46 protein-coding genes (2 of these 46 cut by a window edge) are annotated in these 57671 nt (G+C 71.0%); 31 read left to right on the forward strand and 15 right to left on the reverse strand.

Annotated features, from left to right (window positions below; translation table 11 throughout):
- The 3 genes from AC0T5L_RS13085 to AC0T5L_RS13095 form a co-directional block, all read right to left on the reverse strand.
- Positions 1-998, reverse strand: partial view of a transglutaminase TgpA family protein gene (locus AC0T5L_RS13085; RefSeq protein ID WP_476165819.1) — the start only. It extends 1405 nt beyond the left edge of the window; 998 of the gene's 2403 nt are visible here — the first part of the coding sequence; it begins with the start codon at positions 996-998; its stop codon lies off the left edge, out of view.
- 8 nt (positions 999-1006) lie between these two features.
- The gene (locus AC0T5L_RS13090) at positions 1007-2272 is read right to left on the reverse strand and encodes a DUF58 domain-containing protein (RefSeq protein ID WP_476165700.1); all 1266 of its coding nucleotides are present in this window, start codon (positions 2270-2272) and stop codon (positions 1007-1009) included.
- A gap of 64 nt (positions 2273-2336) precedes the next feature.
- A complete protein-coding gene (locus AC0T5L_RS13095) occupies positions 2337-3329 on the reverse strand; it encodes an AAA family ATPase (RefSeq protein WP_476165701.1) in 993 nt (330 codons plus the stop codon).
- A 494-nt stretch (positions 3330-3823) separates the two neighbouring features.
- Here AC0T5L_RS13095 and mraZ point away from each other — a divergent pair, with 494 nt between their 5' ends.
- From mraZ to AC0T5L_RS13115, 4 genes are all read left to right on the forward strand, one after another.
- Positions 3824-4255 carry a division/cell wall cluster transcriptional repressor MraZ gene (gene mraZ, locus AC0T5L_RS13100; RefSeq protein ID WP_476165702.1) on the forward strand — a complete coding sequence of 144 codons (432 nt, stop codon included), beginning with the start codon at positions 3824-3826 and terminating at the stop codon, positions 4253-4255.
- A 278-nt stretch (positions 4256-4533) separates the two neighbouring features.
- The gene (gene rsmH, locus AC0T5L_RS13105) at positions 4534-5586 is read left to right on the forward strand and encodes a 16S rRNA (cytosine(1402)-N(4))-methyltransferase RsmH (RefSeq protein WP_476165820.1); all 1053 of its coding nucleotides are present in this window, start codon (positions 4534-4536) and stop codon (positions 5584-5586) included.
- Positions 5587-5595: 9 nt separating this feature from the next.
- Positions 5596-6027, forward strand: a complete 432-nt coding sequence (gene ftsL, locus AC0T5L_RS13110) for a cell division protein FtsL (RefSeq protein ID WP_476165703.1) — start codon at positions 5596-5598, stop codon at positions 6025-6027.
- A complete protein-coding gene (locus tag AC0T5L_RS13115; RefSeq protein ID WP_476165704.1) occupies positions 6024-8003 on the forward strand; it encodes a peptidoglycan D,D-transpeptidase FtsI family protein in 1980 nt (659 codons plus the stop codon). Before ftsL ends, AC0T5L_RS13115 begins: the two co-directional genes overlap by 4 nt.
- Here the strand turns inward: AC0T5L_RS13115 and mmuM are convergent.
- Positions 8000-8944, reverse strand: coding sequence for a homocysteine S-methyltransferase (gene mmuM / locus AC0T5L_RS13120; RefSeq protein ID WP_476165705.1), 945 nt, complete (start codon positions 8942-8944; stop codon positions 8000-8002). The genes AC0T5L_RS13115 and mmuM overlap by 4 nt on opposite strands.
- 189 nt (positions 8945-9133) lie before the next feature.
- On the opposite strand from mmuM, the gene AC0T5L_RS13125 reads away from it, so the two are divergent.
- The 15 genes from AC0T5L_RS13125 (at position 9134) to AC0T5L_RS13195 (ending at position 27879) form a co-directional block, all read left to right on the forward strand.
- Positions 9134-10801: a UDP-N-acetylmuramoyl-L-alanyl-D-glutamate--2,6-diaminopimelate ligase gene (locus tag AC0T5L_RS13125; RefSeq protein WP_476165706.1), complete on the forward strand. Its 1668-nt coding sequence runs from the start codon at positions 9134-9136 to the stop codon at positions 10799-10801.
- A gap of 375 nt (positions 10802-11176) precedes the next feature.
- Positions 11177-12625 carry a UDP-N-acetylmuramoyl-tripeptide--D-alanyl-D-alanine ligase gene (locus AC0T5L_RS13130; protein WP_476165707.1) on the forward strand — a complete coding sequence of 483 codons (1449 nt, stop codon included), beginning with the start codon at positions 11177-11179 and terminating at the stop codon, positions 12623-12625.
- 41 nt (positions 12626-12666) lie between these two features.
- The gene (gene mraY, locus AC0T5L_RS13135; RefSeq protein WP_476165821.1) at positions 12667-13695 is read left to right on the forward strand and encodes a phospho-N-acetylmuramoyl-pentapeptide-transferase; all 1029 of its coding nucleotides are present in this window, start codon (positions 12667-12669) and stop codon (positions 13693-13695) included.
- Between the two features lie 2 nt (positions 13696-13697).
- Positions 13698-15158 (forward strand): UDP-N-acetylmuramoyl-L-alanine--D-glutamate ligase, encoded by a 1461-nt coding sequence (gene murD / locus AC0T5L_RS13140; RefSeq protein WP_476165708.1) that lies wholly within the window; start codon positions 13698-13700, stop codon positions 15156-15158.
- Positions 15159-15324: 166 nt separating this feature from the next.
- Positions 15325-16773, forward strand: a complete 1449-nt coding sequence (ftsW, locus tag AC0T5L_RS13145; protein ID WP_476165709.1) for a putative lipid II flippase FtsW — start codon at positions 15325-15327, stop codon at positions 16771-16773.
- Positions 16770-17930 carry an undecaprenyldiphospho-muramoylpentapeptide beta-N-acetylglucosaminyltransferase gene (gene murG / locus AC0T5L_RS13150; RefSeq protein WP_476165710.1) on the forward strand — a complete coding sequence of 387 codons (1161 nt, stop codon included), beginning with the start codon at positions 16770-16772 and terminating at the stop codon, positions 17928-17930. The genes ftsW and murG overlap by 4 nt, the downstream gene beginning before the upstream one ends.
- A complete protein-coding gene (murC, locus tag AC0T5L_RS13155; protein ID WP_476165711.1) occupies positions 17927-19387 on the forward strand; it encodes a UDP-N-acetylmuramate--L-alanine ligase in 1461 nt (486 codons plus the stop codon). The genes murG and murC overlap by 4 nt, the downstream gene beginning before the upstream one ends.
- Before the next feature lie 127 nt (positions 19388-19514).
- Positions 19515-20243, forward strand: a complete 729-nt coding sequence (locus AC0T5L_RS13160; RefSeq protein ID WP_476165712.1) for a cell division protein FtsQ/DivIB — start codon at positions 19515-19517, stop codon at positions 20241-20243.
- Positions 20244-20738: 495 nt separating this feature from the next.
- On the forward strand, positions 20739-22319 hold the full coding sequence (gene ftsZ / locus AC0T5L_RS13165; RefSeq protein WP_476165822.1) for a cell division protein FtsZ: 1581 nt from the start codon (positions 20739-20741) through the stop codon (positions 22317-22319).
- Between the two features lie 320 nt (positions 22320-22639).
- Complete coding sequence (gene pgeF, locus AC0T5L_RS13170) at positions 22640-23359, forward strand: peptidoglycan editing factor PgeF (protein WP_476165713.1); 720 nt, start codon at positions 22640-22642, stop codon at positions 23357-23359.
- Positions 23360-23576: 217 nt separating this feature from the next.
- The gene (locus AC0T5L_RS13175; protein ID WP_476165714.1) at positions 23577-24305 is read left to right on the forward strand and encodes a YggS family pyridoxal phosphate-dependent enzyme; all 729 of its coding nucleotides are present in this window, start codon (positions 23577-23579) and stop codon (positions 24303-24305) included.
- 136 nt (positions 24306-24441) lie between these two features.
- The gene (locus tag AC0T5L_RS13180; RefSeq protein WP_476165715.1) at positions 24442-24969 is read left to right on the forward strand and encodes a cell division protein SepF; all 528 of its coding nucleotides are present in this window, start codon (positions 24442-24444) and stop codon (positions 24967-24969) included.
- A gap of 39 nt (positions 24970-25008) precedes the next feature.
- Entirely contained in the window at positions 25009-25299 is a 291-nt protein-coding gene (locus AC0T5L_RS13185; protein ID WP_476165716.1) for a YggT family protein, read from the forward strand.
- A gap of 132 nt (positions 25300-25431) precedes the next feature.
- The gene (locus tag AC0T5L_RS13190; protein ID WP_476165717.1) at positions 25432-26343 is read left to right on the forward strand and encodes a DivIVA domain-containing protein; all 912 of its coding nucleotides are present in this window, start codon (positions 25432-25434) and stop codon (positions 26341-26343) included.
- Between the two features lie 66 nt (positions 26344-26409).
- Positions 26410-27879: an AAA family ATPase gene (locus AC0T5L_RS13195; protein WP_476165718.1), complete on the forward strand. Its 1470-nt coding sequence runs from the start codon at positions 26410-26412 to the stop codon at positions 27877-27879.
- Between the two features lie 73 nt (positions 27880-27952).
- On the opposite strand, the gene ileS is transcribed toward AC0T5L_RS13195, so the two are convergent.
- A complete protein-coding gene (ileS, locus tag AC0T5L_RS13200; protein ID WP_476165719.1) occupies positions 27953-31153 on the reverse strand; it encodes an isoleucine--tRNA ligase in 3201 nt (1066 codons plus the stop codon).
- 363 nt (positions 31154-31516) lie between these two features.
- On the opposite strand from ileS, the gene AC0T5L_RS13205 reads away from it, so the two are divergent.
- From AC0T5L_RS13205 to AC0T5L_RS13215, 3 genes are all read left to right on the forward strand, one after another.
- Positions 31517-31777, forward strand: a complete 261-nt coding sequence (locus tag AC0T5L_RS13205; RefSeq protein WP_476165720.1) for a hypothetical protein — start codon at positions 31517-31519, stop codon at positions 31775-31777.
- 415 nt (positions 31778-32192) lie between these two features.
- Complete coding sequence (lspA, locus tag AC0T5L_RS13210) at positions 32193-32801, forward strand: signal peptidase II (RefSeq protein ID WP_476165721.1); 609 nt, start codon at positions 32193-32195, stop codon at positions 32799-32801.
- Positions 32798-33724 (forward strand): RluA family pseudouridine synthase, encoded by a 927-nt coding sequence (locus AC0T5L_RS13215; RefSeq protein WP_476165722.1) that lies wholly within the window; start codon positions 32798-32800, stop codon positions 33722-33724. Before lspA ends, AC0T5L_RS13215 begins: the two co-directional genes overlap by 4 nt.
- 33 nt (positions 33725-33757) lie before the next feature.
- On the opposite strand, the gene AC0T5L_RS13220 is transcribed toward AC0T5L_RS13215, so the two are convergent.
- A complete protein-coding gene (locus AC0T5L_RS13220) occupies positions 33758-34729 on the reverse strand; it encodes a DMT family transporter (protein ID WP_476165723.1) in 972 nt (323 codons plus the stop codon).
- Positions 34730-34802: 73 nt separating this feature from the next.
- Between AC0T5L_RS13220 and AC0T5L_RS13225 the strand changes: the two genes are divergently transcribed.
- Entirely contained in the window at positions 34803-35708 is a 906-nt protein-coding gene (locus AC0T5L_RS13225; RefSeq protein ID WP_476165724.1) for a LysR family transcriptional regulator, read from the forward strand.
- 76 nt (positions 35709-35784) lie between these two features.
- Here the strand turns inward: AC0T5L_RS13225 and AC0T5L_RS13230 are convergent, their stop codons facing one another.
- The 4 genes from AC0T5L_RS13230 to AC0T5L_RS13245 all read right to left on the reverse strand — a co-directional run bounded on the left by AC0T5L_RS13230 (position 35785) and on the right by AC0T5L_RS13245 (position 39757).
- Positions 35785-37464, reverse strand: coding sequence for a thiamine pyrophosphate-dependent enzyme (locus AC0T5L_RS13230; RefSeq protein WP_476165725.1), 1680 nt, complete (start codon positions 37462-37464; stop codon positions 35785-35787).
- Between the two features lie 273 nt (positions 37465-37737).
- The gene (locus AC0T5L_RS13235; RefSeq protein WP_476165726.1) at positions 37738-38055 is read right to left on the reverse strand and encodes an AzlD domain-containing protein; all 318 of its coding nucleotides are present in this window, start codon (positions 38053-38055) and stop codon (positions 37738-37740) included.
- Positions 38052-38774 (reverse strand): AzlC family ABC transporter permease, encoded by a 723-nt coding sequence (locus AC0T5L_RS13240; RefSeq protein WP_476165823.1) that lies wholly within the window; start codon positions 38772-38774, stop codon positions 38052-38054. The genes AC0T5L_RS13235 and AC0T5L_RS13240 overlap by 4 nt, the downstream gene beginning before the upstream one ends.
- Positions 38775-38899: 125 nt before the next feature.
- On the reverse strand, positions 38900-39757 hold the full coding sequence (locus AC0T5L_RS13245; protein WP_476165727.1) for an AraC family transcriptional regulator: 858 nt from the start codon (positions 39755-39757) through the stop codon (positions 38900-38902).
- Positions 39758-39909: 152 nt separating this feature from the next.
- Between AC0T5L_RS13245 and AC0T5L_RS13250 the strand changes: the two genes are divergently transcribed.
- The 3 genes from AC0T5L_RS13250 to AC0T5L_RS13260 all read left to right on the forward strand — a co-directional run bounded on the left by AC0T5L_RS13250 (position 39910) and on the right by AC0T5L_RS13260 (position 41857).
- Positions 39910-40347: a GNAT family N-acetyltransferase gene (locus tag AC0T5L_RS13250; protein WP_476165728.1), complete on the forward strand. Its 438-nt coding sequence runs from the start codon at positions 39910-39912 to the stop codon at positions 40345-40347.
- A gap of 146 nt (positions 40348-40493) precedes the next feature.
- Positions 40494-41165 carry a PaaI family thioesterase gene (locus AC0T5L_RS13255; protein ID WP_476165729.1) on the forward strand — a complete coding sequence of 224 codons (672 nt, stop codon included), beginning with the start codon at positions 40494-40496 and terminating at the stop codon, positions 41163-41165.
- A gap of 380 nt (positions 41166-41545) precedes the next feature.
- Positions 41546-41857, forward strand: a complete 312-nt coding sequence (locus AC0T5L_RS13260) for a chorismate mutase (protein WP_476165730.1) — start codon at positions 41546-41548, stop codon at positions 41855-41857.
- Between the two features lie 66 nt (positions 41858-41923).
- Here the strand turns inward: AC0T5L_RS13260 and AC0T5L_RS13265 are convergent, their stop codons facing one another.
- Together AC0T5L_RS13265 and AC0T5L_RS13270 are read right to left on the reverse strand one after the other, a co-directional pair.
- Positions 41924-43219: an endonuclease/exonuclease/phosphatase family protein gene (locus tag AC0T5L_RS13265; RefSeq protein WP_476165731.1), complete on the reverse strand. Its 1296-nt coding sequence runs from the start codon at positions 43217-43219 to the stop codon at positions 41924-41926.
- A 288-nt stretch (positions 43220-43507) separates the two neighbouring features.
- A complete protein-coding gene (locus AC0T5L_RS13270) occupies positions 43508-44869 on the reverse strand; it encodes a glutamine synthetase family protein (protein WP_476165732.1) in 1362 nt (453 codons plus the stop codon).
- Positions 44870-45457: 588 nt separating this feature from the next.
- Here AC0T5L_RS13270 and AC0T5L_RS13275 point away from each other — a divergent pair.
- Both AC0T5L_RS13275 and AC0T5L_RS13280 read left to right on the forward strand, forming a co-directional pair.
- Complete coding sequence (locus tag AC0T5L_RS13275) at positions 45458-47230, forward strand: NAD+ synthase (RefSeq protein ID WP_476165733.1); 1773 nt, start codon at positions 45458-45460, stop codon at positions 47228-47230.
- Positions 47231-47315: 85 nt separating this feature from the next.
- A complete protein-coding gene (locus AC0T5L_RS13280; protein WP_476165734.1) occupies positions 47316-47861 on the forward strand; it encodes a VOC family protein in 546 nt (181 codons plus the stop codon).
- A gap of 74 nt (positions 47862-47935) precedes the next feature.
- On the opposite strand, the gene AC0T5L_RS13285 is transcribed toward AC0T5L_RS13280, so the two are convergent.
- Together AC0T5L_RS13285 and AC0T5L_RS13290 are read right to left on the reverse strand one after the other, a co-directional pair.
- Entirely contained in the window at positions 47936-50944 is a 3009-nt protein-coding gene (locus AC0T5L_RS13285; protein WP_476165735.1) for an ATP-binding protein, read from the reverse strand.
- 92 nt (positions 50945-51036) lie between these two features.
- Positions 51037-51219 (reverse strand): hypothetical protein, encoded by a 183-nt coding sequence (locus AC0T5L_RS13290; RefSeq protein ID WP_476165736.1) that lies wholly within the window; start codon positions 51217-51219, stop codon positions 51037-51039.
- A gap of 252 nt (positions 51220-51471) precedes the next feature.
- Here AC0T5L_RS13290 and AC0T5L_RS13295 point away from each other — a divergent pair, with 252 nt between their 5' ends.
- The 3 genes from AC0T5L_RS13295 to AC0T5L_RS13305 all read left to right on the forward strand — a co-directional run bounded on the left by AC0T5L_RS13295 (position 51472) and on the right by AC0T5L_RS13305 (position 54830).
- Complete coding sequence (locus AC0T5L_RS13295; RefSeq protein ID WP_476165737.1) at positions 51472-52116, forward strand: hypothetical protein; 645 nt, start codon at positions 51472-51474, stop codon at positions 52114-52116.
- A gap of 115 nt (positions 52117-52231) precedes the next feature.
- Entirely contained in the window at positions 52232-52570 is a 339-nt protein-coding gene (locus AC0T5L_RS13300) for a hypothetical protein (protein WP_476165738.1), read from the forward strand.
- Positions 52571-52979: 409 nt separating this feature from the next.
- Positions 52980-54830: a carbohydrate-binding module family 20 domain-containing protein gene (locus AC0T5L_RS13305; RefSeq protein ID WP_476165739.1), complete on the forward strand. Its 1851-nt coding sequence runs from the start codon at positions 52980-52982 to the stop codon at positions 54828-54830.
- Between the two features lie 159 nt (positions 54831-54989).
- Here AC0T5L_RS13305 and AC0T5L_RS13310 read toward each other — a convergent pair whose 3' ends face one another.
- Positions 54990-57671: the 3' portion of a bifunctional [glutamine synthetase] adenylyltransferase/[glutamine synthetase]-adenylyl-L-tyrosine phosphorylase gene (locus AC0T5L_RS13310; protein ID WP_476165740.1), read on the reverse strand. 369 nt of this gene lie beyond the right edge of the window; only the last 2682 of its 3051 coding nucleotides appear in the window; the start codon falls outside the window, past its right edge; the stop codon is at positions 54990-54992.

Genomic DNA, 57671 nt, shown 5'->3' on the forward strand with positions numbered 1-57671 from the left:
GTGGTCACCACGTCCTCGGACGGCGCCGAGCCCCAGCCGGCGGGCAGCGGCAGCTCCCCGTCGACCCTGGTGTCGCCCGAGGCGTTCACCGGGGTCATCGTCCAGTTCACACCGTCGAACTCGTCCAACACGTACGTGCGCAGGTACTCGGGCTGCTCGGTGTCGGTCCGGTAGGTCAGAACCGTGCGTTCGGAGGAGGAGGCCAGTTCGCGCCGCAACGAGACCAGCGGGTGCGTGGTGGTGATGACGTCCCCGCCCGTGCCGATATAGGTCCCGTCGGCCATCGTGTGGAGTGCGTCGGTGCGCAGCGAGGGCAGGGCCAGCGGCACCGTGAGCGCCAGCAGCACCGCGGCGGCCGAGGCCAGTGACACCGTCGCCACCCTGCGAACCGCGCCCAGCACCCTGGTCGGGGAACCGTGTTCGTCGGGAACGCGGATCCCCCACTCGTGGCCGCGCACCCACATGTCCATCGCGAGCAGCAGCAGGAAACCGACCGCTGAGCTGGCCGCGGGCAGCCATCCCAGCCCGGCGTCGTCCACGAACAGCGGTATCGACATCAGCACCAGGAGCAGGCTGCCGACCATGCCGGGACAGCGCGCCGTCACCGCGAGGAAGTCCGCGGCCACGGTGAAGACCGCGAAGACCAGCGCGATGATCAGCATGGCCCCGGCCGAGGACGACACCGGCGGCGCGCTGCTGTTGATGGTGCCCACACCCTGCTCGAACACCTTCACCAGATGCCCGACCACGCCGCCAGTGGGCAACAGGCCCAGGGGGGCGACGTGTCCGGCGAACAGAGGTGTGGTCAGGAACGCCACCGTGAGCACCTGTAGGAACGGCACCAGGAGCGCGTTCCGTCCGCTCAACCTGTACAACGCGGACACACCGGACACCGCGACCATCATGACGAAGGCCGGGACCCACCACGTCTGGCCGCGTACGAGCGAACTCAGCAGCGGTAGCGCCATCAGCATGCAGGCCAGGGAGGCCAGGGGCATCAGTGCTCTCAACGCGGGCCCTTCCCGGGGGTGTGCGGCCCGGCGTGTGCGGGCCTCGCGGCAGCCGGCGCCGCGGCGGGTGCGCCCGCTCGGTTCCACAGCGGCGGCAGCTCGGTGGTGGAGGACAGGACGATGACGTGCCACCCGAAGACGGCCAGCACGTCGTGGACCCTGCTCAGGGTGTCGTGGTCGGGCCAGGCGGCGTGCGCGCACAACACGGCCACGCGGGTCCCGTTGCCGCCTGTCCGGGACAGTGCGGCGGCCTCCTCCGGATCGACCGCGCCCAGTACCGCCACCACCAGGCTTGTGGCCCCGCGTGAGTCGGCCAGCATTCCGATCCCGCCGAGCAGTCCCGCGGTGTCGGAGGGCTCCGCGACGGCCAGGCTGTCCAGCACACCGGCCGTGGTCGCGGTCTGCACCCGGCCCAGCTCGGTGTGGAAGCGCAGGTCGTGGCCGTTGTCGACCAGGCTCGTCGCCACGGAGGCGGCCACGCTCACCGCGGTCTCCAGCGATCCCTCGGGGCCCGCGTGGCCGTGCGCACGACGCCGCGTGTCCAGCAGGATCGCGCTGTTCTCACGCCAGTGCTGCTCGTCCCGGCGCACCATCAGCTCACCGTGCTTGGCGGTGGACCGCCAGTGCACCTTGCGGAGATCGTCGCCGTACTGGTATTCGCGCGGAACCGGGTCCTGCTCGCCGACTCCGCTCACCGAGCGGCGCGGCGAGTCCTCGCCCTTGGCGCCGTTGGCGGCGCCGAGCACGCCCAGCGGGACGGTCACGGGGGTCACGAGCAGGTGAGAGGGCGCGCCTTCGCGGTGGGTGACCCGCACGCATCCCAGCGGGTCGGTCACCCCGACCCGTAGCGGTCCGACGGGATAGTTCCCGCGCACGGCGGGCCGCACCAGGTAGCTGACGTCGCGTACGGTGCGCGGGCTCAGGTAACCCATCGTGTAGCGGGGCTCTCCGCCGAGCGGGACGGGCAGTGTGTCCGTCACCGAGATCGAGGCCGCCGGCCAGGTCGGCGAGGAGTTGCCCACGCGCACCTGTACCCGAGCGTCGTGCCCGGCCGTGACTCGGACGGGTGCCACGGTGCGGCTGTGCACGACGCGCGAGGCGGAGCCGAGGACCGTCAGCGCCGACAGCGGAGGGACGGCGATCAGTAGTACGCCCACGCCCACGAGCTCGCGTTGTCCCACGACGATGCCGGCCACCAGGGCTGCCAGGCCGAGGACGAGCATGCAGACGCCTCGTGCTGTGAGGGTTCGGTGCGGGCGCATGGACCCTCTCTCGGGGCGGATGCGAACAGGGGGCGAAGGGACGGTCGGAAGCGGGGGAGCGGGGTTACTGGGGCCCGGGGACGGGCAGGCGCGAGACCAGTTTGGCCACGATCTGCTCGGGGGAGAGGCGTTCCATCTGCGCTTCCGGTCCGGGCAGGAGGCGGTGCGCGAGCACTGGCACGGCCAGGGCCTGCACGTCGTCGGGAACGACGTAGTGCCGCCCGTCCAGGGCGGCGTAGGCGCGGGCGGCCTGCACCAGGTGCAGAGTCGCGCGGGGCGAGGCGCCCAGACGCAGCTCGGAACTGGTCCGCGTGGCGTTGATCAGGTCCACGATGTAGCGGCGCATGCCCGGGGCCACGTGTACCGAGTGCACCCGGTCGGCGAGAGCGCTGATCTGGGCGGCGTTGGCTACGGGTACCAGGTTGTCCAGCGGTGAACGTGAGCTGTGTGAGTCGATCATGTCGAGCTCGGCCTGTGGTGCCGGGTAACCGACCGATACGCGGGCCATGAACCGGTCGCGCTGGGCTTCGGGCAGGGCGTAGGTGCCCTCCATGTCGCCGGGGTTCTGGGTGGCCACCACCATGAACGGTCGCTCCAGGGAGCGGGTACGGCCGTCGACGCTGACCTGCCGTTCGGCCATGCATTCCAGCAGGGCGGCCTGGGTCTTGGGCGAGGCGCGGTTGATCTCGTCACCCAACACGATGTTGGCGAACACCGGCCCGGGGTTGAACTCGAACTCGCGCCGTTCCTGATGGTAGACGCTGACGCCGGTGATGTCGCTGGGCAGCAGGTCCGGGGTGAACTGGACGCGCTGCACGGAGCAGTCCACGGCCCGGCCCAGGGCCTTGGCCAGCATGGTTTTGCCGACCCCGGGGACGTCCTCGATGAGCAGGTGTCCCTCGGCGAGCAGGACTGTCAGCGTCAGGCGCAGTACTTCCGGTTTGCCCTCGATGACGGTTTCGATAGCGCCGCGGATGCGGTTGGCCACGGCGACGATCTCGCTGACGTCCTCTTGGACGCCGCCCCCGCGACCGCCGTGGTGTGTGCCGAGTGACACCAGACCCCTCCCGCTCCGTGTGCCGGTCTTCCGAACCGAGGCTAGCCCAATCAGGCCGATTGCAAACCAAAGTGCCGGAATCGACGGTCGATTGGTTTCAGGAGTGATCAAAGAGGCGCCAAAGGGCCCGAATCGGTCTTCTGATCCTTGGTGTGTGCGTCGGTGTGGGAAGGGGGACGGAATCTCGTGGAGGGGCCCGAGGCAACTGTCTCCGGGGTCTTTTCCCATCTCCGTCCCGCCCGGCCCTTCGTGCCCACCGCACGCATGTGCGGGGCGGTGTCGCGCGGGGTGCCGGGGCCAGCCGGGCCTGATGCGGGCGACACTCCGTGCCCCACGCCTCCCCACCTTCACGACAAACGCTATGACCTGCATATTTATCAATTCTTCGAAGTCCACACCCTGTTTGTCGCTGTTGACGGTGGGGAAGTGTGGAGTAAGGTGGAGCACCGTGGAGAGGGTGAATTCTCCACTTCGAGGGTGAGGGAGGTGGAAGTGTGTTCCTCGGCACCCACACGCCCCGCCTCGACCAGAAGGGGCGGCTCTTCCTTCCCGCGAAGTACCGCGACGAACTGTCGGGGGGACTGGTGATCACCAAGGGTCAGGAACGCTGCCTCTACGTCTTCCCGGCGGAGGAGTTCCGGCGCATCACCGACGCGCTCGCCAGTACTCCGGTCACTGCCAAGGCCGTCCGCGACTACAGCAGGGTCCTCTTCGCCAGCGCCTCGGACGAGAGTTGTGACAGGCAGGGCAGGGTCACCATCCCGGCCAAGCTGCGCGACTACGCGGGTCTGGATCGCGAATGCGTCGTCATCGGCGCCAACACGCGCCTGGAGATCTGGGACGCCAGGGCGTGGGCGGACTACGAGGCCGAGCAGGAGCCGGCGTTCGCGCAACTGTCGGAGGAGGTGCTGCCCGGGGTGCTGTGAACCCCGGCGGATCCGCCGCCGGTCCGATCAGCACACAGTCCACACCCTCGCAAGCCGGAGTCCGGCAACGGCCTCCGGGCGCGGTACCCACGAGCTGGCGCGACTTCCCCGGTGCCAGGTCGTGAACGCGAGCCCGCCGAAAGGTGGACAATAGCGGCCGTGTCCGGAGGCCCGCCGGAATCCGTCGGGCCACGCAAAGGACACCGTGGAGCGCACCGACAGCGGCGCTCCCGCGGCTACTCGGGGGAGACGGTGACAGCGTGGAGGAACAGCAGCGCATGGGGGACAACCGGCAGCACAGGCGGTCAGGGGACGACGGCGTCCGCGTGGACGGGGAACAGGACGTCGAGGCGCGCGTCGCGGCGGCTCGCGCCGGGCTCGACCCCCTGCACATGCCCGTCATGCTCGACCGGATCGTGAAACTGCTCGCTCCGGCCCTCAGCAGGCCCGGCGCCGTGTTCGTCGACGGGACCCTGGGGCTGGGCGGCCACTCCGAGGCACTGCTCAAGGCGTGCCCCGACATGCGTCTGGTCGGTATCGACCGTGACACCACCGCCCTGGAACGCAGCGCCAGGCGCCTGGCCCCCTACGCCGACCGCACCCATTTCGTGCACGCGGTCTACTCCGACATCCCGCGCGCCCTGGACGAGGCGGGCGCCGCCGACGCCGACGCGATCCTGCTCGACCTCGGCGTGTCCTCGCCGCAGCTGGACGAGACCGACCGCGGCTTCGCCTACGCCCACGAAGCGCCCCTGGACATGCGGATGGACCGCACCCAGCCCCTCACCGCGGCCGACGTGGTCAACACCTACTCGTTCTCCGCACTCACCCGCGTCCTGCGCTCCTACGGTGAGGAGCGCTTCGCCTCGCGCGTGGCCAGGGCCATCGAGCGCCAGCGCGCCCAGGCGCCCATCGAGTCCACGCGCGCGCTGGCCGAGCTGGTGCGCGAGGCCATCCCCGCGGCCACCCGCCGCACCGGGGGCCATCCCGCCAAGCGCACCTTCCAGGGCCTTCGCATCGAGGTCAACGCCGAACTGTCCATCCTCGAACGCACCCTGCCCGCGGCCGTCGCCCGCCTGGGCATGGGCGGGCGCGTCGCCGTGCTGTCCTACCACTCCCTGGAGGACAGGATGACCAAGAGGGCCCTGGCCGCCCTGGCCACCGACACCACCCCCGCCGACCTACCCGTCCCCCTTCCCGACCGGCAGCCCGAACTCCGGCTCCTCACCAGGGGGGCCGAACTCCCCACGGATGAAGAGAACGAACACAACCCGCGCGCCAGGTCGGCCCGTCTCCGGGCGGCCGAACGCGTGCGGCCGCCGCGGCAGTAGGGAGAGCAGATGAGTACGAGGACGGACACGCGCCGCGCACCCGCCCGCGGCAGGAGGGCCGCCGCGGGGGTCGCGGCCCCCGCGCGCCCCAAGCGCTCCGCCGCGCGCCCAACCGCGGAGCGCACACGCGCCAAGGCGGGCACGCAGGCGCGAGCACCGCGTATCCCCTTCGTCCTTCTCATCCTCTGCCTGCTCGGTGGAGCCCTGATCAGCCTGCTCGTGCTGCGCAGCGTCGTGGCCGAGGAGGCCTTCGCCATCGCCAACCTCCAGGATCAGAACCAGCAGATGTCCTACGCGGAACAGCAGCTGCGCGGCACCGTCGCCCACCTGGAGACCTCCGAGCGCATCTCTGAGGAGGCCGAGGCGATGGGGATGGAACAGGGCGAGGCCCCGCTCTTCCTGGACCCCGACAGCGGCGAGGTCACCGGGAGCGGTGAGTGAGCGCACCCAGGGACCGACGCCCCCGTGACCCCCGCAGACCCGGTGCGACCAACCGATCGGGCTCTCGGCCCAGTAAGCGCCCCCAGCGCGAGGCGCGACGCCCCGTCGACGGCACGCGCTCCCGTTCCTCAGCACGTGCTCAGGGGCGGTCGCCGCGCGAAGCGCGCGGCGGCGACCGCGCCCGCCGCCGACCAGCGTCCCCGCCCCCGACTCCGCCGCTGCTGCGTCGCACCTTCCGCCGGGGCGATCCGCGCGGGCGCATCAAGGTCGGCGGAGCACTGATCCTGGTGATCCTGCTGCTCTTCGCCGGTCGCCTGGTGCAGATCCAGGTCCTGGAGGCTGACCACTACGCCGAGGCGGCCTCCAACACGCGCCTGCGGACCATCGACATCCCCACCCTGCGTGGCCAGATCACCGATGCGAACGGCAAGCCGTTCGCGCTGTCGCTGGAGGTGCGCACCGTCTTCGTCGACCCCGAGGAGGTCGAGGAGGAGGAGCGTGCCCAGCTCATCGACGAGCTCTCCGACCGCTTCGACATCGCGGAGGACGAGGTCGAGGCCAAGGTGGACGCCGACTCCAGCCGCTACGAGGTGGTCGCCCGCGACATCCTGCCCGACGAGTGGGAGGAGCTGAGCGACCTGGGCCTGTCCGGGCTGGGCTCCGAGGTCGACTACGAGCGCGTCTACCCCGAAGAGACCGGTGCCGCCGACCTGGTCGGCTTCGTCGGCACCGAGGGCCACGGCCTGGAGGGGCTGGAGGGCTACCTCGACAGCACCCTGGCCGGCGAGGCGGGAAAGCGCCGGGTCGAGGTGGGCATGGACGGCACCCAGATCCCCATGGCGGGCGGCCTGGCCCAGGAGCCCGTGCCCGGCCAGGACGTGCGGCTGACCCTGGACCAGGACATTCAGTGGTACGCGGCCCAGACCCTCGCCGACAGGGCGGAGGAGCTGGAGGCCGAGGGGGGCAGCGTCATCGTGGAACGGGTCGGCACCGGAGAGGTCCTCGCCATGGCCGACTATCCGACCTTCTCCCAGAGCGACATCTCCACCAGCAGTTCGGAGGAGTGGGCCAACGGCTCTGTGGCCGAGACCTTCGAACCGGGCAGCACCAACAAGGTCATCACCCTGGGCGCGGCGCTGGAGGAGGGGGCCACCACCCCGGAGACGGTGTACACCGTGCCCTACAGCATCGAGTACTACGACCGTACCTTCCGCAACTCCGCCGACCACGGCACCCAGCGCCTCACGGTCAACGGCATCATGGCCCAGTCCAGCAACGTCGGCACCATCAAGATCGCCGACCAGGTGGGCGCCGGGGTCCTGCACTCCTACATGAAGAACTTCGGGCTCGGCCAGCCGACCGGTTTGCAGCTGCCCGGTGAGGAGGCGGGCGTGCTGACCGACCCCGAGGACTGGTGGGGCACCCAGCTGCCGTCGGTCTCCATCGGTCACGGCCTGTCGGTGAACGCCTCACAGATGGCGTCGGTGTACTCCACCATCGCCAACGGCGGCGTGCGGGTGGATCCTCGTGTGGTCGCCGGGACCGTGGACACCGACGGCGGGTTCACCCCGGCGGAGAAGCCCGGGCAGCGGCGTGTGGTCAGCGAGGAGACCGCCGAGCAGCTCGCGCTGATGCTGGAGGCGGTCACCAGCGACGAGGGCACCGCGCCCGAGGCCCGCATCGACGGGTACCGGGTCGCCGGGAAGACCGGTACCGCCAACCGGATCAACCCGGAGACGGGGGACTACGAGGACGGCGGCTACACGGCCACCTTCGCCGGTTTCGCGCCCGCCGACGACCCCCAGGTCGTGGTCCAGGTGGTCCTGCACAACCCGCAGGAGACCTACTACGGCGGTGAGGCCGCCGGGCCGGTGTTCAACGACATCATGTCCTTCGCCCTGAAGTCGCTGAAGGTTCCGCCGACGGAGACCGATCCGCCCGCCATCCGCCTGTTCGAGGACGAGGCGGCCGGCTAGGGAGTGCTCTTGGGCAGTGCCGTCCCCGGGCCTCCTCCGGCGCGTGCCAGGTGGGCGCGTACGGAGCGGATGTGCTCGGGGCCGGTGCGGCAGCACCCGCCCACGAGCACCGCTCCAGCCTCGTACCAGCCCACGGCGGCCCGCCCGAACTCCTCGGGCACGCCCGTACCGGTCCAGCGCTGCCGGTCGGCGTCCCAGGTCTCGCCCGAGTTGGGGTAGGCCACCGCGGGGAGACCGGCTTCGGCGACAGCGCGCACCAGTGCGGGAACGTGCCGGGGGGCGGTGCAGTTGACGCCCACCGCCACCAGCCGACCTGCGGCGTACAGCGGAGCGAGCGCGGCGGCGGCCTCGCGCAGGGGAGTGCCGTCGTTGACGTGTTCGCCGTCCCGGCAGGAGAAGCTGATCCACGCGCGGGCGCCGGGGGACTCGTCCAGCAGCCGGGCCAGGGCCAGCGCCTCGGGCATCGACGGGATGGTCTCGCAGGCGATCAGGTCCGCCCCGGCGTCGGCGAGCACCCGCCACCGCTCCCGGTGCCAGAGGTACAGGCCGTCCCCGTCCAGGTCGTAGTCACCGGTGTACTCCGAGCCGTCCGCCAGAGCCGCCCCGTAGGGGCCCACCCCGGCCGCGACCAGGCCCGAACCGAAGGAGTCACGCTCGGCCCGCGCCAGCTCCACCGATCGGGCGATCAGCGCGCGGGCCTCGGCCTCACCGGCGCCCCGGGAGGTGAACGCCGGAACGCTCGCCTGGTACCCGGCGGCGACCGCCACGTCCGCGCCCGCATCGAAGTAGTCCCGGTGTGCCCGGCGGATCATTTCGGGAGCCTCGGCCAGCAGCCGTGCCGACCAGAGCCCGCCGCCCAGGTCGCAGCCGTAGGACTCCAGGCGGGTCGCCAGCCCGCCGTCGAGTACCAGCGGACGTCCGCCGGGAGCGGTTCTGAGCATGCCGAACCTCCACGTACGAAGACCTTGCCAGTCTAGGGCGGCACCGGCCGCCACCGGCTGTTCATCGACGGGTCCGGCACAGCCCGCGTAACCTGGGAGAAACGCCCGGTTCGGAAACTGCGGTGAACGCAGCGTGGAAATTACCGACCGGTCGTCCGCAACGGTTAACCTCCACACGTGCCACCGGTAATGCGACCTGAACACACGCCACTTCGTCCCCTGTCCGCCCTCGCAGCGCTGCTCGGGCCGGACGCCGCCCTCCTACGCCCTGACCTGGGCCCGGACCGTCCCCCCGAGCTGCCCGACAGGGAAGTCCACGTCCGGGGCATCACCCACGACTCACGGAAGGTGGGACCCGGCGACCTGTACGCCGCGTTGCCCGGGACCCGCGCGCACGGCGCCGACTTCGCCGCGGGCGCGGCCGACGCGGGCGCTGCCGCGATCCTCACCGACACCGCCGGCGCGGAGAGGGCCGCCGCCACCGGGCTGCCCGTGATCGCGGTCCCCGACGCGCGTGCCGCACTCGGCAGGGCGGCCTCCTGGATCTTCAAGGACCCCGCGCAGGACCTGCTGTTGATCGGCACCACCGGTACCAGCGGCAAGACCACCATCACCTACCTGGTCGAGTCCGGTCTGCGCCAGGCCGGGATGCACACCGGCCTGGTCGGCACCGTGGAGATGCGCGTGGACGACGAGCGGGTCGTGTCATCGCTCACCACCCCCGAGGCCACCGACCTGCACGGCCTGTTCGCCCTCATGCGCGAGCGGGGCGTCACCGCCGCCGCCATGGAGGTCTCCAGCCACGCCCTGGCCCTGGAGCGGGTCGGTGGCACACGCTATGACGTCGCGGTCTTCACCAACCTGTCGCAGGACCACCTGGACTTCCACTCCGACCTGCGCGACTACTTCGACGCCAAGGCCCGTCTGTTCACCCCCGAGTACTGCGACATCGCGGTGATCAACGCCGACGACCGGTTCGGCCGCGCTCTCGTGGACATGGTGCAGGCCGACGGCAGCGTCCCCGTCACCACCTTCTCCGTGGAGGGCTACACGGACGCCGACCCCGCCACCGCCATGGAGGCCGACTGGCGGGCCGTGGAGGTGCGTCTGGGCGCCACCGGCAGCACCTTCCGCATCGTCGGTCCGGGCGGCATGGAAGCGGACGCCTCCGTCGCTCTGCCGGGCCCCTTCAACGTGTCCAACGCGATGGCCGCCATCGTCGGCCTGGTCGAGGCGGGCCTGCCGCTGGAGACCGCGATCACCGGGGTGGCCGCCGCCCCCGGCGTGCCGGGCCGCATGGAGCCGGTCGTGGCGCGTGACGTCCCCCACGCTTTCCAGGACTTCACCGCGCTCGTCGACTACTCCCACAAGCCCGGCGCCATCGAGGCGGTCCTGACCGCACTGCGGGCCACCACCGAGGGTGCCGTGACCATGGTGGTCGGCTGTGGCGGCGACCGTGACCGGGCCAAACGCCCGCTCATGGGTGAGGCCGCCGCGCGCCTGGCCGACCAGCTCGTCATCACCAATGACAACCCGCGTACCGAGGACCCCCTCACCATCGCGTCGTCGATGCTCGAAGGGGTCGCCAAGGTCCCCGAGGACCAGCGTGCCTGCGTCACGGTGGAGTTCGACCGGGCCGAGGCCATCCGCCTGGCCGTCGAGCGCGCCCACCCGGGCGATGTGGTGGTCGTCGCGGGCAAGGGCCATGAGACCGGTCAGTACGTCAAGGGCGAGGTGCTGCCCTTCGACGACCGGGAAGTGCTGCGCGCGATGATCGAGGAACACCTCGGCATGAGCACTCGCGAACGTCTGGGTGTCGCTCTCCAGGACATCCATCGGGTCCCTGACGAGGGATAACACGTCAGGGCCTCCGGTCGGCTCTGTCCGGAAGCGGGGCGCGGGCGCAGTCCGCGCCCCTTCGCGTGTCCGGGCCGTGTCCAGCGCGCGAATCACGGGCGCTGGGGTCGCAGACGGTCACGAAGCGGAACATATTGCTGCACACGGGCTCTGGAAGGACCCCGGACTCCCCGATATGTTCTAAGGTAGGTCCGGCAATCGCAGCCCGAAACGTGCCGCCCACGGTGGCGTCCACGACGCGGCCCATGCCGACACCGTGGTGAGGCCCGGCGCGGCAACGCACGGCTTCCGCGGTGCCATCCCCTGACCTGACTCCGGCCGGGTGGCCAGCCGCCCCTGTGGCGCCGTGGACCGGGCCTGACATGAGGAGTGGATTTGATCGCGCTCACGCTCGATCGGATCGCTGAGATCACCCAAGCCGCCATCGGCGGATCAGCGCGCCCCGACGCCGTCGTCGACGGCCCCGTCGTCATCGACTCCCGGCAGGTAGCGCCCGGTGCGCTCTTCGCCGCCCTGGGCGGTGAGCGCGTCGACGGACACGACTTCACCGATACCGCGGTCGAGGCCGGAGCGGTGGCCGCCCTGGTCTCCCGTCCCGTCGACGCACCTCACCTGCTGGTCGAGGGCGGGGACGACGGGGTGATCGAGGCATTGGCCCGGCTCGCCCGGTACACGGCCCTGGAACTCAGCGACCCCCAGCGCGCAGCCGAAAGGGCCGAGATCGTCGCGGTCACCGGCTCTTCCGGAAAGACCACCACCAAGGACCTCATCGCGCAGGTCGTGGAGCGGATGGGTCCGACCATCGCCCCCACAGGCTCGTTCAACAACGAGATCGGTCACCCCCTCACCGTGCTCCGCGCCGGCACCGGGACCCGTCACCTGGTCCTGGAGGTCGCCGCCCGCGGCATCGGGCACATCGCCCACCTGTGCCGTGTGGCCCCGCCCCGGATCGGCGTGGTCCTCAACGTCGGCAGCGCCCATATGGGCGAGTTCGGCGACCGGGAGACCATCGCCAAGGCCAAGGGCGAGCTGGCCGAATCGCTTCCACCGGGCTCCGACGGCAAGGGCTCCGGAGGGGTCGCCGTCCTCAACGCCGACGACCCGAGGGTGAGCGCGATGGCCTCGCGCACCAGGGCGCGCGTGGTCACCTACGGCCTGGCGGAGGACGCGCACGTACGCGCCACCGACGTGGTCCTGCGGGAGGCGGGAGCCCCCTCCTTCACCCTCCACCTGGACGGGCGCCGGATCCGGGTGGATCTGGCACTCGTCGGTGCGCACCAGGTTTCCAACGCGCTGGCCGCCGCGGCGGTCGCCGACGAACTCGGTATGGACATCACCGGGATCGCCGAGGCGCTGGGCGCCGCCACCCCGGCCAGCCGGTGGCGCATGGAGGTTACCGAGCACGCTGGTGCCACCCTCGTCAACGACGCCTACAACGCCAACCCCGAGTCCATGCGCGCGGCGCTGACGACCCTGGGAGCGCTCGCTCGGGACCGCCGCTCCATCGCCGTCCTCGCCCACATGGCCGAGCTCGGCGAGGACGGCCATGTCGAACACGAGCGGATCGGCGAGCTGGCCGCCCGCACGGGAGTGGCCCATCTGATCGTGGTGGGAGAGGCGGCCGAGGGCATAGCCGCCGGTGCGGAGAACGCCGCCCGGAAGGGCCTGTGGCAGGGTGAGAGCGTCCGAGTGGCTGATGCCCCGGGGGCCGCTGCGGCGCTACGCGAACGGTTGCGCACAGGAGACGTCGTCATTGTGAAGGGATCGCGCGTGGCAGCTCTCGAAAGGGTTATCGACCTCATGACCGAGGGTGATGTCCAGTGATCGGCATCTCCATCGCATCAGCGCTTTCGCTGATCGTCTCCATGGCGCTGATGCCATCGTTGATCAAGCTCCTGTACCGGTTCAAGTTCGGACAGGAGGTACGCGACGACGGCCCCGAAGGCCACAAGACCAAGCAGGGCACGCCCACCATGGGCGGCGGCGTCATCATCCTCGGCGCGGTGGTGGGCTACTTCGGCTCCCACCTGGTGCTGTGGCTGGTGCAGCCCGCGGCCACCGGGCCCACCGCCTCCGGCCTGCTGGTGATGTTCCTGTTCGTGGGCATGGGCTGCGTCGGCTTCCTCGACGACTTCATCAAGATCTACAAGCGCCGCAGCCTGGGCCTGCGCAGCAGCGCCAAAATGGTCGGGCAGGCCATCGTCGGCGTGGGCTTCTCCTACGGCGTCACCATGTTCCCCAACGGCTACGGCTACACCCCCGCCGCCCCCAGCCTCTCCTTCCTGCGTGACTTCGGCCCCCCGCTGATGATCGGCATCTTCGTCATCTGGGCGCTGTTCCTCATCGTCGGCTTCTCCAACGCCGTCAACCTCACCGACGGCCTGGACGGCCTGGCCACCGGTGCCACCATTCTTTCCCTGGTCGCCTACGTCATCATCGGCAACTGGCAGCTGCGGCAGTCCTGCGTGTCCTATCTGTCCGACAGCTGCTACACGGTCCGCGACCCCCTGGACCTGGCCGTGGTGGCCGCGGCCGTGCTCGGCGCCTGCATCGCCTTCCTGTGGTTCAACGCACCGCCCGCCAAGATCTTCATGGGCGACACCGGTTCCCTGGCCCTGGGCGGCCTGATCGTGGGCCTGGCCATCACCACCCGCACCCAGCTCCTGCTGCTGTTCATCGGCGGCCTGTTCGTCATCATCACCATGTCGGTGATGGTCCAGATCACCTCCTTCCGCCTCACCGGCAAGCGCGTGCTCCGCATGGCGCCGCTTCAGCACCACTTCGAGCTCAAGGGCTGGGCCGAACCCACCATCGTGATCCGGTTCTGGATCATCCAGGGCCTGTTCGTGGCGATCGCCATCGGGCTCTTCTACCTGGAATGGATGCCGAGGTAGACATGGCTCACCATGCTTCTGACACACCGAGCGGCTCCGCTCCGGGCCAGGACAAGCTGGAGGGGCGGCTGGTCTGCGTCGCCGGCCTGGGCGTTTCCGGGCCCCCGGTGGCCAGGGCGCTCCTGGCCCGCGGAGCCCGCGTGACCGTCGTCGACGGCCGCGACGACGACACCGTCCGCCCGGTCGCCGCCGAACTGCGGGAGGCCGGGGCCGAGGTGATCCTGGGCGGGACACCGCTGCCCGAGGGCTGCGACCTGATCGTCACCTCTCCCGGGTGGCGTCCGGACTCCCCGCTGCTGGTCCGGGCCGCCGAGGCCGGTATCGAGGTCATCGGAGACGTCGAACTCGCCTGGCGGCTCAAGCCGGCCGACCAGGTGTGGCTGGCCGTCACCGGCACCAACGGCAAGACCACCACCGTGCGGATGCTGGAGGCCATGCTCCGCGCCGACGGCCTTGACGCCCTGGCCGTCGGCAACGTCGGCACCCCCGTCATCGACGCCGTGCTGCCCGACGCCGACGGCCGTGTCCACGACGTCCTGGCAGTGGAGCTGTCCAGCTTCCAGCTGCACTGGTCCTCCAGCGTGCGCCCGCACGCCGCCGCCGTGCTCAACGTCGCCTCCGACCACCTGGACTGGCACGGCGGCCTCGATCCCTACGCCCGTGCCAAGGGGCGGGTGTTCGCGCCCGGCACCGTCCGCGTGGCCAACACCGCCGACGCCTGGTCCACCCGCCTGGCTGAGGAGGACGGCGACCCGCACACGCCCCTGGTGGGCTTTCGCCTCGACACCCCGCGTGCGGGCGAGGTCGGTGTGGTCGAGGACCTGCTGGTGGACCGGGCCTTCGTCGCCGAGCCGCACAGCAGCGCCGAGGAGCTGGCCACGCTCGCCGACGTGCGCCCGGCCGCTCCGCACAACGTCGCCAACGCCCTGGCCGCCGCCGCGCTGGCCCGGTCGGTGGGCGTGGCGCCCGCGTCGGTTCGGGCGGGCCTGGCCGCCTTCGAACCCGAGCCGCACCGCATCGCCTTCGTGGCCACGGTGGGGAGCGTCGACTACGTCAACGACTCCAAGGCCACCAACCCACACGCCGCCGCCGCGTCCCTGGGCGCCTATCCCTCCGTGGTCTGGGTCGCGGGCGGCCTGCTCAAGGGGGCCGAGGTCGACGATCTGGTGACGATGGCCGCCGACCGGCTGCGCGGGGCCGTGCTGATCGGCGCTGACCGTGCACGCCTGCGTGAGGCCCTGACCGAGTACGCGCCGGAGGTACCCGTGATCGAGCTCGAGGGCCCCGCCGCTGACGCTCCCGAGGGCCACACGGTCATGGACACGGTGGTCTCCGCCGCCGCCTCCCTGGCGAAGGAGGGGGACACCGTGCTGTTGGCGCCGGCGGCCGCCTCCATGGACATGTTCACCAACTACCCCGAGCGGGGACGGCTCTTCGTCGAGGCCGTTCACCGGCTTCTCTGAGTAGCGCGATACCACCCGTGTGTGACCGAACGTGCGCGGGTGGCTTCCGCTGTGCCCTCCGCCACCGCCTCCCGCGGTCAAAGATGGCCAACACGCGGAAAATGTCCACGGTCTCCTACTCGCCCGTACGCCAGTATTGAGGCGCTGGATCGTGCGGAGGGTGTGGATGGCGGCGACGACGGCGGTTCCCCGGATGGCCCGGCCCAAGGGACGTTCGGCGACAACGAGGCGTGCAGCGGCGGGAGGGCGCGAGCGCGCCCTGTGGCGTGAATGGGTGCGGTCCCTGGACCGGCCGCTCACCTCCTACTACCTGATCCTGGGTACCGGGGCGCTGCTCATCGCCCTGGGCCTGGTCATGGTGCTCTCGTCCACGATGGTCGACTCCATCACCGAGACCGGGTCGGCCTTCTCCACGTTCCAGAAGCAGCTGGTCTCGGCCGTCATCGGTCTGCCCCTGATGATCCTGGCCTCCCACCTGCCCCAGCATCTCTTCCGGCTGGTCGGCTACCCGGCGATGATCCTGTCGGCGGCGCTGCTGCTGCTCACCGTCTTCCAGGGCGAGGAGGTCAACGGCGCCACCCGCTGGCTGGACATCGGCGGCCTGGTCGTGCAGCCCTCCGAACCCGCCAAGCTCGCCTTCGCCCTGTGGGGCGCCAACATCCTGGCCCGCAAGGACGAGCTGCGAGAGCTCACCGAGTGGCGGCACCTGCTCATCCCGCTGCTGCCCGGCTGCGGCCTTCTGGTCCTACTGGTGCTGCTGGGCTCCAACCTGTCCACGGCCCTGGTGTTCCTGATCACCTTCCTGGGCCTGCTGTGGGTGGTCGGAGCACCGGGCAAACTCTTCGTGGCCATGTTCGGCCTGGTCCTGACCCTGGCCGCCATCGCCATCGCGATCGAGCCCTACCGCATGGCGCGAGTCACCAGCTTCCTGGACCCCGAGGCCGACCCGCTGGGCGCCAACATGCAGTCCCTGCACGGGCTCTACGCGCTGGGCACCGGCGGATTCCTCGGCTTGGGCATCGGCGCCAGCCGGGAGAAGTGGGGTTTCCTGCCCTTCGCCGAGTCCGACTTCGTCTTCGCCATCATCGGTGAGGAGTTCGGCCTGCTCGGTACTCTGCTCGTGCTCGCCCTGTTCGGCGTGCTGGGCTACGCCGGGCTGCGTGTGGCCTTTCGCGTCAGGGCGCCCTTCCCACGCCTGGCCGCCTTCGCCATCGTCACCTGGATCCTGGGGCAGACCATGGTCAACGTGGGCGCCGTCATCGGGCTGCTGCCCGTCACAGGCGTCCCGCTGCCCCTGGTCTCCTACGGGGGGTCGTCGCTGATCACCACCATGGTGGCCCTCGGAGTGCTCCTTGCGCTGGCCAAGGCCGAGCCCCAGGCGCAGAAGGCCCTGGAGGCTCGGGGTCCCAGTCGTGCGCAAAGGGCTCTAAGCTGGCTGGGCCTGGAGAATGTCGCCGCATCGGTGAACAACCGCGGCGACGCCTCGTCCTCCAGGCGCGCCACCACAGCACGCGGCCCACGTACGCGGGGCCCCCGCGGTGGCGGGACGACATCCAAGCACAGGAACGGACCGGTCCCGGCGGGTGACCGGCCAAGGAGGAATCGGCGACGATGAGGGTAGCCCTCGCCGGAGGCGGCACGGCCGGGCATATCGAGCCCGCACTCTCCCTTGCGGACGCGCTGCGGCGCATCGATCCCAGTACGGAGATCCTCTGCCTGGGAACCGAGCGGGGTCTGGAGACCCGGCTGGTGCCCATGCGCGGTTACGAGCTGGGACTGATCCCGGCCGTTCCCCTGCCGCGTAAGATCACCCCCCAGCTGCTCACCGTGCCGGGCAAGCTCGCGGGCGCGCTCAGCGCGGCGGGCGAGCAGCTGGACCGGTTGCAGGCCGACGTCATCGTCGGCTTCGGCGGCTACGTGGCCACCCCCGGCTACCTGGCCGCGCGGCGCAGGCGCATCCCCATCGTCGTACACGAGGCCAACCCCCTGCCGGGCCTGGCCAACCGGCTGGGCGCGCGTATGACCCCGCACGTGTACACCGGGCACCCCCACACCCAGATCCGCAACGGCCGATTCATCGGCATCCCCCTGCGCCAGCAGATCACCGCGCTCGACCGGCTGGCCATGGGCGACAAGGCGCGCGCCTACTTCGGCCTGCGCCACGACCTGCCCACCCTGTTGATCTTCGGCGGCTCCCAGGGCGCCCAGCGTGTCAACGAGACCGCGTTCGCCGCCCGCGACGCCTTCCGTGACAGCGGTGTGCAGGTCCTGCACGTCGTGGGCCCCAAGAACTCCGAGGAGCCCCAGGACTTCACCCAGGCGGGCATCCCCTACGTCGCCGTGCCCTATGTGGACCGCATGGACATGGCCTACGCCGCCGCTGACATGGCCATGTGCCGCTCCGGTGCGATGACCTGCGCGGAACTGACCGCCGTCGGACTGCCCGGCGCCTTCGTGCCTTTGGCCATCGGCAACGGCGAGCAGGCCCTGAACGCCGAGCCCATCGTCCAGGCGGGCGGCGGCCTGATGGTCGACAACGCCGACATCTCCGTTGAGTGGATCGTGAACCAGCTCATCCCGGTGCTGACCGACACCGACCAGGTCGTGACCATGTCCGAGGCGGCCGCTCGGATGGGCCGCCGCGACGCCGACGCGGCGCTGGCCCAGGAGGTCATGGCCATCGCCCGCGGCGACAAGCCCACCCCCGACATGCCGGTGCCCGACGACGACGGCGACGAGGCCTTCCTCGACGATGGGAAGGACACCCGATGAGCCTGGTACGGCCGACCGAACCGGTCCCCGTCGACAAGCTGGGACGTACCCACTTCATCGGCCTGGGCGGCGCGGGCATGTCCGGCATCGCCCGCGTGCTGTTGCAGTCCGGGGTAGAGGTCTCCGGCAGTGACGCTCGAGACAGCGACACCCTGCGTGCGCTGGAGGAGATGGGCGCCGACATCCACGTGGGACACGCCGCCGAGAACCTCGGCGCGGCCGAGACCCTCGTGGTCTCCTCCGCCATCCGCGAGGACAACCCCGAACTGGCCGAGGCACGCCGCCGGGGCCTGCGCGTGCTGCCCCGGGCCGCCGCCCTGGGCGCGCTGCTGTTGGGCCGTGAGGGCATCGCCGTCTCCGGCACCCACGGCAAGACCACCACCACCTCCATGGTCGCGGTCGTGCTCCAGCACCTGGGCGTCGACCCCGGCTACGTGATCGGCGGCAAGCTGGTCACCACCGGTCTGGGCGCTGACGCCGGTATCGGCGAGGTCATCGCGGTGGAGGCCGACGAGAGCGACGGATCCTTCCTCATGCTCTCCCCGAAGATCGCCGTGGTCACCAACGTCGAGGCCGACCACCTGGACAACTACAGCGGTATCGAGGAGATCCACGCCAACTTCTCCTCGTTCCTCGACCGCGTCGAACGCACCCTGATCGTGGGTGTGGACGATCCGGGCGCCCGTCGGGTGGCCGAGTCGGCCCGCGAGCGGGGGAAGAAGGTCCTCACCTACGGCGAGGCCGAGGACGCCGACTACCGGATCACCCGGGTGCGCGCACGCGGCTTCACCACCGAATTCACCATCCGGACCACGGACGGCGAGCCCGTCGACGGCCAGCTCGCCGTCCCGGGCCGGCACAACGTGCTCAACGCGGCCGCCGCGATCGCCGTCGCCGACGAACTGGGCCACGACCTGGACGTGGCGGTGGAGGGCATCGCCGACTTCGCCGGTGCCGCCCGCCGCTTCGAGCTCAAGGGGGAGGCCGGAGGCGTGGCTGTCTACGACAGCTACGCCCACCACCCCACCGAGATCGAGGCCGACCTGCACGCCACCCGGGCGGCTCTGGAGTCCTTCGCCGAAGAGGCGCGCGAGGCGGGCCGGGAACACCATGAGGGCCGCGTCGTGGCCCTGTTCCAGCCGCACCTGTACAGCCGCACCCGCATCTTCGCCGAGGAGTTCGCGGCCGCGCTGGGCCTGGCAGACGAGGTCGTGGTGATGGAGGTCTACGCCGCCCGGGAGGACCCCGAGCCCGGGGTCACCGGTGAGCTGATCACCTCACGTGTGGCCCACGACCGCGTGCGGTACGTGCCTGGCCGGGACGAGGTCGTGCGCCGGGTGGCCGGGCTGGTCCGCTCCGGCGACATCGTGCTCACCATGGGCGCGGGCGACGTCACCGATCTGGGGCCGCGCATCGTGGACGCCGTCGCCGAGGCGGCCGACGAGGCCCAGGGCTGACCGCGGGGCCGTACCGCTATCCTCACGCACCGGCCTCCGGGAACGGAGGCCGTCCCGCACGACGGGGCCGCCCCGGACCGGGGCGCGGGGAGCACGGGCCGGAACGAGCGCAGTAGGGAGGGCACAGGTGGACGCGGAGCGGGACCGGACCGCCGGGAAGGCCGTGCCGAACAGGGGGTCCGACCCCTGGAAGTCCGCCTTCGTGGCGTTGCTGGTGGTCGCCCTGGTATGCGTGGTCATCTGGATCCTGCTCGGGTCCCGGCTGCTCGTGGTCCGCGACGTCGCGGTCGCCGGCACGGAACGGGTTCCGGCCGGGGAGGTGATCGAGGCCGTGAACGTGACCACCGGCACGCCGCTGCTCCGGGTCGACCTCGACCGGAGCAGTCAGCGCGCCGAGTCCCTGACCCTGGTGGAGTCGGCGGAGGTCACGCGCGGCTGGCCCGCGACCCTGAAGGTCGAAGTGGTCGAACGCCAACCCCTGCTGGCCGTGCGGGTGGGGGAGGAGTACCGGCTCGTGGACGGCGACGGCGTACGTATCGAGGACTCCGAGAACCGCCCCGACACCCATCCGCTGGTCCGGGTCACCGGGGAGATCGAGGGCAGCGGTGCCGTCCGCGCCGCCGCGGACATCGTCGGCCAGGCACCGGACTCCCTCATAGCCAGGATTCGGCTCATCGACGCCACCGAGCCGGACGCGATCACCATCGAGCTCACCGACGGTTCCCTCGTCGAGTGGGGTTCGCCCGAGGACACGGCCGACAAGAGCGCCGTCCTGGAGGTGCTGATGCGCGAGCACCCGCCGAAGGAGGGCCGTGTCTACGACGTGGCGACCCCTGATCTCGCCATCGTTGAGTGAAGCGGGTACCAGGTCCAGGAAAAGGAAGAGGCGTGCCAGGCAGAACCGATTCACGGCCCGGCGTATGCCGATCCAGGTCACGGGTGACCAGGTTCGGAGCGGTCCGCGCGGACATTCCAGACGCGACGCGCCGGGTGCGCACATCGCTTCCTCGTGTTATACGACGTTAGGCTGATCTCGTCATCGGTTGCCCGTGGTCGGCGGTCCGCTTACTGTCGGGAAGCACAACCAACGTCAACAAAGCAGCAAAACACGCTTTTCGGGTACGCAGGAACCGTTCCATCCCGTTTCGCGGCGGACCGTACTGGTCCTCGCCGGGCAGGGGGAGACGGAACCGGCGGCCCAGGGTCCCCGACCACGGCGTCGCGCACGTCCCGTCGGAGAACCCGAAACGCACACTGTAGAACCGGATGCCGGTCCGGCGGCGTATCCGGTGGCGCACAGCCACCGGAGGCGGAGGCGGAACGGCGTATGCGAGCGGAAAGGCCCCTCGTCGTGGCAGCACCGCAGAACTACCTCGCGGTCATCAAAGTCGTCGGCATCGGCGGCGGCGGTGTCAACGCCGTCAACCGAATGATCGAAGAGGGGCTCAAAGGCGTCGAGTTCATCGCCATCAATACTGACGCCCAGGCGCTGTTGATGAGTGACGCTGACGTCAAGCTCGACGTCGGCCGCGAACTCACCCGTGGCCTGGGCGCCGGAGCCAACCCCGATGTCGGCCGCAGGGCCGCCGAGGACCACCGGGAGGAGATCGAGGAGGTCCTCAAGGGGGCCGACATGGTCTTCGTTACCGCAGGTGAGGGCGGGGGCACCGGCACGGGCGGCGCCCCCGTCGTGGCCAACATAGCCCGCTCCCTGGGCGCCCTCACCATCGGTGTGGTCACCCGCCCCTTCGGCTTCGAGGGCAAGCGGCGTGCCACCCAGGCCGAGTCGGGGATCGCGATGCTCCGCGAGGAGGTCGACACGCTCATCGTGATCCCCAACGACCGGCTGCTGTCCATCTCCGACCGTCAGGTCAGCGTGCTGGACGCCTTCAAGGCCGCCGACCAGGTCCTGCTTTCCGGTGTGCAGGGCATCACCGACCTGATCACCACGCCGGGCCTGATCAACCTGGACTTCGCCGACGTCAAGTCGGTCATGTCCGGGGCGGGGTCGGCACTCATGGGCATCGGCTCCGCGCGCGGGGACGACCGGGCGGTCGCCGCGGCGGAGATGGCGATCTCCTCGCCACTGCTGGAGGCGAGCATCGACGGCGCCCACGGTGTGTTGCTGTCCATCCAGGGCGGCTCCGACCTGGGACTGTTCGAGATCAACGAGGCGGCACAGCTCGTCGCGAACTCGGCGGCCCCCGAGGCCAACATCATCTTCGGCGCCGTCATCGACGACGCCTTGGGCGACGAGGTCCGGGTCACCGTTATAGCGGCTGGTTTCGACGAGCCGGAGGTCACGGGTTCGGTGGTGAGGGAGCACCAGCCGGTGGACCCTCCTGAGGCCGTCGTCCCCAAGACGGGCATCACGTCCGGCAAGGAGGAGTCGTCCGCTTCGGCGGCGCCCGCCACCGCGGACGCGAGCGGGACGTCGGCCAACAGCACGTCGTGGACCACGCAGAACCGTCCGGCCGGGCCTGCCCCGGAGGCGGCCCGTCCGCAGACACGGCCGGTCCAGCAGCCCGTGCGGCAGCAGCCGGTCGAGCAGCAGCCGGTGCAGCAGCAGCCGGTGCAGCAGCAGCCGGTGCAGCAGCAGCCGGTGCAGCAGCAGCCGGTGCAGCAGCAGCCGGTCGAGGCTGAGCCCGCTCCGCGGGAGCAGCACGCGCCGCGGGAGTCGGATCCGGTCACACGGACCCCGGCCCACGGTACGGCCGCCTTCACGGCGGAGACGGCCTCCACCGAGTCCTCCTGGGTAGAGGAGCCGCAGGTCGCCCAGGAGGAGCCGCACACGCGTGAGGACGGCCAGGGCAGTCGTATCCACGCCGTCGCGGACTCCACCGCCGAGCGGCGCGGGGAGGCACCCACGCCCCGGCGCAGGGTCATCTTCGACGACCCCGACGACCTGGACGTGCCGGAGTTCCTGAAGTAACCGCCTTACCCGGGATCTCCGGCCCGGGTGCGGGGCCCGACCGGTGAAGGCCCTTCCTCCCAGGAGGCGGTGCGTTCCCGGCCGGGCCATCGGTGTCCAGGGTGCCGGTCGGCCACCGGGGACAACCGGGCCGGGGCCGTTCGTGGCGTCAGTGGTAAGGTCCTGGGCCGAGGGGACGGTGGGGCCGGAACCGGCCACTTTTCTTCTTTCCTCAGAGCCTGTGTCCGGACCCGACCGAATCAGCGGCCACCGCGCCGGATCCCGTGGTCCACGGCGCGGACCGGGGTCCCCCTCCTTGAGGAGCGGGAGGACTCGAACGGATGGGCAACGTCATCGACCTGGGACGCGGGTTCCGTGCCTGCGTCACCGAGCGGCGCGGAGGGGTGAGCGCCCCGCCCTACGACTCGCTCAACCTGGGATCGGGCTCGGGGGACGAGCGGGAGGCCGTGCTCGCCAATCGCAAGACCGCCGCACAGGACCTGGGGTTCGACGTCGACCGGGTCGTGTGGATGAACCAGGTGCACAGCGCCGACGTCCTCGTGGCGACCGAACCCGGCGGTGCGGGTACCTGCGACGGCGTGGTCACCACCCGCTCCGACCTGGTCCTGGCCTCGCTGGCCGCCGACTGCCTGCCGGTCCTGGCCGTCGACTCTGAGGCGGGAGTGCAAGGCGCCGCCCACTCCGGACGGCTCGGCACCGCCCACGGGGTCGCCGCCAACCTGGTCGCGGTCATGGTCGGCCAAGGCGCCCGCGCCGACCGGATCACCGTCCTCCTCGGACCGGCCATCTGCGGCGAGTGCTACGAGGTGCCGCGGCAGCTGAGGGACGAGACCGCACGCGAGGTCCCCGAGGCGTCCTGCACCACCCGGAAGGGCACCGCCGGAGTGGACATGCACGCCGCCGTCACCGCCCAGCTGCGCCGGACGGGCGTCACCGACATCCGCTCCGACGGCCGCTGCACCCTGGAGAGCCCGGAGCTGTTCTCCCACCGCCGGGACGCGCCGACCGGAAGGTTCGCATCCTTTGTCTGGCGGGTCTGACTGTCGTACCGGACCGCCAGGATGTGTTCCGAGAGCTCACCGGGTCCACCGGGTGCTTCCTGTCACCCGGTGGACCCGGACCTCGCGCGGTACCGGTCGGGCGGGGCCACGAGGCTCCGCGCCGCGGCAGACCAGGATGGTGGTCAGCGGCATTGTGTAGTAGGCACGAAGGTGCGGAAGATAACAGTCGTGGGATCCGTCCCAGGGAAGGAACACCGTGACACACGCAGACCCCGCTCGCGTCGAGCAGGTCCGCGCCAATCTCGACGCGGTGCGGGACAGGATCGATGCGGCCTGTGCCAAGGCCGACCGGAGCCCCGACGAGGTGTCGTTGGTCGCCGTCACCAAGACCTACCCGGCGTCCGATGTGCGGATTCTCGCCTCACTCGGAGTCACCGACGTGGGGGAGAACCGCGACCAGGAGGCCGCCCCCAAGGCCGCCGAGACCGCTGACCTCGATCTGGCCTGGCACTTCGTCGGCCAGTTGCAGACCAACAAGGCCCGGTCGGTGGCCTCCTACGCCGACGTCGTGCACTCGGTGGACCGCGCCAAGCTGGCCCGGGCGCTGGGTGAGCGCGCCGCCGCGGCCGACCGGCGCCTCACCTGTCTGATCCAGGTCAACCTCGACGAGGACTCGCGTGCGGGAGAGATCGGCCCGCGCGGGGGTGTCGACCCCGGTGACACGCTCGAACTCGCCGCGCGGATCGACGAGCACGAGGCGCTCACCCTCGGCGGTGTGATGGCGGTTGCTCCCCGTGAGGGCGATCCCTCGATGGCGTTCGCACGGCTTTATACGCTCGCCAGCCGGGTCCGGGATCGCTATCCTCTGGCGACGGTGATCTCCGCGGGCATGAGCGGGGATCTCGAAGCGGCGATCGAGCGAGGCGCGACACACCTGCGACTCGGTACGGCGTTGCTCGGCAACCGGGAACCGATCGTGGGGTAATGTCCCCACATAGACCTTGGAACCCGTCTGTGGAGTTCGCCCGAATGGGCACCCGATCCCTGGAACGCGGGGTTGGACGGGTCAGTACGGAGGAGTCGGCTGCGGTGAAGGCCGCGGGGACGACGGAGGACATGAGATGGCCGGCGCGATGCGCAAGATGGCGGTCTACCTCGGCCTCGTGGAGGACGACCGTTACGATCACCGCTATGCGGACGAATATGATGAGTTCGACGATTTCGACGAGGGAGTGGACGAGCAGCGCGACCGTGACGCTGCCACCCCACCCGGCGAGGAAGCACGAGGCGACGCAGTGACGGACACCGGCGGCTACCTGGGTACAGGTGAACGACGCGGTGGCATGACCGCGACCGCCTCCACCGCCGACCTCGCTCGGATCACCACACTCCATCCCCGCACATACAACGAGGCGCGTACCATCGGAGAGCACTTCCGGGAGGGCACGCCGGTGATCATGAACCTGACCGAGATGGTCGACAGCGACGCCAAGCGTCTGGTCGACTTCGCGGCTGGTCTGATCTTCGGTCTGCATGGCAGTATCGAACGCGTCACCAACAAGGTGTTCCTGCTGTCCCCGGCCAATGTCGAGGTGACCGCCGAGGACAAGGCGCGGATCGCCGAGCGAGGGTTCTTCAATCAGAGCTAGAACATCACATTTGTCCAGAGATTGGGTCGAGGAACGACCGTGAGTATCGTCCTGTCCGTGCTGATCCTCCTGCTACAGCTCTTCATTTTCGTGCTGTTGGCGCGGGTGATCCTGGAGATGGTGCAGTCCTTCTCCAGAACATGGCGCCCCACGGGGTTCGTGCTCGTGATCGCCGAGATCGTGTACACGATCACCGACCCGCCGCTGAGGTTCCTGCGCAGGTTCATCAAGCCGGTACGCCTGGGGAGCATCGCACTCGATCTGAGCGTCTTGGTCCTCTTCATCGGGGTGTACATCTTGATCGGTCTGCTCAGCCCCTTTGCTCAGTAGGTAGGGAAACGGAGAAGGGGAGCAACCGCCCCGGATTCCGCTATGTGGTCTTGGTCATGATCCGGATTGCCGTAAGGTCACGATCAGGTAGCGTCCCTACGGACAGACTCCAAGCGCGCCAAGGAGACGAAGATGCCGCTAACACCCGCCGATGTGCGGAACAAGCAGTTCAGTACGACCCGGCTCCGACCGGGATACGACGAGGAAGAGGTCGATGCCTTCCTTGACGAGGTCGAGTCCGAGCTCGACCGGCTGATCCAGGAGAACGAGGAACTGCGCGGCAAGCTGGCCGAGTGCCTGCGGGGCAAGGTACCCAACGCCGGTATGCAGGACTTCCAGGAGCAGGCCCCGGCTCAGGCCCCGGAGCAGCACGAGCAGGTGCGCCCGGAGCCGGTCCAGCCGCCGCAGGCCGTGGAGCCGCAGCCCCCGGCCCAGCAGCAGATGCCGATGACCGGCGCGAACCTGGCCATGGGCGGCGAGGAGAACATGGACACGGCCGCCCGCGTCCTGGCCCTCGCTCAGCAGACCGCCGACCAGGCGATCTCCGACGCGCGCCGCGAGGCCGACGAGACCCTCGGCCGCGCCCGCCACGAGTCCGAGGACATCCTCGGCAAGGCTCGCCAGCAGGCCGACCAGATCATCGGTGAGGCCCGCGCCCGTTCGGAGAACCTGGACAGGGACGCCCAGGAGCGTCACCGTCAGGTCATGGGCAGCCTCGTCCAGCAGCGCGAGGAGCTGGAGCACAAGGTCAACGTTCTCAAGGGATTCGAGCGCGAGTACCGCAGCCGCCTGAAGGACTACTTCGAGCGTCAGCTGCGCGAGCTCAACGAGGAGAACAAGCCGGCGGAGCCGAACGCGGGCCCGACCCCTGGCCCGAGCCAGAACCCGAACCCGAACACCACGGGCGGCTTCCAGACGATGGCTCCGCAGACCGGCGGAACGCCCGCTCTCCAGCACGGCCCCTCAGGCAACCCGTTCGGGCAGCCCGAGCCCGCCCAGCACGGTGGATTCCACCCGGGCGAGGCTCCGCACGAGCGTCGCTGACGATCCGGCGGTATCCCGAACAACTGAAGACTCCGGTACAACACGTGTAAAGGCCCTGGTCGACCCGTGATCCTTAGCATCCTCGCGGCCGTGGCGGTGCTGGCGGCCATCGCCGTCATCGCGGCTGCCCTGGTTCTCGCCGAAACCGTCCTGGTGTACGTCGCACTGGGACTGGCAGGCGTCAGCGCCCTCCTACTGCTGGGGGCACTCGTCCAGGGAAGGCCTGGCGGGGACCGACGGGATCGTTCTGGGACGGACGGTTTGGGGAAGGCGTCCGTCCACGTCCCGACCGCCTCCGCGGCGGTCCCAGGCGCACACGTGGAGCCGGAGCACTCCGGGCGCGTACCCGCACCGGTCTCCGGGCCGGTGCGGGAATTTCCCGTTCCGGAGGAGCCCTCCTGGCCGGCCCCGGCGCCGGAGGATCCCGGTCACGAGGAACCGGAGTACGACGTCCCCCGCTGGCAGACTCCCACGGCCCACGACTGGTCGGAACCGGACGCGGCGACGCCCGGCCCCGTCCCGGCCGAGGAGGAGCCCTCCCGCTGGAAGACCCCGGCCGAAGGCGGCTGGCCGGTTCCCGCTCCGAGGGTCGAGGAGCGGACGTCCGACACGGCCGCGGAGAGCGAGCCCGGGTCCGATGGGCACACCACCCCGTACACACCCCCCTTCTCCTACAGCGTTCCGGGGCGTTCCCCGGAGGACGCGGTGCGGGAGGACGGTCTCGAGGAGCCCTCCACCGACGCTTCCGAGGACCGGACCGAAGCGGACGAGTCCGCTGCCGAGCCGGAGGAGACCGAGCCGCAGGAGACCGCCCCCCTCTCCCACAGCGTTCCCCCGCGTGAGGACCGGACGGAGGACGAGTACGCCGGGGAGGGTTCCGGGTCCGAGGAGGAGCCGAAGGCCCCGGCTGCCTCCGCTGAGCCCTTCTCCTACAGCGTTCCGGGGCGTTCCTCGGAGGACGCGGTGCGGGAGGACGGCTTCGAGGAGCCCTCCGCCGACGGTTCCGAGGACCGGACGGAGGAGACGGAGCGGGAAACGGCCGACGGAGAGTGGGAGGAAGGCGGTGCCTCCTCCGGCGGTGCTCCCCAGCGCGAGGACCGGGCGGAGGGCGAGCCGGCCGAGGAGAGCGCCGAGGCCGACGCCGCCGACGGCGCTGATGACGCGGACGGTCCGGAGACCACCGTCTTCGCAGCCGTCACCGGGGACCCGGATCCGGTGACCGGCCACGTTACCGCTGAGGACGCCGGTACCGAGGCCAGCACCGGTACCTCCGAGGCCGAGGACGCCGAGGAGGGGGACGAGCCGTCGTCCGACAACGGGGGCGCCGAGCCCTCCGCCTCCTTCAGCTACCGTGTCCCCGTCAGCCCTTCGGCTGATACGGCGGGGGAGGACGAGGTCCCCGAAACCACGGCGGAGTTCGGCCGCGGGGAGCGGGGCGGCTCCGAGGAGGCGGGCGGTGAGGCCGACTCCGCCATGACCCGCGCCGCCGCCCCGGAGCACGACCCTGGCAGCGGCTCCGCCGACGACGGCCGCTGAGCCCTCCACGCACATACGCGAGCGGGCGCCACTCCCTTCCGGAGCGGCGCCCGTCCACGTTCTTCGGGCCTGGTCAGGCCTTGCGGAACCCGAAGGACACACCGAACTCCTCCGAGGAGACGGTGTGCAGGTCCTTGGCCGGGCCACCGGGTACGAACACGTCGGCCAGGACCTCGGCGGCGATCGCCCGGCCGTGCTCGTCAAGCGCCAGCTCGGTGACCTCGTCCGTGGCCGACCACCACACCTCGATGCGGTCCGACACGTCCAGCCCGCTCTTCTTGCGGGCGTCCTGGAGCATCCGGACCATCTCGCGGGCCAGACCGGCGCGGCGCAGCTCCGGAGTGAGCTCCAGGTCCAGGGCCACGGTCTCGCTGGACTCGGACGCCACCGCCCAGCCCTCGCGGGGCTGTTCGGTCACCAGCAGTTCGTCGGAGCTGACCTCCACCGGCTCGTCCTCCACGTGCACCCGGGTCCAGCCGGTCTCGCGCACCTGCCGTACCAGGGTGGCCGGGTCTGCGGTCTGGATGGCCTTGGCCACCAGCGGCGTGCGCTTGGCGAACCGCTTGCCCAACGCGCGGAAGTTCGGCTTCACGATGTAGTCCACCAGGTCGCCGCCCACCGAGGACAGCGAGTCCAGCGCGGTCACGTTCAGCTCGTCCGCGATCTGGCCGCGCAGCTGTTCCGGGAGGTCGGCGAAGCCCGAGGCGCCCACCAGGGCGCGAGCCAGCGGCTGGCGGGTGCGCACCGCCGAGTCCACCCGGGCCGAGCGGCCCAGCTCCACCAGGCGGCGGGTCAGCGCCATGTTGCCGGACAGATCCGGAGCGATGAGGTCCTCGCGTACCTCCGGCCACGGGGCCAGGTGCACCGACTCCGGCGCGCCCGGTCGGCGCAGCGCCGCCCACACGTGGTCGGTCAGGAACGGCACGATCGGCGCCATCAGCAGCGTGACGGTCTCCAGGGCCTCGAACAGCGTCGCGAAGGCCGCCGCGCCCTCGGGGGTGCCGGCTCCTCCCCAGAACCGGCGACGGGAGCGGCGCACGTACCAGTTGGACACGTCGTCCACGAACGCGGTCAGCCGGCGACCGGCCGTGGTGGTGTCGAAGGAGTCCAGCGCCTCGGTGACGTCCCGGACGACCTCGTTCAGCTCCGAAAGCAGCCACCGGTCCAGGAGCGGCCGGTCCTGCGGCTCGGGGGCCGCGGCCAGCTTGGAGTGGTCCCAGCCCTCACCGGCGTTCGCGTACAGGGTGAAGAAGGACACGGTGCTGTAGTAGGTCAGCAGCACCTTGCGGACGATCTCCTCCAGAGCGGCGTGGCCCACCCGGCGGGCGGTCCACGGCGAGCCGCTGGCCAGCATGAACCAGCGCAGCGCGTCGGCGCCGTGCTGGTCCATCACCGTGATCGGCTCCATGACGTTGCCCAGGTGCTTGCTCATCTTGCGGCCGTCCTCGGCGAGGATGTGGCCGAGCACGACCACGTTCTCGAAGGAGTTGCGGCCGAACACCAGGGTGTTCACCGCCAGCAGCGAGTAGAACCAGCCACGGGTCTGGTCGATGGCCTCGGAGATGTACTGCGCCGGGAAGTTGTCCCGGAAGGTCTCCTCGTTCTGGTGCGGGGCGCCCCACTGGGCGAAGGGCATGGATCCGGAGTCGAACCAGGCGTCGATGACCTCGGGGACGCGGCGGGCCACCCGCTCCTCCTCGGGCAGGGAGGGGTCGGCGTCCGGGTCGGGGATGACGATGTCGTCGACGTAGGGCCGGTGCGGGTCCAGGGCCGACAGGTCCTGCCCGCTGAGTCGTCCCAGCTCCTCCAGGGAGCCCACACAGATCTGGCGGCCGTCTGGGAACTCCCAGACCGGCAACGGGGTGCCCCAGTAGCGGTTGCGGGACAGCGCCCAGTCGACGTTGCCGCGCAGCCACTCGCCGAAGCGGCCCTCCTTGACGTTCTCCGGCACCCAGTTGGTGGCCTGGTTCTGTTCGAGGAGCTCGTCCTTGACCGCGGTGGTGCGGATGTACCAGGACGGGACCGCGTAGTACAGCAGCGCCGTGTGGCAGCGCCAGCAGTGCGGGTAGGAGTGCTCGTAGTCCAGGTGGCGAAAGAGCAGGCCGCGGTCCTTGAGGTCGCGCACCAGGGTCTTGTCGGCCTTCTTGAAGAACTCCCCGCCCACCAGGGGCAGGTCGGCCTCGAAGGTGCCGTCAGGGCGGACAGGGTTGACCACGGGCAGGCCGTAGGCGCGGCACACCAGCATGTCGTCGCCACCGAAGGCGGGCGACTGGTGGACTAGGCCGGTACCGTCCTCGACCGTGACGTAGTCGGCGAGCACGATGTAGTGGGCGGGCTCGTCGAAGGGCACCAGGTCGAAGGGGCGCTCGTAGGTCCAGCGCTCCATCTCGTCGCCCTCGAAGCTCTCGCCGGTGAGCTCCCAGCCCTCACCGAGTACCTTCTCGAACAGCGGGCGCGCCACGAGCAGGCGCTCATCTCCGTTGGCCGCCACCACGTACTCCACCTCCGGGTGCACGGCCACGGCGGTGTTGGACACCAGCGTCCACGGGGTGGTCGTCCACACCAGCAGCGAGGTGGGGTGCTCGGGCGAGGCCAGCGGGCCGGAGGTCACCGGGAAGCGCACGTACACCGACGGGTCGGTGACGGTCTCATAGCCCTGGGCCAGCTCGTGGTCGGAGAGCGTGGTGCCGCAGCGCGGGCAGTAGGGGCTGATCCGGTAGTCGCGGACCAGCAGTTCCCTGTCCCAGATCTGCTTGAGCGCCCACCACACCGACTCCACGTACTGCGGGGACATGGTGCGGTAGGCGTCGTCCATGTTCACCCAGTAGCCCATGCGCTCGGTCATGGCGGTGAACGCGTCCACGTTGCGCAGGACGGACTCGCGGCAGCGGTCGTTGAACTCGGCGATGCCGAAGGACTCGATGTCCTTCTTGCCGGACAGGCCCAGCTCCTTCTCCACGGCGACCTCGACGGGCAGGCCGTGGCAGTCCCAGCCCGCCTTGCGGTCCACGTGGTAGCCGCGCATGGTGCGAAAACGTGGGAAGACGTCCTTGAAGGCACGGGCCTCGACGTGGTGCACGCCGGGCTGGCCGTTCGCGGTGGGCGGGCCTTCGTAGAAGACCCAGTTGGGGCCGCCACGGGTCTGGTCGAGCGAGCGCTGGAAGACATCCTCCTTCGACCAGCGGCCGAGGATCTCGCGCTCCATGGCGGGCAGGTTGATCTGCGCGGGCAGCTGGGGCAGCGCGCGGGATTCGGGCCGGGGGTCGTTGGCCACCGTCGTACCTTTCCATCAGGGGTGTTCCTGACGGAGGGACGAGGCGCACGGCCCCGCGGTACCACCCTCCTTGGATCGCGGCCGCGCCGCTGGGTCGCGGGCGACGGATCCCTCTTCGTTGCGCTGTGCCGGTTCTACTGGGGCGCTCGACGCGCGGGCGCCCGTTCTTCCGGCGGCTCCGGGGTGATCTTCGCGCTGGTCGTGCCCCCGGGCTTCCACCACCCCCGGGTCGCTTGGCCGGACCAGTCCTTCTAAGCTGTGTCCGTCCGGTCGGGGCCAGCACTACTCGTCCCCATCGACACCTGGAGTCAGGATAACGCAGCGGGTGGGGACCCGCCGCGCAGTTCAAGGAAGGGGGCCGTCGTGGTAGAGGGTGTTCGGGGCGCGGTCCTGGTGACGCTGCCCGATCGCGAGGACGCCGACGAGCTGGCCGAACAGCTCTCGGAGCAGGGGTATGAGCCGTGCCTGGTGCACCGGGACATGCTCGCGGGCGAGGACGACGCCGAGGACGTGGACTGGGTGATCGAGGTACACACGGGGCCGCACGGCGGCCCGGCGGTGTTCGACGAGTCCCACCTGTCTGCGCTGGCGCAGGATTACGGCGGTTTCGCGGCCGCGGACTGACACGGGCCGACTGACTTCCGGGGCGCACCGGGCGGGAGACGGGTGTCACCGGCAGGGGAGCGCAACGCCACGGAGTGTCGACTGTGTCGGCGGAGCACCCGGGTTCTCCGGCACGGCCCAGCGCACAGCCCCATGGCCCGGGGCGCGGGGGACGGGCACCGGTCCGCCCGAGGGGGAGGGCGAGGTCTCAGGCGCGAATGCGATCCGGCGTTGGCCTACAATACTCGTGACCTGCTTTCCAGGGGAGAGCGGGCGATCGAACGGACGGACGCGGGAACCTACGGGGTCTGTGAGTCAGCGGCCAGGCCGTCGCGAAGGGTACGTCTGCGTGCCTTTCGCGCGCCACCCTGTGCGTCACCCGCGAACAGCGCGAGGAGCGTCGCTGACTGAGGTAGAGCCCTCCGGGGACAGGAACATGACCACGACCGACAACGCCGGCGTTCGTCCGCGCAGGTATCTTCTCCTGCTCATCGTCGCGCTCGCCGCGATCGGCGTCGACCTCCTCACCAAGGAGTGGGTCCTGGATGCCTTCTCCGAGGGCGAGAGGCTCGACGTCATCGGCAGCCTTCTTCAATTCACCCTGGTGTTCAACACCGGTGCCGCCTTCTCCATGGGTACCGACTTCACATGGGTGTTCACCTGCATCGCCAGCCTCGTGGTCATCGTCATTGGCTACATGGGCCTACGGGTGCGCAGCCTCTGGTGGGCGGTGACGCTCGGCCTGATGATGGGCGGCGCCGCCGGGAACCTGCTGGACCGCCTCTTCCGCGACCCGGCCCCCTTCCACGGCGCGGTGGTCGACTTCATCAGCGTGGGGAACTTCCCGGTCTTCAACATCGCCGACTCGTGCGTGGTCGTGGGTGCGGTCCTGGTCGTGGCGCTGACCTTCAAGGGGCTCAACCTGGACGGCAGCGTCGTCGTGGACGAGCGCGGGAAGAAGGACGGCGGGAGCGGGGACGCCAACGGTGCCAGGGACGCCGGGGAACCCGGTGGGGACGACACGAGTGGAGGGAGAAGCCAGTGAGTGACATCCGTAGTCTGCCCGTGCCTGACGGCCTGGAGGGCGACCGGCTCGACTCGGCCATCGCCCGCATGTTCGGCCTGTCCCGTACCCGGGCCGCCGAGCTCATCGGTGACGGCAGCGTACTGGTCGAAGGTTCCGAGGCGGGCAAGTCCGACCGCGTCCAGGCGGGATCCTGGCTGGAGATCACCCTCCCGCCGCCGCCCACCGCACCCGTTCCGCGCCCCGACCCCGTCCCGGGCATGCGGATCGTTCACGAGGACGCCGACATCATCGTGGTGGACAAGCCGGTCGGCGTGGTCGCCCACCCCACGGTCGGCTGGACCGGGGCCACCGTCCTGGAAGGGCTGCTGGCCTCCGGCGTGCAGGTGGCCACCGGCGGCGCCGCCGAGCGCCAGGGCATCGTGCACCGGCTGGACGCCAACACCACCGGCCTGATGGTGGTCGCCAAGAGCGAGATCGCCTACAGCGTGCTCAAGCGGGCGTTCAAGGAGCGCACCGTGGACAAGCGCTACCACACGCTCGTCCAGGGACACCCGGATCCGTTCCGGGGAACCGTGGACGCGCCGATCGACCGGCACCCGTCCGGTGACGGGCGCTGGGCCGTGGTCGCGGGCGGGCGCCCGTCGGTGACGCACTACGACACGCAGGAGGCCTTCCGGGCCGCGAGCCTGCTGGAGATCAAGCTGGAGACGGGTCGTACCCACCAGATCCGGGTGCACATGGCCGCGCTGCGGCACCCGTGCGTGGGCGACATGCTCTACGGCGCCGACCCGACACTGGCCGAACGGCTGGGTGTGCGCCGCCAGTGGCTGCACGCGGTACGGCTGGGCTTCGAACACCCCACCGAGCACCGCCCGGTGGAGTTCTCCAGCCCTTACCCGGACGACCTCACCGCCGCCGTCGACGTCCTGCGCGAGGACTGAACCGGTCGGTCGCCGGTGGAGGGCCCGCAGCCGTCATCCCCTCCGCTTGGGCGGGATGACGTACCGGGTGCGGACCACGCCCTGGCACAGGGCGGCGCCCAGGATGATGACCAGCGCGCCCAGCGGCTGGTTCCAGCTCAGGGTCTCACCCATCAGCACGATCCCGGCGGTGATCGCCACCACCGGGGCCACGTAGGTGACAGTGGTCGCCACGGTCGCCCCGCCCTCCCGCACGATCGCGTACTGGAGGACGTAGGCGATGCCGGTGCCGAAGGCGCCCAGGGCGCTCACCGACACCACCACCTGCCACGTGAGTTCCGTGGGCATCTCGGTGAACACCGGGACCAACAGCGCCAGCGGGACGGAGCCCAGGAGTAGTTGCAGGGTGCTCAGCTCCAGGGCGCCGTGTGAGCTGCCCGCCACGAAGCGGCGCAGGTAAGGAGTGCCGATCCCGTAGCAGGCGGTGGCTCCTACGACGAACAGCATGCCGAGCACGGCGTCGCGGTCGCTGACGGTCACCTCACCGAGGGAGTTCCACACCCCGAACACGGTGAGCACGCCCAGGAAGCCGATTCCCAGGCCGATGACCCGGTCGCGGTCGGGGTGCTCGTCGGAGAGCAGGATCATCGAGAACACCACGCCGAAGAGCGGTGTCGAGGCGTTGACGATCCCCATGAGGGCGGAGGGGATGAGCTGCGCGGCGTACCCGAACAGGGTGAAGGGGACCGTGTTGAGCAGCAGCGCCGCCACGAACATGTGGCCCCACAGCCGCGGTGAGGTCGGCAGGCGACCGCCACGCACCAGCAGGACCGCCAGCAGGGGGACGGCCCCGGTGATCATGCGCCCGAGGGCGATCTGCATGGGGGAGAGGGCTTCGGCTCCGATCTTGATGAGGAGGAAGCTCATGCCCCAGATCAGGGCGAGAAGGACGAACTTGGCGCGCCAGTCCGACAGCAGGCGGCGCGGGGCGTCGACTGGAGCGGATACGGGGGAGACAGCGGACATGGGATGTTTCTACCGTCAGCAGATGGCTTAGGTCTACTTCTTATTACTTAAGCCAGACCTTAGAATCGCTTACATGCTCAGCGTCGACCGGCTCCGTGTTCTTCACACCATCGCGGCGCACGGCTCCCTCAGCGCCGCCGCCGATGCCCTCCACGTCACCAACTCCGCAGTTTCCCAGCAGCTCACCAAACTCGAACGCGAGGTCGGGCAGTCCCTCGTCGAGCGCAACGGCCGTGGCGTCCGCCTCACCGACGCGGCCGAGCTCCTGGTCGAGCACACCGCCATGATCCTGTCCATGGTCCAGCGCGCTGAGGCGGATCTGGAGGCGCACCGCGACGACGTCACCGGGCACCTGCGCCTGTCCGCCACGCCCACCGCCGTCCGCGGACTCCTCCCACACGCGCTCTCCTCCCTGCGTGAGGCCCATCCCGGACTCCAGGTGGAGCTGCACGAGGAGGAACCGCACGAGAGCGTGGCCGGCATGGCCCGGGGAGACGCCGACCTGGCCATGGTCGTCGACTGGGTCGGAGCCCCGCTGAGCCTGCCCAGCGGTATGAGCCGCGCCCCGCTCATGGAGGACATCGGCGACATCGCCCTGCCCGCCGACCACCCCCTCGCCCACCGCGAACTCCTCGCCCCGGAGGAGATCCTCGACCTGCCCTGGATCAGCTGGTCGCGCGGATCGATCTGTGACGACTGGCTGCACGGCATGATCCGGGCACGCGGCGGCGAGCCCAGCATCGCCCACAACGTGGAGGAGCACCAGACCAAGCTGGCGCTCATCGCGGCCGGGATCGGCGCGGCCGTCATGCCCCGCCTGGGGCGCGGCCCCCTGCCGGAGGGTGTGCGGGTGGTGCCCGTGCAGCCCGCTCTGGTGCGCCAGGTGTACGTGTTCTGGCGCACCGACACCTCCCGCCGGCCAGGGATCCGTGCTACCGTACGCGCCTTGCGCGAGGCGGCCGCCGCCTACGGCGACTGATCCGCCCGCGTGCCCGGCCCCCGTGTGTCCGTCCCGGTGGCCGGGCGGCCACCGGGACCACCGGGCCGTGGTTCGCTCAGCCGCCCAGCAGGCCGGACAGGGTGGCGGTCGGACTGATCACCTCCGGATCCGTCCGTACGTCGACCAGGGTGGGCAGGTCCGCCCCCACCGACTCCGCCAGCGCCTTCTCCAGCTCCTCCCGGGTGTGGACGGTCGCGCCACGCGCTCCCAGTGACCGGGCGAACCCCGCCAGGTCCAAGGGGCCGCTGATACGGGTCCCCGCGGTCCGGCCCAGTTCGCGGGCCTGGTGCATGGCGATCGTGCCGTAAAGCCCGTTCTGGAACACCACCACGGTGATCGGCGCACCCATCCGCACCGCCGTCTCCAGTTCCTGCCCGGTCATCAGGGTGCCGCCGTCACCGGCCACCGCCACCACCGTCCGGTCCGGGGCGGTGATCTTGGCCGCGACCGCGGCGGGCACGGCATAGCCCATGGCCCCGCTGGTGGGCGCCAACTGGGTGTGGGAGTGCCGGAACCACCAGCCCCGGTGCAGGAAGGAGGCGAAATTGCCCGCGTCGTTGGTGATCAGGGCGTCCTCGGGCAGCGCCGCGCGCATACCCGCGATCACCGCCCACGGGTGCAGCCGGGAACCGGCGTGGCCGGTCGCCTCGGGCGGCACGGTGGCGGTGTCCACCCACATCCGGCGCGCCGAGCTCCAGTCACGGTAGGGCGCCTGTACCGGTGCCTCGGCGAGTTCGTGCAGGGCCTTTCGCGCGTCGGCGACCGCGCCGAACCACAGGTCGGCGGTGGCTCCCAGCTGACCGGGGTCGATGTCGATCTGCGCGACCCGGACATGGCCGTCCGGTTCGGGCAGCCGGTACCCCTGCGTGGTGGTCTCGCTCATCCGGCATCCGACGATCAGGACCGCGTCGGCCTCCGACAGCGCGTTCAGCACCGGGGGAGGACATCCCAGCCCCAGGTGGCCGAGGTAGAGCGGGTGGTCGTTGGGGAACACGTCCTGCCGCCGCCAGGCCGCGTACACGCCGGTGTTGAAGTGCTCAGCGACCCGGACGAGGTCCTCGCGGGCCGCGCGTGCGCCGCCGCCCGCGATGATCACCGGGCGTACCGCCCTGGCCAACCAGGTCGCCAACCGGTCCCGGGCCGCCTCGCCCATGACGGGGCGCGGGACCACGGGGGGCTCCGGCGGGTCCTGCGGGTCGACCCTCTGGCCGAACAGGTCGCCGGGTACCGCGATGGCCACCGGTCCGGGCCGTCCGGTGGTGGCCACGCGGATCGCCCTGGCGGTGGTCTCCGCGAGCCTGTCGGCCCGGTGCACGGTGGTGGACCACTTGGTGATGGGCGCGTAGAACGCGGTGAGGTCCACCTCCTGGAAGGCCTCTCTGCCCAGCCGTTCGGTCTCGGCCTGCCCCAGGAACACGATCATGGGGGTCGAGTCCTGCATGGCGGTGTGCACACCCACAGCCAGGTTGGACGCTCCCGGCCCCCTGGTGGCCGCGGCCACGGCCGGGACACCGGTGAGTTTGGCCTCGGCCTCGGCCATGAACCCGGCGCCGTTCTCATGCCGGGTGGAGACCAGGCGCATGCGGGGATGCTGGTCGATCTCGTCGGCGAGTTCCAGGAAACTCTCGCCGGGAACGGTGTAGCACCGTCTGATCCCGGCCGCGGACAAAACCTGTACCACCGCGTGTGCGGCGGTTTCGGCGGGCGGTCGGAGACGGCTGGCGGCTGTGGCCATGGGGGTGGAGTCCCTTCCATCGTCGCAAGGTCCACACGGTGCGTCCGGACGCGGTGTGTCAGGGTGTGGCGCGTCCGGGCGCGTGCGGCTGACTTTGACAGGCTGTCCCAGGCCGGTCAAGGACGGGGCCGCCCACCTGTGGACAACCTGGCCGAGTGTTGGGCCAGGAGTGTTCGTGCGGTACGAGGCCGTCGTGGAAGGGCCTCCTTGTCCAGGAGACCGCGGCGCGGCAGCTTTCGGCAGGGGCTGTGGATGAGCAGCGCCCGTCGGGGCTCAGCCGATGCCGAAGGCGCGCAGACCAGCCGTCGTGGCCGCGGCCGCGACGATCACGACGAGGAAGGGCGCGCGCAGGACCAGGGCGAGGACGGCGGCGCCCAGGCCGCCCATCCGCGCGGTGTCCCAGGCCAGCGCCTGACCCTCGCCACGCAGGGCCTCCACCGCGATCAGCGCGGCCAGTAGCGCGATGGGCACGGCGGTGGCGAAGCGGCGCAGCCACGGGTTGTCCAGGAGCCGCCGGGGCGCGGCCAGACCCGCGTACTTGAGTAGGTAGCAGCCCGCGGCGGTGGCGATGAGTGCGGTCCACAGGGTCACGGCCGAGCCCCCTCGGTGCTGGTTCCGGCCCCGGACACGGACCCGGCGTCGGGGGACCCGGCCGGGGCACCTTCCCCGGTGTCGGGGCCGAAGAGCGCGACCAGCGCGGCTGAGGCGGCCAGCAGCACCGGGACACCAGCGGGGAGGAACGGCGTCGAGGCCAGGGCGAGTCCCGCGCCGAGGAGCGCGATCAGCCAGGTACGGCCGTCGCCCTCGCGCAGGCGCGGCCACAGCAGTCCCAGGAAGATCGCCGGACCCACCGCGTCCAGCCCGAACGCGCTGATGTCGTTCACCCGCTCCGTGGCCAGCGCGCCGATCAGGGTCGTGGCCACCCAGAAGCCGCCCAGCACCGTGTAGGTCGTCACGAACGCGGTGCGCGCCGACTCCCGGTCCGGCTGGACCAGGGCCACCGCCGTGGTCTCGTCGATCACGCCGTGCGCGGCCAGCGCCCGCCGCGCGCCCCTCCAGCCCAGCACGTCCGCCAGGCGCAGCCCGTACAGGGTGTTGCGGGCGCCCAGGAGCAGTGCCCCCATCGCTCCCGCGACCAGGCTTCCGCCACCGGCGACCACCCCGACCAGGGCGAACTGGGAGGCCCCGGTGAACATGAACAGGCTCAGGAAGACGGACTGCGCAGGGGACAGGCCGGCGGCCACAGCCGCGGTGCCAAACGCCAGACCGGCGGCGCCCACGGCGATGCCGATCCCCATGCTGTCGCGCATCACGGGCGCACGAAGGAGAGAGAAGGATTTCACGCGCCCAACGTTAGGAGGACCGACCGCACGGCGTCTTGAACGTTCTTGCCGCTCCGTTCCGCGTCGAGTACCTGACGGCTCCGGGAGACGGGTCAGGAGGCGAGCAGGGCGCGCTGATAGGCACCGGGGGGTACCCCCAGGTGGCGCTTGAAATGGCGGGTCAGATGTGGCTGGTCGGCGAACCCCGCCTCGACGGCGACCTCGCCCGCCCGGCGGCCGGCGGCGAGCAGTGTCCGAGCCCGGTCCACCCGCAGCTGGTTGAGGTAGGCGTGCGGAGGCAGCCCGTGGGCGGCGCGGAAGCTCCGTGACAGCGTGAACGGGCCGATACCCAGCCGGGCGGCGAGCTCCTCCAGGGTCGGCGGGTCCACAAGCCGCTCGGCGAGGATGCGCCGGGCTCGCTCCACCTCGGGGCGGGCGGTGTGCCGGGCCGCCCCGGAGGCCCGTTCGCGGCCGTGGGAGCGCAGCAGCATGCCCAGGCCCTGCCGGGCGAGGGCGGAGGCGGACAGCCGGTCGCCGTGCTCGGCCGCCACGTGCGCGGAGGCCAGCACCCGTGCGGCCCCGGGCGCGTCGATGCCGGACTCGGTGAACGCCGGAGTTCCGCGCATGCCCAGTTCACGGGCGATGTCCGCCATCACTTCGGGCGAGGGGTAGAACACCCGGTAGCTCCAGCCCTCGGGGACCCCGGCGTGGCCGGTATGGACCTCCTCGGGACCCACCACCGCCAGCCCGCCCGGCCCCACGCGGGCCCTGCCCCGCCCGTGGGAGTACTCCTCGACGCCGCCGGTGATCACCCCGACGGTGTAGGTGGGGTGGGTGTGGCGGGTGAACGAGGTGGTGATGAAACGCGCCGTGAGGAGCTCGGTCTCGGGTAGTCCGGAGAAACGCCAGTAGTGCGCGTGCTCCGCGCGGGGATCCTCGGTCTTCGGGTGGATGTCGCTGGGCATGCCCATACACCCAGGTTAGGGAGTGCTGGCCGTGGAGGCGGCCGCTCCCCGACGTCTCCCGCGTTCTCTCCGTCACCTCGTGCCGGACCTTCCCGCCATGGGGGTTGTCGCGGGCCCGCGGGTCGGAGCGGGTCCGGCGCCGGGGCTAACCTTCGGGCATGACTACGACCGAGATCCGCCTGGCACGGGACGAGCGTGACCGTGCCGCAGTGTTCGTCATCCGGGGAGCCGTGTTCGTCGCGGAACAGCAGGTACCCGTCGAGGAGGAGTGGGACGCGCGTGACACCGCCGCCGACCACCTACTCGCCCTGGACGGCGGTGTCCCCGTGGGCACGGTACGCCTGGTGGACCCGGGGGGAGGCGCGGGGCTCCTCGGTCGCCTGGCGGTCCTGCCCAAGGGACGCGGCAGCGGTACCGGCGCCGCGTTGGTCCGTGCGGTGGAGGAGCGGGCCCGCGAGCGCGGGCTGAGAGCGGTGGAGCTGCACGCCCAGACGCACGCGCTGGGCTTCTACGCGCGGCTCGGCTACACCGCTCACGGCGACGAGTTCCTGGACGCCGGGATCCCGCACCTGCACATGGTGCGTAACCTGGGCTGACGCCGCCGAGGGTGCTCCCCGCCTCAGTGCCGTGTGACGGGGAGCGCACCCCCAGGTCAGGGCGTTCTGGAATACTACCGAGTAGGATTCGGTTTGACGGTGGTGCCCCCGCCCACCCGTGCACACGCCGACCCGACGAGGAACACATGACGGTCAACACGCAGCCGGTAGCCGAGCGCCCCGACCCCCGCTCCTTCGGTCTCCCGGTGGTCGAGCAGGACCAGATTCCCGCCGAGCTCCGCTCCCTCGTGGCACACGTCCATGACCTCATCGACGCCGTCGCCAACACCGAGGTCGACACCGACACCCTCGCTGAGGCCGCCTCCGCCGTCGAGGGCGTCACCGGCAAGCTGAACATCGCCCGCCGTCAGATCGGCACCATGGTCCAGCGCGACCTCCAGAGCGGCGACGTCGAATTCGGCACCATCACCAACATCGTCGCCGGGGACACCAACCCCGCCGCCCCGCCCCTCCTCCTGGAGCGCACCTCCGAGGGACTGCACGGCGAGGTCACCCTCAACACCGTCTACCAGGGGCCGCCCGGACTCGTGCACGGCGGCTGGATCGCGGCCCTGCTCGACCAGGCGGTCGGCAGCGTCTCCGCCGTGGAGACCACGCCCGGGCTCACCGCCAAGCTGGAGGTGGACTACCGCAGGCCGACGCCGCTGTTCACGCCGTTGGAGGTCACCTCGTGGGTGGAACGGGTGGAGGGCCGGAAGGTCTTCGTCTCCGGCCGGATCCGAGCCCACGGGAAGGTCACCGCCGAGGCGACCGCCCTCATGATCCAGGTCGAGATGCCCGAGAACCAGGACGGCTGACCGCGGTCGGCCAGAGGACTCCGGGGCGGTCCGTGTAGAGGGGCACGGACCGCCCTTTCGCGTGTGCGGGCCCAAGGCGTACCCGGGCGTGTGCCGTGGCGCCCTCACCGGAAGGTCCGGTAGAATCAGCGGCATGACCCACCGCTATCGCGTGTTTAGCCAGCCGACGCTCCCGTCGGCCGCTTGCACGTAGGCGGAAGCAGGGATCGTCGGCAACAGAGCGCTCGGGCGCACGGCCCGGTGCTCTTTCGTTTTTCAGGCGGCCGACGCCCCACGACACGCTCTCCACTCATCCACGCGTATCCCGCGGGGGACGTACGGCCGCACCACGTCCGTCCCGGGCCCGCCACGGCCCGTTCCCACACCGAGGGAGACACACCGTGTCCGAGAGCCACCCCGTCCCCGAGTCCTCCCTGAACGAGCAGGTCCGCCAGCTGCGCGGGCGTATCGACCAGATGGACGCCGATCTCGCCGAACTCCTCGAACGCCGTGCCCTCGTGGCCGCACAGGTGCAGAGGCTCAAGCCGGTCGGCTACTTCGCGGGACGCGACACGCGGCGCGAGCGAGAACTGGTCGAGCGCATGGCCGAGCACGCGCCGCGCCTGGGCCCGGAGCGGCTGGCCGCCATCATGGACAGCGTCATCAGCGCCGGACTGGCCGTGGCCCAGGAGGAATCCGCGCGCACCTCGTGACCTCCCCTGCGGCCTCCTCCCACGGTGCCGCCGCGCTAGGTGTACTGATCCGAGACCTCAGGTCCGTCAACACGCTTCAGCGCGGACGGCCTTGCGCGGTGCGCGGCGGACCAGGTCCACCCACACCAACCTGTGGTCGGAACTGGGGAAGGGGCGGTCGCCGGTCAGGCGGAACAGGGGATCGCCCACGGGCGGCCAGAACACCCCGGAGGAGCGGGCCGGAACGGTCCGCGAGGGCAGCACGTAGTCCACGCGCAGGTTGCCCGGGCCGGGCTCGTCCGCGAAGTCGGCGCTGTCCAGGTCCGGGGCGCCCGCGTGCCCGTCGTTGGCCCCGCCCTGGCGCCGGGCCGCGCCCCTGCCGCCCTGGCTGGCCGGGCGCACGTCGGTGATCCCGGGGTGCTCCAGGAGCCGGGTGATGGCCCTCGGGTGCGCGTCGCCGTCGTTGGGGTCGGCGTTCAGGTCACCGGCGATGACGAACGGGGCGCCGGCGGGCAGACCGCCGCACCGCCCCCGGTCGTCGTAGACGTAGGAGTCCGCGCCCGGGGTGACGTAGTCGGCCCAGAAGCGGATCTCGTCGTGGTTGCGCGCGACGTTGCGCCTCTCCGGGCCGTCGAAGGCGGGCGGCGTGGGATGGCTGGCCAACAGGTGGATCGGGCATCCCCCGCCGGTGTCGACGGGCAGGTCCCAGTGGCTCTTGGAGGAGAGCCGCAGAACCTCCAGGGCCTCGGGGGAGTAGTAGGGCTCGCCGGTCCCGGGTCGGGTGGGCAGGAGCGCACCGGGCATGTCCGCCCACCGGAAGGTTCGGAAGGTGCGCGCCAGCTCGGTGAGGATCGGGTACATCGAGTACACGACCATCCCGTACTGGCCTGGGAAGAGCCCGTAGCCGAAGGCGTCCTCGGCGTAGCCGGGGCTGCCGGGGTCGGTCACCGCCTCTCCGTCTCCGTTGAGGTCCACCCCCGAGGCCACACCGGTGTTGACGGGGGCGGTGTACACGTACGGGTACTCGATGGCCTCGGCGCCGTTGCGCCCGACGGACAGGTAGTTGTCCTGGAACAGGCGGGGACCGGCCCCCTCCTCGTCGTGGTCGAACTCGTTGACCAGGAGGACGTCGGGGCGCACGCGTTGGATGATCTCGGCGACGTTGCGTGCCTGACCGCTGCCGGGGACGGCCAGTTCCTCGGCGAGCGCGCCCTGCTCCGCGCGCTCCAGCGCGGCGTTGAACGTGGCGAACCGCACCTCGTGCGGACCCGGAGGACCGGGGGCCGACGACGACGCCTCGGCGGCGACCGGTGCCGCCACCAGGGCGGACGAGGCGAGGACCAGGGTGGAGGTGGAGGCCACCGGGCGGGGACGCGGATGCATGGGGGCATTGTCTCCCAGGCGCGGAACCCCCTTGGCGGGGAAGCGCTTCCTTGCTGCAATGCCACACCAGGAGACCCGGGAGCCCGACCTGCCCTTCCGCCGTGCCCGCTGGGCCGGTCCCGGCCGTGGCCGAGCCCCGGCGCGGCGAGGCGGCGCTGTGCGCCCTGTCCACGGCGGTGCCCCTGGCGGAGAGCGGGCGCACCCGGCGGGTTCGCGACCACGTCCACCGGGTCCCGGCCGGGGGACCCGCCTTCCGGGAGCCCTGGCCGCGCGGCCTCGCCCGCCGGATCAGAGCGTCGGCAGATACCGTGCCAGCTCGTACGGGGTGACCTGGCGGCGGTAGGAGTTCCACTCCGCCTTCTTGTTGCGCAGGAAGAAGTCGAAGACGTGCTCGCCCAGGGTCTCGGCGAGCAGCTCGCTGTTCTCCATGATCCGCAGGGCCTCGTCCAGGCTCTGCGGCAGCGGGCGTATGCCCAGCGCGCGGCGCTCAGCGTCGGTCAGGGCCCACACGTCGTCCTCAGCGCCGGGAGGAAGGTCGTAGCCCTCCTCGATGCCCTTGAGCCCGGCGGCCAGGATGACGGCGTAGGCCAGGTAGGGGTTGCAGGCGGTGTCCAGCGAGCGGATCTCGATCCGGCTGGAGTTGGACTTGCCGGGCTTGTACATCGGAACGCGCACCAGCGCCGAACGGTTGTTGTGGCCCCAGCAGATGTAGGCGGGGGCCTCGCCGCCCATACCGGCGGAGGCCGCCGGGTCGTCCCACAGGCGCTTGTAGGAGTTGACCCACTGGTTGGTCACGGCCGTGATCTCGTCGGCGTGCCGCAGCAGGCCCGCGATGAACCCGCGCCCCACCTTGGAGAGCTGGAACTCCGCGCCCGGCTCGTAGAAGGCGTTCCGGTCGCCCTCGAACAGCGACAGGTGCGTGTGCATGCCCGATCCCGGGTACTCGGTGAACGGCTTGGGCATGAACGTCGCGTACACGCCCTGCTCCATCGCCACCTCCTTCATCACGAGCCGGAAGGTCATGATGTTGTCGGCGGTGGTCAGCGCGTCGGCGTATCGCAGGTCGATCTCCTGCTGTCCCGGGCCGCCCTCGTGGTGGCTGAACTCCACGGAGATGCCCATGGCCTCCAGCATGTTGATGGCGTTGCGCCGGAAGTCGTGCGCGCTGTTGTGGGGCGTGTGGTCGAAGTAGCCGCCCGAGTCGTTGGGCTCGGGGAACTCGCCCTGCTCGGGCATCTTCTTGAGCAGGTAGAACTCGATCTCGGGGTGGGTGTAGAACGTGAACCCCAGGTCGGAGGCCTTGCTGAGCTGACGCTTGAGCACATGGCGCGGGTCCGCCGAGGACGGCGAACCGTCCGGCATGAGGATGTCGCAGTACATGCGCGCCGTGCCGTGCGGCTCGTTGCGCCAGGGCAGCACCTGGAAGGTGGAGGGGTCGGGCTGAGCCAGCATGTCAGCCTCGTAGACACGCGCGAACCCCTCGATAGCCGAGCCGTCGAAACCGATGCCCTCGGAGAAGGCCGCCTCCAGTTCGGCGGGAGCGACCGCCACGGACTTGAGGTACCCGAGCACGTCGGTGAACCACAGCCTCACGAACCGGATGTCGCGCTCCTCCAACGTGCGGAGCACGAATTCCTGCTGTCGATTCACGATCAACCTTCCTCGATACTGGTCGGTCCGGGCCACGCTCCGCCGCGCGGAGTCGAGCCGGACACAGTGTCCCAGAACCAGTCTGCCGTGCGGATATTTCCAGGGTATTTCCGCACACGCCAACCAGCCTGCCCGGTCCGTTCCCCGCACACGCATTATGACCGGTGACCGGGCCTCCCGCCGCCTTCGCGTCCTGCTCGTGTCCCCGCGGTGTGACGGAGCTCCCCGGCTACGCGCCCGTAGAGCCCGCAGGTGGCCCGCTCCAGGGGGTTGGGTAGAGCCTCCGGCAGACCTCAGCCACGTGCCCGTAGAGCTTCCAGCGGTGAGCAACCAAGACTGTGGTCGCGCGCCAGCCCGGGTCCTACGGATGCGTGGTTGTTCGCCAGCCCGGGCTCTGCGGATGCGCGGTCGGGGCTTCCTGCGCGCCCTACCTAAACCCCCTTGGGGCGGGCCGCCACTGCGCGCTTCCCCGACCCCCTGGAACGGGCCACCGCTGCGCGCTCCACCCCCGTGGCTGAGCAACCAGTTCCGCGCACGGGTCACGGTCACTCATACCGAAAGTCCAACCGCAGTACTAGGCTCGTTTCCGTGGCACAGCTGAGAATCGCATTGGCCCAGGTCAACCCCACCGTGGGCGACCTGGATGAGAACCGGTCCATCGTTGTCGATTCCGCGCACCGGGCCGCCGAGGAGGGCGCCCACCTGGTCGTCCTCCCGGAAATGGTCGTCACCGGCTACCCGGTCGAGGACCTGGCGCTGCGCAACTCCTTCGTGTCGGCCTCCGTCAAGGCCACCCGCGGCCTGGCCGCGGACCTGGCCCAGGCGGGCCTGGGCGAGCTGCCCGTCGTCGTGGGCTACCTCTCCCGCCGCGAGGGCCCGGGCGCCCGCTACGGGCAGCCCGCCGGAGCCCCCCAGAACGCCGTCGCCGTCCTGCACCGAGGCGGTGTCGTCACCTCATCCGCCAAGCACCACCTGCCCAACTACGGCGTGTTCGACGAGTTCCGCAACTTCGTCCCCGGCGACACCTTTCCGGTGGTCCGGGTGCGTGGCGTGGACGTCGGCCTGGCCGTCTGCGAGGACCTGTGGCAGGAGGGCGGCCCCGTCACCGCCGCCCGCGCGGCCCGGGTGGGGCTTCTGGTATCCCTCAACGGCTCGCCCTACGAACGCCACAAGGACGACGTGCGCCTGGAGCTGTGCCAGCGCCGTTCCCGCGAGATCGGTGCCGCCCTGGCCTACGTCAACATGGTCGGAGGTCAGGACGAACTCGTCTTCGAGGGCGACTCCCTGGTCGTTGACGCCGAGGGCGAACTCGTGGCCCGCGCCCCCCAGTTCACCGAGACCCTCCTGGTCGCCGACCTCGACCTGGCCGAGGCCGCGCCCGCCCAGGACGGCGCGGTCGCCGAGGTGGACCGTCTACGCATCGTCCGCCACACCGTCTCGGCCGACCCGGTCGCCCCCTATCCTCCGCGGGCCAACACCGTCACGCCGCGCCCGGACCCCATCTCCGACACCGGTGAGGTGTATCGGGCGCTGGTCACGGGTCTGCGCGACTACACCGTCAAGAACGGCTTTGGATCGGCCCTCGTCGGCCTCTCCGGCGGCATCGACTCCGCCCTCGTGGCGACCATCGCGGTGGACGCCCTCGGCGCGGACCGGGTCCACGGGGTGCTCATGCCCAGCGTGCACTCCAGCGAACACTCGGTCAGCGACGCCGAGGACCTGGCCGGGCGCCAGGGATTCGCCACCCGCACCGTCGCCATCGCCCCGGCCGCGGACGCCTTCACGCGGTCCATGGGGGAGGTGGCCGTCCCGCTCACCGGTCTGGCCGCCGAGAACCTCCAGGCCCGGGTGCGCGGCATCCTGTTGATGTCCCTGTCCAACGAGGAGGGCCACCTGGTCCTGGCCACCGGCAACAAGAGCGAGGCCGCCACCGGCTACTCCACCCTCTACGGCGACTCCGTGGGCGGGTTCGCGCCCATCAAGGACTGCTGGAAGACCCTCGTCTGGGAGCTGGCCCGCTGGCGCAACGCCGAGGCCGTCCGTCTGGACCAGGTCCCGCCCATCCCGGAGAACTCCATCTCCAAGCCGCCCAGCGCCGAGCTGAGCCCCGACCAGCTGGACACCGACTCCCTGCCCGACTACGCGCTGCTCGACGCCGTTCTGGACGCCTACGTCGGCACGGACAAGGGCGAGGCCGAACTGGTCTTCGCCGGGTACGACCCCGAGCTGGTGCGCCGGGTCATCCGCCTGGTGGACCGCGCCGAGTACAAGCGCCGCCAGTCCGCTCCGGGCACCAAGATCAGCTCGCGCAACCTCAGCCGGGACCGTCGCCTGCCCATCACCAACCGCTGGACGGTCTGAGGACTCCCGGCCGTTCCCAGCCGCACCTGGGTTCCGGCGGTCCCCAGGCGCACCCAGGTGTCCTCGGGCCAGTCCCATCCGGGGCGTGTCGCTCAAGGCCGCGTTCGTCGCCGCCGTGGGGCGGCTCGCCGATGCGGTCGGCCATCATCCCGACGTCGATCTGCGTGCGGGGCATGTTCAGTTCGTGCTGCGCAGCCACGACGCCGGAGGGGTGACCGAACGGGATGCCCGGCTGGCCGAGCGGATCAGCGCACTCGCATCCGACCAGGAGTTGGCCCCGTGCCCGGAGCAGGTACAGGTGCTGGAGCTGGCCCTGGACACGCCTGTGTCGGAAACGGTGCTGCCGTTCTGGGCAGCCGTTCTCGGCGGTGGTGAGGCAGGCGGCGATGTCGTCGACCCGGCGGGAGAGCTCCCGCCGTTGTGGTTTCAGACGACCGACTCCACCGCACCCGATCGGCAGCGCTTCCACCTCGACGCCACGGTCCCCCCGGAAGTCGCCGACCGGCGGGTTGCCGCAGCGGTTGCCGCAGGCGGACGCGTCGTCGACGACGGCCGTGCACCGGCCTTCATCGTGCTGGCCGACCCGGACGGCAACAAAGCTTGTGTCTGCACCGAGCTGGGGCGGGGCTGACCCCCGCCTGCTCCCACCGGCACGTCATCGACCCGGCCTCGCCTGGCGACGCACGCGGGGCTTGGGCAACGCGCCTAGGCAAGGCCCAGCTCCCGTAGCCGGGCACCGGCCGCCGCCCGGTTGGGCACGTCGAGTTTGGCCAGGATGTTGGACACGTGCACGCTCGCGGTCTTGGGCGTGATGAACAGCTTCGCGGCGATCTGGGCGTTGGTGTCGCCCACCGTCAGCAGCCGCGCCACCTCCGCCTCGCGCGGGGTCAGCCCGGCGGGTACGGCGGGCGGGGCCGTGTCCTTCACCAGGCCGGTGCCCATCCTGCGGGCCAGGTCGGCGGCGGCGCCGGCCAGGGGCACCGCCCCGCACTCCTCGGCCGCCGCGTGTGCCTGCCGCGTCCATTCCAGGGCCCGGCCCCGGTCTCCGGCCGCCATCGCCGCCTCGGCGGCCCGCAGCCGGGCCTGTGCCAGGTACAGCCGCATCGGTGTGGCCTCCCACGCCGACACCGACTCCGTCCACCGCTCCAGCAGCTCTGCGGGGTCCGCACCGTCCACCCCGGCCAGCCGGGCCGTCACGGACGCCCGGTAGGCGTGCTGGGCCGTCCCGTGGGCCGGCATCAGCGACACCAGGTCGGCCACCAGGTCCCGTACCCGGCGCGCCCGCGCCGCGGTCTCCTCCGGGCGGTCCGGCTCCGCCGCCCGTCGCGCCGCCTCGGCCATCACGTCCGCCATCGGCCACGTGTACCCGTGCGCGGACTCCAGGACCATCCGCTCCAGGGTCCGTTCCGCCAAGACGAGCGCGTCGTCGACCGCGCCTTCGACCAGGTCCGTCTCCAGGAGCGCCAGTAGGGACAGCTGCACGATGTTCATCCGCTGCGAGGCCAGCGCGTCCGCACCTTCCGACGTGTCCACGGCCCGGCGCGCGGCGGCCAGGTCTCCCTGGGCGGCGGCCGTCCGGGCCAGCACCGCGTCGACGTAGTAGCGGTGCCTGCTGAACTGGTGGGTGCGCAGGACCGCCTCGACGATCTGGCGCGCCTGGGTCAGGTCGCCCAGCTCGAAGTGGATCTCCGCGCGGTTCTGGTGGTTGAAGGTCTTGTGGACGGACGCCCACCCCATCGCCTCGTGCCGGGCCAGGGACTTCTCCAGCACCGCCAGGCCCTCCTCGTGATGGCCCAGCTCGCGTAGGAAGTGGCCGAGGTTGCCCGCCCCGCGCGCCTCCAGGGAGGGGTCGGAGATCTCGGCGGCGTGGCCGATGGCCGCCTCGATCAGCGGACGGCCTCTCTCCAGGTCGCCCATGTCCATGTGGAGTCCGCCCAGGGTGATGCGGGCGTCGGCGGCCGCGCACATGTCGTCCTGACCGGAGGAACCGGCGAGTGCGATGGCCTCCTCCGCGAGTGCGCGCGCGGACCTTCCATCCCTCTCCAGCTCCTTCAGGCGCTCCTGTTCCGGGGTGTCGCGCCGGTCGGCGCGGTGCACCATGCTCTCCCGGGCCAGGATGGACAGGATCCGGGCGTATCCCGGCATGTGCGGCGGGTGCAGTTCCAGGGCCGTGACCAGGTCGATGACCCCGCTGCCGCATGCCTCCTCGGCGTGGGCCAGCCCGCGGCGGCGCAGCAGGCACGCCCGCACCATCTGCGTGTGGTCGTCGCGGTCGTCCTCGGGCAGGACGGCCAGGGCGTCGTTGGTGAGTTCCAGGGCACGCCTGCCGCGGCCCGCCTCCACGGCGGCACCGGCCGCGCGGCTGACCACCTCGGCCCACGTCAGTCCCTGCACCCGCTCCCGGGCGTCGGGAACCCTGTCCCACAGGGCCAGCACCCGCTCCAGCATGTCGAGCTCCTCGTCGTAGGCGAGGGTGTCGCCCGCGCGTACCGCCGCCCACCAGGCGGCCCGTAGCGCGCTGGGCAGTTCCTGGGCGGCGTTGTAGTGGTGGGCCTGCTCGGCGGCCCGCCGGTCGAGGGGGACGGAGTCGGGGTACTCGTCGATGAGCTGGGCGAAGCGCATGTGCAGCCGCGCGTGGGGACCGGGCAGCAGCTCGCCGTGTACCGCGTCGCGCAGGAGGGCGTGCCGGAACCGGTACCCGGTTCGGTCGGCGCGCAGCGCGTTGGCGTCCACCAGGGTGCGCAAGGCGGTCTCCAGCTCGTGTTCGGCGAGACCGGCCGCGTGGTAGAGCATCTCGTGCTCGATGCTGCCCGAAACCGCGCCGACCGAGGCCACGCGCAGCGCCGACAGGGCGGTGTCGTCGAACCGGTGCAGCGGCTCCAGGAGCAGGTCGCGGAACTGGTCGGGCACGTCGTGGCCGTCACCGGCGGGGTCGCCTGCCGACGCCGCGAGCGACTCCACGAACAGCGGGACGCCCTCGGTGCGCCGGTAGAGCTCGTCCATCTCACGGTGGGTGAGCTCCGTGCCCCGGATCGCGGCGGCCTGGGCGCCGGCCTCGTCACGGCTGAGCGGTTCCAGCTCCAGGCGGGTTACAGCGGACAGGCGTTCCAGCTCGGGGAGCAGGCGGCGTAGGGGGTGGGTGCGGTGCAGGTCGTCGCTGCGGTAGGTGGCGATGATCTGTACGCCGGGCAGGTCGAGGTTGCGTACGAGGAAGACGAGTAGGTCGCGGGTGGCGCCGTCGGCCCAGTGCAGGTCCTCCAGGACCACGGTGAGGCCGCTGGTCCCGGCGGTCTGGTCGAGCAGGCGCAGGACCTGCTCGAAGAGGACGCCCCGTGCCTCACCGTGGTTCCCGGGCAGGGGGCCCAGCTCCGGCAGGAGCCGGGCCAGCTCACCCGATCCGCCGGGCGCGGCGGCCTCGAAGGCCTCTCGTCCGCGCCCGCGCAGGAGCTGGCGCAGGACCGCGGTGAAGGGGGCGTAGGCAAGGCCGTCCACACCCAGTTCCAGGCAGCCGCCGACGAACACCGACCCGGCGGGGCGGGTGGCGGTGAACTCCCCGACCAGCCGGGTCTTGCCCATGCCCGCGTCCCCGCCGAGCAGTACCGTCCCGGACGCCTCGGTGAGGCAGCGGCGAGCGTGTTCGTCGAGGGTGCTCAGCTGTGACTCGCGGCCGACGAAGAGCGGACTGGTCTCGGAGAGCAGGGGCATGTGCGTCATTATGCGGGTTCTGTTCGCCAGTGTGGAGGCGAGTGCGAGCCGGTTGCCCGAGGGCGCGGGCGCCTCCGGCGCCACACGGGTGTCCGATGGCCTCAGACGGCACGGCCGTAGGCCTCACGGCCACGCCGCAGGCGGGAGCGCTCGCGGCGCTCCCGCCTGCGGCGCGCGCGCTCCTCGGCGCGGGCCCGGCGTGCCGCCCGCAGGTTCCGCATCTCGCGGATGCGCTGTTCGGTCATCACCCGGGCGTTGGCGTTCAGCAGGTCGGCGTGGAACACGGTGTCCTCCCCGTTCTTTGGCGCGGACCCCGTGTCCCCGCCTTCTGGTGTCCACGATCGCCCTAAGGCCCCGAGGCGCACATGGGGAGGAATCCCCGTCCTGGGACGGGAAGCCCGCATGCGGTCTCTGAGCACCTAGGCGGGTGATCCGGACCTGAGTCCCGCGGACCAGGGGTGTGTCACCACATGCACTCGCGTTGTCACTCATAGTTGTCTAAGGGTGTCGGATCGTGAACACGCAGGAGGCGCGGGATGACTCGGATGGTCCTGAAGGGCTGGCGGAACTCGGCGTACGGGCGGGCGGCCACGGCCGGCCTGGTGGCGGTGGGGGTGTTCGCGGCCCCGGCTCTCGCGGACGACGGGCTCGGAGGGGCGTCGAAGGCCCCGCTCGCGACCGGGCCCGGCCAGGCGGCCGGGGTGGACCTGGTCCTGGACGCGGGAGCGGAGCCGCCGCAGGCGGGGCAGGAGCTCACACTGCGCACCACCCTCGCCAACGGCGACGGTGGTGCCGTGGAGGGCGCCCTGCTCGCCCAGCACGTCCCCGGTTCGCTGGAGATCGTGGAGGTCGACGGTGACGGGGTGGTCAAGGACGGCATCGTGAACTGGCAGGTCGCCGTGCCGGCGGGGGAGGAGGCGGTGTACGCGGTGCGCGTACGGGTTCCGGAGGGCGCCGAGGGACAGGCCCGGCTGACGAGCACGGCCTGCCTGCTGCTGGACCGCGACTCGGATCCGGCCGCGTGTGCGAGCGACACGGTGGTCGTCACCGAGGCGTCGGTGGGATGGCGGATGTCGGAGTACATGAACCGCGACGGTCTGCTGAGGGCCGCCGGAGCGGCTCTGCTGGCCGGACTGGCCTGGGTGCTGTGGCGGCGCAGGAACGCGCCGAAGCGCAGATGAGCCGGGGCGGGGAGCGAGCCGCGGCGGCGCGGGGCTCGGGCCTGGCCTCCGGACGTGTCGCACCGGTGCGTATGGAGGCGGATCTAACAACTACAAGGCGTAGTAACGTTCGGGTATGGACATCTTCTACTCCGCGCTCGCCTTCCTGCACATGCTCGGCCTCGCGGGTATCCTCGCGGGCTTCCTCATGCAGGTCATGACCGGTAACGCCAAGTCGCCCAAGGTCCTGTTGCACAGTTCCCTGCTCCAGTTCCTCACCGGCCTGCTGCTGGTCGGGGTCGCCGAAATGGCCGACCTCACCGAACTGAACCACGTCAAGATCGCGGTCAAACTGGTGGTCGCGCTGGCCATCGTGGTGGTGGGCGTGCTGAACCTGCGCAAGCCCGCGACGAACCTCGCCGTCACCGCGGGTGTGCTCGCCGTCCTCAACATCGGCGTGGCCGTCTTCTGGTAGTCCCCGCTTCCCGGCGGTCCCCCCGACGCGGCCCCTCCGGCCGTTCCTCGCCGGTGGTGGTACGGAACCCGTGGTCCGTGCCACCACCGGCTTTTTCTGTGTCCTTCAGTAGTCTTGCAAGTTTTTTCGTATTCAGGGACGAAGGCCCATGCGCTCGTCCGTGCAGCTCATCGTGGTGGCACCCCGAGCCCGCCTCCGTCGCGAATGCGCCGCTGTGTCCGACATCCGAGCAGGTGGGCGCGGTGTTCGTCGCGCTGCGTGAAAGGTGACACCCCGATGACGCGGGCTGTTCACAAGGGCGGGCTCGTCTGTTACCTTCATCACGCTCACGCAAACTCTTGCAATTGCTGCAAGAGTACGGCGGTCGGGGCAGCGTCGCCCCACCGCGCACCTCCCCCAAGGAGCGCACATGAAGGTATCCGGACTCGGCGCCGCAGCCGGGTCGGTTCTGCTGGGAGCCGGCCTGCTAGCGGTTCCCCTCATGCTCGACCCCGCTCCCCAGCGGGTCGAGACCGTCTCCGCCACCACGGCCGCGACCGAGGCCGCCACCGCGGCCACCGGCAACGGTGAGACCACCGTCCACCTCTTCCAGTGGACCTGGGACGCCGTGGCGACCGAGTGCGCCGACTTCCTCGGCCCTCACGAGTACGGCGGGGTCAAGGTCTCCCCGCCCCAGGAGCACATCGTCGTCCCCTCCGCCGAGGGCGGGGACTACCCCTGGTGGCAGGACTACCAGCCCGTCTCCTACCGCATCGACAACACCCGGCGCGGCACCGCCGAGGAGTTCGAGGCGATGGTCTCCACCTGTGCCGACAACGGTGTGAAGGTCTACGTCGACGCCGTCATCAACCACACGACCGGCGACGGATCCGGCACCGGAAGCGCGGGCACCGAGTGGGCCAAGTACGACCACCCCGACCTGTTCGGTGACGGCAGCGCCCGGTACGACCGCGCCGACTTCGGCCCCTGCTACGAGGAGATCGCCGACTGGAACAGCAAGGAGGAGGTGCAGAACTGCCAGCTCCTGGGAATGGCCGACCTCAACACCGCTGACCCCGACGTGCGCGCGCAGATCCGTCGCTACCTCAACGGCCTGGTGGACATGGGCGTGGCGGGCTTTCGCGTGGACGCCGCGAAGCACGTCCCCGAAGCCCACATCGACGACATCTTCTCCGGCCTGAACGAGGTGCCGGCCTTCGGCGGTGAGCCGGACGTCTACCACGAGGTGTACGGGGACCAGACGATCCCCTACACCGCCTACACGCCGTATGGACGCGTGACCGCCTTCGACTACCAGCGCGACATCTCCGACAGGTTCGCGGGCGGCGACATCTCCGGCCTGGCCGACCTGCCGGACTACGGCGGACTCAGCGACGAACAGGCCACCGTCTTCGTCGACAACCACGACACCCAGCGCGCGGACCCGACGCTCACCTACAAGGACGGCGGCCGCTACTACCTGGCCACCGCGTTCATGCTCGCCCACCCCTACGGCACCCCGGTCGTCATGTCCAGCTACGACTTCGGCGACAACACCGCGGCGGGACCGCCCAGTACCGGGACCGAACCCGGCAACCCGGCGGGCTGGATCACCGAGGACGCCGACTGCTCCGGCTCCGACTGGGTCTGCGAGCACCGGCACCCCACGGTCGCCGGGATGGCCGCCTTCCGCAACGCCACCGGCGAGACCCCAGTGGTCCAGCGCGCCGCCGACGGCGCTTCCCGGCTCGCCTTCGACCGCGGTGACAGGGGTTTCGCCGCCTTCAATGCGAGCGGCGGCACCTGGGACCTGACCGCCGAGACCAGCCTGCCCGACGGCAGCTACGAGAACGCGGCCGGGAGCGGAACCCTCACCGTCGCCGACGGCCGGGTCAGCGCCCGGGTCCCGGCCGACGGGGCCGTCGCCCTACACGTGGGCGGCACCTGCGACGACCCCGGCGAGTGCGGTGGCACCGACCCCGGCGACCCCGGTGACCCGGGCGATCCGGGAGGGGACGGCATCTCCGCCACAGTGGAGACCTGGTACGGCCAGGACGTGTACGTGGTCGGCTCCACCCCGGAACTGGGTTCCTGGGACCCGCAGGACGGAGTGAAGCTGTCCACCGACGATTCCACCTACCCCGTGTGGTCGGGCACCGCCGTCATCGGTGCCGACACCGAGTGGAAGCTCGTCAAGGTCGACGGCTCCGGGAACGCCGAATGGGAGTCCGGCGCCAACCGCGTCGGCCCCGCGGACACCGTCACCTGGCGCAGCGGCTGACGGCCCCGGCGCCCCGCGTCCCCATTCCCTCGGCGCGGGGCGCCGTCCGAGGACCCGGGCAGGCTCTCTGCAGCGATGATCTTGCCCGTACTGGCGTGCTCGACCGCCGACACCGCCAGTACGGGCAAGATCATCCGGTGAAGGCTCGTGGCCAGCGTGCTAGTCGTCGTAGAAGACCCGCTCCATGACCGCGCGCGCCCGACGGGTGGTGCGCAGGTAGGACTCGGTCAACTGGTCGGACGGGCCCTCCCACACCTCCTCCTCGTCCTCGTAGCTGCGACAGCCCATTCCGCCCGCCACCGCGGCGCGCACCCGCAGGTCCGTGGGCAGCGAGTCGCCGCCCCGGCCGCGCACCAGCATCACCATCCCGCGCACCCGTGTCGCCAGCCTCCATGCCTGGCCCAGGACCTCGCCGTCCTCCTCGTCCAGGAGCCCGTGCGCCACGGCCGCCTCCAGCGCCTCCAGCGTGCCGGTGGTCCGCAGGTCCGGGTACTCGTGGGCGTAGCGCAGCTGCGTCAACTGGGCCACCCACTCCACATCCGACAGCCCGCCCCGGCCCAGCTTGGTGTGCAGTGTCGGGTCGGCCCCGCGCGGTAGCCGCTCGGCCTCCATACGCGCCTTGAGCTTGCGGATCTCCAGCACCGCGGAGGGATCGATTCCGCCCACCGGGTACCGGATCGGGTCGATCAGCTCCGCGAACGCCTTCCGCAGCCCCGGATCACCCGCGATCGGCTTGGCCCGCAGCAGCGCCTGGCTCTCCCACACCTGAGACCAGCGGCCGTAGTACACGGCGTAGGACTCCAGCGTGCGTACCACCGGCCCGCTGCGACCCTCCGGGCGCAGGTCGGTGTCCACCTTCAGCGGCGGCTCATCGGCGGGCATCTCCAGCAGCCGCGCCAGCTCCCGCACGATCGCCATCGCCTGCTTGGTCGCCGCGCCCTTGTCCACCCCCGGAAGGGGATCGTGCACGTACATCACGTCCGCGTCGCTGGCGTAGGTCAGCTCACCACCGCCGAACCTGCCCATCGCCACCACGCACACCCGCGTGAGCGGCTCGTCCTGCGACGCCGCCACCACCCGGTTCTGCGCCAGGCGCAGCGCGGTCTCTATCGTCACCGCGGCGATGTCGGTCAGCGCCGAGCCCACCTCCTGGACCGAGGACACCTCCAGCAGGTCGGCGGCGGCCGTACGCAGCAGCTCGCGTCGGCGCAGCGCGCGCACCGCCGCCACCGACTCCTCGGCCGTGTCGTACCGGCGTTGCGCCGCCTCCGCCTCGGCCTCCAGCACCCTCGGGCTGCGGCGCGCCAGTTCGGAGTCGTCGGCCAGCATCGCCACCGCCTCCGGGGCGCGCAGCAGCAGTTCCGTCACGTAGCGGCTCGTGCCCAGCAACCACGCCATGCGCTCGGCCACCCGGACATCGTCGCGCAGCAGCCGCAGATACCACGGAGTGGTGCCCAGGACCTCACTCACCTGCCGGAACCCCAGCAGGCCCGCGTCGGGGTCGGGTGCGTCGGAGAACCAGCCCAGCATCACCGGCAGCAGCGTCCGCTGGATAGCCGCCCGTCGCGAGACACCCGAGGTCAGCGCCTCCAGGTGGCGCAGAGCCCCGCCCGGGTCGGCGAATCCCAGCGCCTCCAGGCGATCCCTGGCCTGCTCCGGCGACAGCCGCGCCTCCTCGTCCGGCAGCTTGGCCACCGCGTTGAGCAGCGGCCGGTAGAACAGCTTCTCGTGCAGGCGCCGCACCTCCGCCGACATCCGGCGGCGCGCGTTGGTCAGCTCCTTGACCGGATCCGCGGTGAACCCGAGCGCCCGCCCCAGGCGGCGCAGGTGCTCAGAGCCCTCCGGCCCGGCGGAATCGGGCATCATGTGTGTACGGCGCAGCCGCTCCAGCTGCAACAGGTGCTCCAACCGCCGCAGGAACCTGTAGGCGTCCGCCAGTCCGGACGCGTCCCTGCGTCCCACGTACCCGTGCTCGGACAGCGCCGCCAGGGCCTCCAGGGTGTTGCCCGACCGCAGCCGGTCGTCGGTGCGCCCGTGCACCAGCTGGAGCAGCTGCACGGAGAACTCGATGTCGCGCAGTCCGCCCGGCCCCAGCTTGAGCTCGCGCTCGGCCTCACCGGCGGGGATGTGCGCCACCACCCGGCGGCGCATCGCCTGCACGTCCTCCACGAAGTCCGTACGGCTCGCGGCTCCCCACACCATGGGGGAGATCACGTCCATGTAGGACCGGCCCAGCTCCACGTCACCGGCGATCGGGCGGGCCTTGAGCAGCGCCTGGAACTCCCAGGTCTTGGCCCAGCGCTCGTAGTAGGCGCGGTGCCCGGACAACGGGCGCACCAGCGGCCCGTTCCGCCCTTCCGGCCGCAGCGCCGGATCCACCTCCCACAGGGAGCCCTCGGCGTCGGTCCCCGAGGGGACGCGCATCATCTCGGTGGCCAGCCGGGTCGCCGCGCGCATCGCGGCCTGGTCGTCCACCGGATCGTCGGAGTCGGGCGTGCCGGCCGGCTCGGCCACGAACACCACGTCCACGTCACTGACGTAGTTCAGCTCGCGGCCGCCGCACTTGCCCATGCCGATGACCGCCAGGCGGCACAGCGCCGCGTCCTCGGGGTGTTCGGCCCGGGCCACCGCCAGGGAGGCGTCCAGTATCGAGGCGGCCAGATCGGCCAGTTCCGCGGCGACCTCGTCCACCGTGCACAGGCCGGTCAGGTCCCGTCCCGCCAGGCGCAGCACCCGCCTGCGGTAGGCCACGCGCAGGAGGTGCCGGAGGGCGGCGGTGGACCCGTCCTCCGCCACGGCGGGATCGGCGACCGGAGCCGGGCTGTTGGGGTCGGCGCCCAC

This window comes from Nocardiopsis sp. TRM 82005 (assembly GCF_056312425.1).

Bases quoted from the DNA above. Each gene is read 5' to 3' on its own strand.
- AC0T5L_RS13090 (WP_476165700.1), bottom strand. From the start codon at position 2,272: ATGCGCCCGCACCGAACCCTCACAGCACGAGGCGTCTGCATGCTCGTC.
- rsmH (WP_476165820.1), top strand. From the start codon at position 4,534: ATGGGGGACAACCGGCAGCACAGGCGGTCAGGGGACGACGGCGTCCGC.
- ftsL (WP_476165703.1), top strand. From the start codon at position 5,596: ATGAGTACGAGGACGGACACGCGCCGCGCACCCGCCCGCGGCAGGAGG.
- mmuM (WP_476165705.1), bottom strand. From the start codon at position 8,944: ATGCTCAGAACCGCTCCCGGCGGACGTCCGCTGGTACTCGACGGCGGG.
- AC0T5L_RS13125 (WP_476165706.1), top strand. From the start codon at position 9,134: ATGCGACCTGAACACACGCCACTTCGTCCCCTGTCCGCCCTCGCAGCG.
- mraY (WP_476165821.1), top strand. From the start codon at position 12,667: ATGGCGCTGATGCCATCGTTGATCAAGCTCCTGTACCGGTTCAAGTTC.
- murD (WP_476165708.1), top strand. From the start codon at position 13,698: ATGGCTCACCATGCTTCTGACACACCGAGCGGCTCCGCTCCGGGCCAG.
- ftsW (WP_476165709.1), top strand. From the start codon at position 15,325: ATGGCGGCGACGACGGCGGTTCCCCGGATGGCCCGGCCCAAGGGACGT.
- murG (WP_476165710.1), top strand. From the start codon at position 16,770: ATGAGGGTAGCCCTCGCCGGAGGCGGCACGGCCGGGCATATCGAGCCC.
- murC (WP_476165711.1), top strand. From the start codon at position 17,927: ATGAGCCTGGTACGGCCGACCGAACCGGTCCCCGTCGACAAGCTGGGA.
- pgeF (WP_476165713.1), top strand. From the start codon at position 22,640: ATGGGCAACGTCATCGACCTGGGACGCGGGTTCCGTGCCTGCGTCACC.
- AC0T5L_RS13180 (WP_476165715.1), top strand. From the start codon at position 24,442: ATGGCCGGCGCGATGCGCAAGATGGCGGTCTACCTCGGCCTCGTGGAG.
- AC0T5L_RS13190 (WP_476165717.1), top strand. From the start codon at position 25,432: ATGCCGCTAACACCCGCCGATGTGCGGAACAAGCAGTTCAGTACGACC.
- lspA (WP_476165721.1), top strand. From the start codon at position 32,193: ATGACCACGACCGACAACGCCGGCGTTCGTCCGCGCAGGTATCTTCTC.
- AC0T5L_RS13220 (WP_476165723.1), bottom strand. From the start codon at position 34,729: ATGTCCGCTGTCTCCCCCGTATCCGCTCCAGTCGACGCCCCGCGCCGC.
- AC0T5L_RS13225 (WP_476165724.1), top strand. From the start codon at position 34,803: ATGCTCAGCGTCGACCGGCTCCGTGTTCTTCACACCATCGCGGCGCAC.
- AC0T5L_RS13230 (WP_476165725.1), bottom strand. From the start codon at position 37,464: ATGGCCACAGCCGCCAGCCGTCTCCGACCGCCCGCCGAAACCGCCGCA.
- AC0T5L_RS13240 (WP_476165823.1), bottom strand. From the start codon at position 38,774: ATGCGCGACAGCATGGGGATCGGCATCGCCGTGGGCGCCGCCGGTCTG.
- AC0T5L_RS13245 (WP_476165727.1), bottom strand. From the start codon at position 39,757: ATGGGCATGCCCAGCGACATCCACCCGAAGACCGAGGATCCCCGCGCG.
- AC0T5L_RS13250 (WP_476165728.1), top strand. From the start codon at position 39,910: ATGACTACGACCGAGATCCGCCTGGCACGGGACGAGCGTGACCGTGCC.
- AC0T5L_RS13255 (WP_476165729.1), top strand. From the start codon at position 40,494: ATGACGGTCAACACGCAGCCGGTAGCCGAGCGCCCCGACCCCCGCTCC.
- AC0T5L_RS13265 (WP_476165731.1), bottom strand. From the start codon at position 43,219: ATGCATCCGCGTCCCCGCCCGGTGGCCTCCACCTCCACCCTGGTCCTC.
- AC0T5L_RS13285 (WP_476165735.1), bottom strand. From the start codon at position 50,944: ATGACGCACATGCCCCTGCTCTCCGAGACCAGTCCGCTCTTCGTCGGC.
- AC0T5L_RS13295 (WP_476165737.1), top strand. From the start codon at position 51,472: ATGACTCGGATGGTCCTGAAGGGCTGGCGGAACTCGGCGTACGGGCGG.
- AC0T5L_RS13300 (WP_476165738.1), top strand. From the start codon at position 52,232: ATGGACATCTTCTACTCCGCGCTCGCCTTCCTGCACATGCTCGGCCTC.
- AC0T5L_RS13305 (WP_476165739.1), top strand. From the start codon at position 52,980: ATGAAGGTATCCGGACTCGGCGCCGCAGCCGGGTCGGTTCTGCTGGGA.